We start from the raw sequence: 57,520 nt of genomic DNA on the forward strand, positions 1-57,520 counted from the left end.
ACAAGGGAAGACTTACTCGTGGCTGCAACCCTACTAGCTCAAAATTTATTCACACATGGTTACGCTTTGGGGAAATTATGAGGGGATCTCTCAGAGCTCTGCTGGTGGCAGGCGCAGCAAATGCGGCTGAAATTTATAACAAAGACGGCAACAAATTAGATCTGTACGGTAAAGTGGATGGTCTGCACTATTTCTCTGATGACGACAGTGCAGACGGCGACCAGACCTACATGCGTCTGGGCTTCAAAGGCGAAACTCAGGTTAACGACCAGCTGACCGGTTACGGCCAGTGGGAATACCAGATCCAGGGTAACTCTGGTGAGAACGAAAACAACTCATGGACGCGTGTGGCGTTCGCAGGTCTGAAATTCGCTGATGCGGGTTCATTCGACTACGGTCGTAACTACGGCGTTGTTTACGATGTGACTTCCTGGACCGACGTTCTGCCGGAATTCGGCGGCGATACCTACGGTTCTGACAACTTCATGCAGCAGCGTGGTAACGGCTTCGCGACCTACCGTAACCAGGACTTCTTCGGTCTGGTTGATGGTCTGAACTTCGCGTTGCAGTACCAGGGTAAAAACGGCAGCCCAAGCGGCGAAGGCCAGACCAACAACGGTCGTGACGCGCTGCGTCAGAACGGTGATGGCTACGGCGGCTCTCTGACCTACGATCTGGGCGAAGGCTTCGCTATCGGTACGGCAGTTACCAGTTCTAAACGTACTGCTGACCAGAACGCTGCGGGCTACTACGGTGAAGGCGATCGCGCAGAGACCTACACCGGTGGTCTGAAATACGACGCGAACAACATCTACCTGGCTGCACAGTATACTCAGACTTACAACGCGACCCGTGCGGGCGACCTGGGCTGGGCTAACAAAGCGCAGAACTTCGAAGTGGTTGCGCAGTATCAGTTCGACTTCGGTCTGCGTCCATCCGTGGCGTACCTGCAATCTAAAGGTAAGGACCTGGAAAACGGCTACGGCGACCAGGATCTGCTGAAATATGTTGATGTTGGCGCGACTTACTACTTCAACAAAAACATGTCCACCTACGTTGATTACAAAATCAACCTGGTTGATGAGAACGACTTCACTCGCGCAGCAGGTATCGGTACTGACGATATCGTCGCGCTGGGTCTGGTTTACCAGTTCTAATTGCTCATACAGCGACAAAGGGGCCATCAGGCCCCTTTTTTCATGCTTTTTTAGGGTCTTACAAATACGCTGTTTTAGTGTACTCTTGCCGCCCTGGCATGAGGATAATAACCAATGGATATGACTTTTTTACGCGCCAGCGTTCTGGCGACTTTTTTACTCCTGACCGCGTGTGACTCTTCCACACAGCCCGCAAAAATCGACGCACCCGCCGCGACGGTGCTGGAAGGGAAAACCATGGGGACCTTCTGGCGCGTCAGCGTGATGGATATTGATAAATCCCGCGCTGAAGAATTACGCGGTAAAATTCAGGCGCAGCTGGATGCCGACGATCAGCTACTCTCTACCTATAAAAATGACTCAGCGCTGATGCGTTTCAATCGCTCCAGCAGCACCTCGCTGTGGCCGGTGAGCGAAGCGATGGCCGATATCGTCACGGAATCCATGCGCGTGGGCTACAAAACCAACGGCGCAATGGATGTGACCGTGGGGCCGCTGGTGAACCTGTGGGGATTTGGCCCCAACAAGCAGCCGGTGACTACACCCGATCAAGCCGCCATCGACGACGCCCGCGCCCGTACGGGGTTACAGCATCTGGCGGTGATCTCCCAGTACGGTCAGCAATACCTGCAAAAAGATATTCCCGACCTGTTTGTGGATCTCTCCACGGTAGGCGAGGGGTATGCTGCGGATCATCTCGCGGCCCTGATGGCGCAGGAAGGCATTCCGCGTTATCTGGTTTCCGTCGGGGGCGCGCTCGTCAGCCGGGGCATGAACGCCAGCGGCAGGCCGTGGCGAGTGGCCATCCAAAAACCAACCGATCAGCAGAACGCGGTGCAGGCGATTGTCGACATCAACGGGCACGGTATAAGCACCTCCGGAAGCTACCGCAACTATTACGAGCTGGATGGCAAACGTATCTCGCACGTGATTGATCCGCAAACCGGACGCCCGATTACCCACAACCTGGTGTCCGTGACGGTGATAGCCCCAACCGCGCTGGAAGCGGATGCCTGGGATACCGGATTGATGGTGCTCGGCACGGAGAAGGCCAAAGAGGTGGTGCGTCAGGAAGGGCTGGCCGTCTATATGATCACCAAAGAGGCTGACGGATTTAAAACCTGGAGTTCGCCGCAGTTCAATAGCTTCCTGGTGAGCGAAAAAAATTAAAAAGCAAGGTTGCGGGTTTTTGTTCGGTGGCGTTCAGGCAAGCTGAGCGTATGCTTGTAAGAGGAGCCGATAATGAAAAACACAACCTATCTTACCGATGAGGATCGCTGGCAGGCCGTACTGGCCCGCGATCCGCGTGCGGATAACCAGTTTGTCTTTGCCGTGCAGACGACCGGCATTTATTGTCGTCCGTCCTGCCGCGCCCGCCACGCGCTGCGTAAAAATGTCTGCTTTTATCCTGACGCTCACCAGGCCGCGCAGGCGGGTTTCCGCCCCTGTAAGCGCTGTAGGCCGGACCAGGTCGACCCTATGGCGCAGAAAAAGGCCAACATTGCGCTGGCCTGTCGACTGCTTGAACAGGATGCCGCGCTGAACCTGGAGGCACTGGCGCAGCAGGTTGCCATGAGTCCGTTCCATTTCCACCGCTTGTTTAAATCCGTCACCGGCATGACGCCGAAAGCATGGCAGCAGGCCGCGCGTGAACAACGCCTGCGCACCCTGCTTGCACAGGGCGGTAAAATCACCGACGCCGTACTGGCCGCTGGCTTTCCGGACGGCAGCAGTTACTACCGTAAAGCCAACGGCGCGCTGGGCATGACGGCAAAACAGTACCGCAACGGAGAGGCTGCGGTCCGCTATGCCATCAGTGACTGCTCGCTGGGCCGCTGTCTGGTGGCGGAAAGCGAGCGCGGGATCTGCGCAATACTGCTGGGTGATGACGACGCCGGGCTGACGGCTGAGCTGCTGTCACTGTTTCCGCTTGCCGTCCGTGAACCGATGGAAGGCGCGTTTGCCGGGCGTGTTCGGCAGGTTATTGCCTCTGTCGACAGCCGCGCGACGCCGCTGACGCTGCCGCTGGATATCCGTGGTACCGCCTTCCAGCAGCAGGTCTGGCAGGCGCTGCGGGATATCCCCTGCGGTGAAACGGCAAGCTATCAGCAGGTGGCGAAGGCCATTGGTAAACCCAATGCCGTACGTGCCGTGGCGGGGGCCTGCGGTGCCAACAAACTGGCGATAGTCATCCCCTGTCATCGCGTGGTGCGTAACGACGGTGCGCTGTCGGGTTATCGCTGGGGAGCAGCGCGTAAGATGCTATTGTTGAAACGTGAGGCGAACAACCCGGAGGGATAATGCTCGATCTTTTTGCTGATGCTGAACCCTGGCACGAGCCGCTCGCGCCGGGGGCGACGATCCTGAGACGCTTCGCGCTTTCTCGGGCGGCGGCGCTGTTCGACGGTATTGATGCCGTTACCGCTTGTTCGCCGTTTCGCCATATGGTTACGCCGGGCGGGTATACCATGTCCGTGGCGATGACCAACTGCGGCGAACTGGGATGGGCGACGAATGAGCGGGGCTATGTATATGCCGCGAACGATCCGCTGACGGATCAGCCGTGGCCGCCGATGCCGGAGGCGTTTCAGGCGCTGTGTCATGACGCCGCCGTGGCGGCCGGCTATCCTGATTTTCGACCCGATGCCTGTCTTATCAACCGCTATGCCGTTGGGGCAAAGCTCTCCTTGCATCAGGATAAGGACGAGCCGGACCTGCGCGCGCCGATTGTCTCGGTATCCCTTGGGCTGCCCGCTGTCTTTCAGTTTGGCGGCCTGCGGCGCAACGACCCGCTCAAACGGCTGATGCTGGAGCATGGTGATGTGGTGGTCTGGGGCGGTGAATCACGGCTTTTTTACCACGGTATTCAGCCGCTTAAACCTGGCGATCACCCGGTGGCGGGGGCATTTCGCTACAACCTCACGTTCCGTCAGGCGGCATACAGAGAATAAAAATAAGAATTATTCTTGATGTGTGTGAAAGGCAGTTTACACTGCTGGCTGATTTTTCTTGTCCGGATTGCTCTGCATGCAACTACTTCTTCTTGTCTGGCGGCAGTATCGCTGGCCTTTTATCGCGGTGATGGCGTTAAGCCTTGCCAGCGCGGCGCTGGGGATCGGCCTGATTGCCTTCATTAACGTGCGTTTGATCGAAATGGTCGACACGTCACTCTCAGTCCTGCCGGAATTTCTGGGTTTACTGCTGCTGCTGATGGCAGTCACGCTCGGGTCACAGCTGGCGCTGACCGCCCTCGGCCACCATTTCGTTTTCCGTCTGCGCAGTGAGTTCATCAAACGGATCCTTGATACTCAGGTGGAACGCATCGAACAGCTGGGAAGTGCCTCTCTGCTGGCGGGGCTGACCAGCGATGTGCGCGCCATTACCATCGCCTTTGTGCGCCTGCCGGAGCTGGTGCAGGGGATCATCCTGACATTTGGCTCGGCAGCCTATCTCGCCTGGCTCTCCAGCAAAATGCTGGCGGTGACGGCGCTGTGGATTGTTATTACCATCTGGGGCGGGTTCCTGCTGGTATCACGCGTCTATAAGCACATGGCGGTGCTGCGCGAAACGGAAGACAAGCTCTATAACGATTATCAGACGGTGCTGGAAGGGCGCAAAGAGCTGACACTGAACCGCGAGCGTGCCGAGCATATCTTCAACCATCTCTATATCCCGGATGCGCACGAATATCGTCATCACATTATCCGCGCCGATACGTTCCACCTGAGCGCCGTGAACTGGTCCAATATCATGATGCTGGGCGCGATTGGCCTGGTGTTCTGGATGGCGAACAGCCTGGGGTGGGCGGATACCAACGTGGCGGCAACCTACTCCCTGACGCTGCTGTTTTTACGTACGCCGCTGCTGTCGGCCGTAGGCGCACTGCCGACGCTGCTGAGCGCTCAGGTGGCCTTCAACAAGCTGAAGAAATTCGACCTTGCGCCGTTTAAGGCTGAGTTCCCGCGCCCGCAGGCCTTCCCGAACTGGCAAACGCTGGAGCTGCGTAACGTTACCTTCCGCTATCAGGATAACGCCTTCTCCGTAGGGCCGATAAACCTGACCATTCACCGCGGCGAACTGCTGTTCCTTATCGGCGGCAACGGCAGCGGCAAATCTACGCTGGCGATGCTGCTGACGGGCCTCTACCAGCCGCAGGCGGGTGAAATTTTGCTGGATGGTAAAGCGCTGAGCGCGGAGAAATCGGAGGACTACCGCAAGCTCTTCTCGGCGGTATTTACCGACGTCTGGCTGTTCGACCGGCTGCTGGGACCGGAAGGGCAGCAGGCGGATCCGGCGCTGGTGGAGAAGTGGCTTGCGCACCTGCAAATGTCACACAAGCTGGAGCTTCAGGATGGCAAAATCCTGAATCTCAAGCTGTCGAAAGGGCAGAAGAAGCGCGTGGCGCTGCTGCTGGCCCTGGCCGAGGAGCGTGACATCATCCTGCTGGATGAGTGGGCCGCCGATCAGGACCCGCACTTCCGTCGCGAGTTTTATCAGGTCCTGCTGCCGCTGATGCAGGCGATGGGAAAAACCATTTTTGCCATCAGCCATGACGATCACTACTTCATTCACGCCGACCGTCTGCTGGAGATGCGCGACGGCAAGCTGAGCGAGCTGACCGGCGATGAGCGCGATGCGGCGTCACGGGACGCGGTGGCGCGTACGGCCTGATTGCAATTGTGCCGGGTGGCGCCCGGCACACTAATTTTTCATATATGCCGTTTTTTTCTCCATCCCGACCCGCCGTTTATTCTTATTTACATATCCCCGCGCTATGCTTAACGCCAACTCATTTAATGGATTTATGATTGATGTCGGTATTAAAGAAAAACAGCGCCAGGCAGCGTGACCAGGAGCGTGCGCGGCTCATCTGGCTCCTGACGACCGATAAAGCGGTTACGTCAACGTTATTGGGTAAGCTAACCCTGGCTGAGCAATATGATGTCGGCACGCTGGCCGACGATATTGCTGAGGTAGGTGCGCTGGTTGCACATTTACCGCCCCCGGACCTGGCGGACACCCTGGAGGCATTGCCTTCCGAAGAGCGCCACGCCCTGTGGCGGCTGGTGCAGGATCACGAGCGCGGTCAGGTATTGCTTGAAGCCTCGGAAAACGTCTGGGATGACCTTATCGATGAGATGAGCGACCGGGACATCCTTGACGCCCTGCAAACGCTGGATATCGATGAGCAGATTTACCTCGTTCAGCATCTTCCGCGCAACCTGACCGGACGCCTGCTGGCTTCCCTGCCTGCTGAAGAGCGGGCGCGCGTGCGTCAGGTGATGCACTACGAGAAAAACAGCGTCGGCGCGATCATGGAGTTTGGCGTCATCACCGTGCGCCCGGACGTCACCCTGGGTACGGTGCAGCGCTATCTTCGTCGCCTGGGCAGTATGCCGGACAACACCGATAAACTATTCGTCACCTCGCGGGATAAAACTCTGCTCGGGGAGCTGGAGCTGAAAACGATCCTGCTGAACAGCACCCAGCAGCGGGTGAGTGAGGTCATGGAAACCGAGCCGATGGTCTTCTCGCCGGAAGACGATGCCGAAAAAGCGGCGCGTACCTTCGAACGTGATGACCTGGTGAGCGCGGCGGTGGTGGATTCGGTGGGCAAGCTGATGGGGCGTCTGACCATCGATGAGATCGTTGACGTGGTCTATGAAGAGACCGATAACGACCTGCGTGCCCTTGGCGGGATCAGTGCCGAAGATGACGTTCATGCCTCCGTCGGCAAGGCCGTCAAAACGCGCTGGGCGTGGCTCGCCATCAATTTATGCACCGCGTTCGTGGCGTCCCGCGTTATTGACGGCTTTGAACATACCATTTCCCAACTGGTGGCCCTGGCGTCGCTGATGCCGATTGTGGCGGGGATCGGCGGGAACACCGGCAATCAGACTATCACCATGATCGTTCGCGCCCTGGCGCTGGAAAACATTCAGCCGGGTAATTTTTCGTGGCTGATTTTCAGGGAGATGGGCGTCGCGCTGATTAACGGCCTGGTCTGGGGCGGCATCATGGGCGGCATTACCTGGTGGCTGTACGATGATATGGCGCTGGGCGGGGTCATGATGCTGGCGATGGTGCTGAATCTGCTGGTGGCGGCGATGATGGGCGTGATTATCCCGTTGACCATGACCCGGCTGGGGCGCGACCCCGCGGTGGGGTCGAGCGTGATGATCACCGCCATTACCGATACCGGCGGTTTCTTTATTTTTCTTGGACTGGCGACGATTTTTCTTCTGTAGCCAGCGCTTTTTGCTTAAGTCGGGCAGGGAGGATGAACATCATCACAATCCCGCCCAGCACGCCAATCGCCAGGTTGCCGGTGGAAACCGTTGCCACAACCGTCACCAGCATCACGACGGTTTCAGCCACCGGCGCGTTTTTCAGCGTTCCGGGCTGAACGCTATGCCAGCTAAATGTCTTGACGGCCACAATGGCCATAATACCCGCCAGTACCGCCATCGGGATTTTGGCCATCACCTCGCTGAGCGCCGTAACCAGCACCAGCAGTACGATGCCCGCCGCAAGGGTGGAGATACGGCTTCTGCCTTTCCCCATCTCCACGTTAACGATGGTTTGCCCAATCATCGCGCAGCCCGCAATGCCGCCGTAGAACCCGGCCATAATATTCCCCACGCCCAGCCCGATGCTCTCGCGGCGTTTACTGGAGGGGGTAGCGGTCAGCTCGTCAACCAGTTTTGCCGTCAACAAGGATTCCAGCAGGCCAACGAAAGCGATACTGAGCGCGCACGGCCAGATGATGCTCAGGGTTTCCAGATTGAGCGGCACCAGCAGTTGCGTAAAGCCCGGCAAACCGCCACCCATGGAGCCTTCATCCCCTACCGTCGGCAGGATTTGCCCGCTGGTGACGGTGAACAAAGTCAGCAGCACAATGGCAATCAGCGGGGAGGGCACGCTTTTGATATAGCGTGGCACCCACAGCACAATCAGCAGCGTCAGCACGAACAGGCCCACAATCAGCGGGCTTCGGCTCCAGAAATGGGGCACCTGGGCAAAGAAAATCAAAATGCCAAGGGCGTTAACAAACCCGGTCATCACCGACTGGGGAATAAAGCGCATCAGCCGCGCCATACCCAGCGCGCCGAACAGGATCTGAATCACGCCTGCCATCACCACTGCGGGCAGAATGTACTGTACGCCGTGTTGATGGACCATCGGCCCAATCACCAGCGCGACGGAACCTGCCGCCGCCGTCACCATGGCCGGACGCCCGCCGAGCAGGGAAAGGGCGAAACAGAGCACCACGGAGGCGATAAGGCTCACTTTCGGATCCACGCCCGCGACCACGGAAAACGAAATCACTTCCGGGATCAGCGCCAGCGCGGTAATCACACCGGCCAGGGTTTCGCGCATCAGACGGTGAGGCGAACGTAAAACAGTGGCGACATGGCCTTCTTGAGGTACAGACGAGTGGGGTAATGACATAACAATTCGCTGGTAGGGGCAGGCTTCCGTGCGCGCGATCACAAAGTGCAGCATGATAGCCAGGAAAATCGTCGGGTGCCAGCCTGTCTGCCAAATCCCTACAAACAATCCATCATTAAATTTCACAATTACAATAATTTCGTAACCTTTAAACAATATTTAAAAGTTGCTACCGTGCCACCGCAGCGTGTTTCACCTGTAATTTCCACGCATCAAGCACTATTCAACTAAGGCATAAATGATGAAAAAAATGACTGCCGTGCTCTTTTCTCTGGCCGTGGGGCTGAACGTCGTCTCGATGGCGGCGAAGGCTGACGCACCAAAAGAGCAGGAAACGGATGTCCTTTTAATTGGTGGCGGCATCATGAGCGCCACGCTGGGAACGTATCTTCAGGAATTAGAGCCGAACTGGTCCATGACCATGGTCGAGCGCCTCGATGGCGTGGCACAGGAAAGCTCTAACGGCTGGAACAACGCCGGGACGGGGCACTCGGCACTCATGGAACTGAACTATACGCCGCAGAAAAAGGACGGTTCCATTAGTATCGAGAAGGCGGTAGAGATCAACGAAGCGTTCCAGATCTCACGTCAGTTCTGGTCTCACCAGGTGAACAGCGGTGTGTTGCACAATCCGCACTCTTTCATCAACACCGTACCGCACATGAGCTTTGTGTGGGGCGATCAAAACGTCAACTTCCTGCGCGCGCGCTACGCTGCCCTGCAACAGAGCACGCTTTTCCGCGGGATGAAATACTCTGAAGATCACGCTCAAATCAAAGAGTGGGCGCCGCTGGTCATGGAAGGCCGCGATCCGAACCAGAAAGTAGCGGCGACCCGCACTGAAATTGGTACTGACGTTAACTACGGTGAAATCACCCGTCAGCTGGTGTCCTCTCTGAAGAAAAAAGAGAACTTTAACCTGCAACTCAGCTCCGAAGTGCGTGGTTTCAAGCGCAACGCGGATAACAGCTGGAGCGTGACCGTTGCCGATCTGAAAAACAACGAAGCCGAGCATGTGATTAAGGCGAAGTTCGTGTTTATTGGTGCGGGCGGCGCGGCGCTGAAACTGTTGCAGGAGTCCGGTATTCCGGAAGCGGACGACTACGCGGGCTTCCCGGTCGGCGGCCAGTTCCTGGTGTCGGAAAACCCGGAAGTGGTTAACCGTCATCTGGCTAAAGTGTACGGTCAGGCCTCTGTGGGCGCACCACCGATGTCCGTTCCGCATATCGACACCCGCATGCTGGACGGTAAGCGCGTAGTGCTGTTCGGGCCGTTTGCCACATTCTCCACCAAATTCCTGAAAAACGGTTCCCTGTGGGATCTGCTGAGCGCGACCACGACGTCAAACGTCAAGCCAATGATGGACGTGGGGCTGGATAACTTCGATCTGGTGAAATACCTGATTAGCCAGGTGATGCTCTCTGATGAAGAACGCTTCGAGGCGCTGAAAGAGTACTATCCGCAGGCGAAGAAAGAAGACTGGCGTCTGTGGCAGGCGGGTCAGCGCGTGCAGATTATCAAACGCGATCCGAAAGAGGGCGGCGTGCTGCGTCTGGGCACCGAAGTGGTAAGCGATAAGGATGGCACCATTGCCGCGCTGCTGGGGGCATCTCCGGGGGCGTCTACCGCTGCGCCAATCATGCTGCACCTGATGGAAAAAGTGTTTAAGGACAAAGTATCCAGTCCGGAATGGCAGGCGAAGCTGAAAACCATTATTCCATCCTACGGTACGAAGCTGAACGGTAACGTTGAAGCCACGGAACAAGAGCTGGAATACACCAGCCGCGTTCTGCAACTGCAATACGTCAAACCGCAGGCTGCGGATGCTGCGCCAAAGGCAGAGCTGAAGCCTCAGGCGGAAAGCAAGCCGGTAGCGGATGTCGCGCTGTAAGGTAAACGCAAAACGGTAACATCCGTTACCGTTTTTAGTGTTTTCTCCCTCTCCCGGTGGGAGAGGGTTGGGGTGAGGGCACCAGAACGCACCCTTTCCTGGTCGGGTAAGCGAGAGCGCCACCCGACTTATTATTAACGAACTACCGCTTGTCCTACCGTCTCATCCGCCTTCCATACGCGATATTTCACATCCACGTTTTCCGGCGTGTATACGACGATCGGCAGCTTGCTGTTATAGCGCAGCAGACTGTTATCACCCAGATACGCGGTAATAAATTTCTTCTCTTTCTTGCCGTCCGGGCACGCCATCATGGTGGAGACTGGCGAGGTTACTTTGTCGAAGACATAGTAGTCATAGCCCCAGCCTTCCAGCGTTTTGCTTTCCAGCTGGCCGCCCAGGCGATGCTGGTTGCAGTCCACTTCCAGCGTCTGGCCGATTAACAGCTCAACTTTGAAATTTGCTTCATCCTGCTGAGCCGGGAGCTGAATAACCTGGCGCTTCATCCCTTTGTCCGCTTGCGGATACGGAGCAACTTTTTCCAGCGGCTGCTCTTTCTGGGTTTCGCTGGCGAAAGCACTGGTGCTGGCGCACGCAGCGGCGATGAGGGCGATGGCAAATTTAGGTGCGTTTTTCACTGTCATTCCTTTTTGTTAAAACGATCCTGGAAAGACTAACATATAGCACGTGAATAGTTGGCGCAATTTACTCATATTTTCATTTTAAACGGAGTAATGCACTGCTTTTATGTTCATTTATTGGTGTTTAATGCTGTGTTGGAGTCGATGCGGCAATCGTGTTATTTTACGCGTTAATTATTGTTATTCATCTGTAAAGGGAGGGGAGATGGTAGGGGAAAAACTGAAGACACCTGAAGGCCGCAAGTTCCTGCTGGCGTTACTGGTTGTGTTTATGATTGCTGCTGCATGCGTGGGGCGAGCAACCATTGTCGGTGTGATTGAGCAGTACAACATCCCGCTCTCTGCCTGGACAACCAGCATGTTTGTCCTGCAATCGGCGATGATCTTTGTTTACAGCCTGGTGTTCACCGTCCTGCTGGCGATTCCGCTGGGGATTTTCTTTCTCGGTGGGCGTGAAAAACACTAAGCATTGCGCATGCGGAGACAGGCAATAAAAAACCAGCCATAAGCGGCTGGTTTTTTTGTGTAGTTTTGGTCGGCACGAGAGGATTTGAACCTCCGACCCCCGACACCCCATGACGGTGCGCTACCAGGCTGCGCTACGTGCCGACGCATAAAAGGAATACTACTCGATTCCTTTTTGAATGCAAGGGGCAAGCAACGCTAACTGATTCATAAATAATCAGTTAGCGATAAAGCGCTTCTCGTCTGTCAGCACCTGCAACAGCAAACTGAGCTGCGGCTTCTGGTCTTTCAGCTTCTCACCTTCGAGGTTATACGTCTGGTAATTGCCATTGCTGTTCAGCACCAGGGACAACGTGGGCGTGGTCACCACCAGCGTGTTTCCGCCAGCAGCCGTGACCCAGTTATGACGCCGCGTGGCGCTAAAGAGGTCTTGTCCCTGCGAGTACTCAATTGCCGGTGTGCTGACGTGCAGCAGCCGTTGCATTAACGTGGTCATGACGTCTTTATGGTCGGTGAGCATGTTGATGCGCTGCGCAGGAGTGCCCGGCCAGTGGATCACCAGGGGAACATGCAGGTTCGGACGCGACCACTCCATGCCCTTCGCCTCGTCGCCGAGCGGCACGCCATGCCCCGCCGTGATAATCACGACCGTATTATCCAGCTTGCCCGCGTCGCGCAGGGCGGTCAGCACGCGGCCGATCTGCGCATCGACATCGCCCGCCGCACGGCTATAGCGGCGCGCGAAGCCTTTCTGATTGCTGTCATCAAGCGTTGTGCCGTTAAACGCAACCCAGGAGAACCAGCGGTTATCTTCCTGCGCATAGCGCTTCAGCCAGTCTATCCACTGGTCAGCGGTCCGATCGTCAGACTGGCTCTGCGCGGCGGGCAGTGAGAAATCGGACAGCAGCGCCTGGCGGTACAGCGAGCTGTTGAAACCATCAGAGGCGAACAGCCCCAGCTGGTAGCCCTGCTGATTAAGTCCGGTAATCAATGCCGCCGGAATACGGGCCGACAGCACGCCGTCCATATAGCTCGGTGAAATGCCGTAGAACAGGCCGAAAATACCCGCGTCGGTCGAATTACCGGAGCTCATATGCTGAGTAAATACGATGTTGTTCTCAGCGAATTCAGCCAGCGCCGGCATCTGCTTCTCATAGCGGGAATAGTTCAGGCCATCGACGGTAATCAGCAGCACGTTCTGACCGCGCCCCATGTCGCGATATTTCAGATCGCTCAGGGGATACTGCACGCTGACCGCTTCCGGATTACCCTGTTCGACCAGACGACGCTGATACTCCTGCGCGTCCAGCAGGCCGTGTTTTTCGAGGAAACGACGCGCCGTCATCGGATAGGAGAGCGGCAGATTCGCGCGCTGCATGGTAATCGGGCGATAGAAGTTCGCATCTGCCCAGATATACATCAGGTGCGAACCGATAAATGAGGCGAAAAAGAGCGCCGCGACGGGCTTCGCATAATGGCGGCGTCGGGTCAGACTGCGGAGTTTCTGCCAGCTCCACGTGGCGAACAGCATTTCGATCAGCAGGATGATCGGCACGCTGATAAACATCAGCTGCCAGTCGCGCGCGGTCTCGTTCTGATCCGGGTTAATGACCAGCTCCCAGACGACAGGATTCAGGTGCAGGTGGAAGCGGGTAAAGACTTCGCTGTCGATCAGCAACAGCGTCATGCCCGCCGTCGCAAGAATGGCGGACAGGAAGCGCATCAGCCGCTGCGACATGACGATAAACGTCAGTGGGAACAGGATCAGCAGATAGGTGGCGAAGACCAGAAAGCTAAAGTGACCAACAAGGCTCATCCACGAGTAGATGCGTCCGGTTAACGTGGTTGGCCAGTCCGCCACAAACAGATAACGGCAGCCGAGCACCATCGCCAACAGAATGTTGAACAGGGCAAACCAGTGCCCCCAGCTGACCATCTGGGAGACTTTTTCACGGTAGCGCTGACGATTCGTCACCATAAACTGTTGTTCGTTTCCCTTAGTGTGCCTGGTCGTCGCTAACGGAGGACTGCAAAGCCTGGGCGAAAGATTTGGCGATCGCCTGACGCTGAGCCGGAGCAACGCTGGTATTGATCAGGTTGGTAACCATATTTCCCAAAACCATCAGGGAGAGATCGGTTGGCGTTTTATGTTTTTCCAGTACGTTGACCAGCTCACTGAGCAATTGTTCAACGTGTTCGTCACTGTAGCGGGAATGTTGTGGCATAAATCAAAATCAGTTTGTTGAGAGAAGGGCGACATATTACCGTAGCAACAGCTTTTTTTCCCCTTTTTTATCTTCTGTTGCACACATGCGTTGGTGGTGGTTGAATACCGCCCGGTCTAAAAGGAGAGTTTATCATGAGTCTGGAAATCAACCAGATTGCCTTGCACCAGCTTATCAAGCGTGATGAGCAAACCCTTGAAGTGGTGCTGCGCGATTCGTTACTGGAACCAACGCCTACCGTTGTCGAGATGATGGCGGAGTTGCATCGCGTCTACAGCGCGAAAAATAAAGCCTATGGCTTGTTCAGCGAAGAGAGCGAACTGGCGGATAGCCTGCGCCTGCAACGTCAGGGCGAAGAGGATTTCCTGGCATTCAGCCGCGCTGCTACTGGCCGTCTGCGTGACGAGCTGGCGAAATATCCCTTCGCCGATGGCGGTATCGTCCTGTTCTGCCACTACCGCTATCTGGCGGTAGAGTATCTGCTGGTCACCGTGCTGAATAACTTAAGCAGTATGCGCGTGAACGAGCAGCTGGATATCAGCTCAACGCACTACCTGGATATCAACCATGCGGATATTGTGGCGCGTATCGATTTAACCGAATGGGAAACCAACCCGGAATCAACGCGCTATCTGACCTTCCTTAAAGGCCGCGTGGGCCGCAAAGTGGCGGATTTCTTTATGGACTTCCTCGGCGCCAGCGAAGGGCTGAATGCCAAAGCGCAGAACAAAGGTCTCCTCCAGGCGGTGGATGACTTTACGGCTGAGGCGCAGCTTGATAAATCTGAGCGTCAGACCGTGCGTCAGCAGGTTTACAGCTACTGCAACGAGCAGCTACAGGCTGGAGAAGAGATTGAGCTGGAGTCGCTGTCCAAAGAGCTGGCAGGCGTCAGCGAAGTCAGCTTCCAGGAATTTACTGCGGAAAAAGGCTATGAGCTGGAAGAGAGCTTCCCGGCGGATCGCAGTACGCTGCGTCAGCTGACGAAATTTGCCGGTAGCGGCGGTGGGTTAACCATTAACTTTGATGCCATGCTGCTCGGGGAACGTATCTTCTGGGACCCGGCCACCGACACGCTGACCATTAAAGGCACACCGCCGAATCTGCGCGACCAGCTTCAGCGTCGCACTTCAGGCGGTAAGTAACAGCCATAAAAAAACCCCGCAAACGCGGGGTTTTTCTCGACAGGTTTGCGATTACGCGCGAACGAAGTCGATGTGAGTCAGTTTTGGCTTGAACGCGTGACGCTGAACAGCCTGAACTTTCACTTTTTCTTCTTTACCGTCAACAACGATGGTCAGAACTTCGCTGTAGAATTCAGCTTTGTTCTGCATGTTCCATACTTTGTCGTGATCCAGTTCAATAGCAACTGGAGCAGCTTCGCCACCGTAAACGATAGCCGGGAACTTGTTTGCGGTACGCAGGCGGCGGCTCGCACCCTTACCCTGCACGTTACGTACTTCTGCTTCGATAGTGAACATTGATTTCTCTCTGTATTTAAAACCCTACTACAGGCGACCCAGCAGCAGGTGAGTGTTCTGCCTCACGGATGTGAAGCGGGCGGCATTTTATACTCAAATGGCTCGCGCATCAACGAAAAGTCCCGTTAACCGCGCAATTCGTTTGCCCGGCGAAAGCGTCCTTCATAGTCAAAGACCTTCTCACGCACCTGCCAGAACTGCCCTTTTTTACGGGCGACAACAAAATCAGGATGGCGCAGTAACGCCTGCTGGCGCACGATATCGGCCACGGTTATCCAGCGCAGCGGCACGCCAGGCGTGCGGGTATGCGGGCGGATAAAGAGCTGCTCAAACGCGGTGCGCTGGGCGGGCGTCTGGACCCGGAACCGCTCGCTGACGTCTGCGCCATCCTCGTCGTAGTAGGTAATTTTTAGCCACTCGCCTTTTTCATCCGCGCCGGGCTGTAAGGCCATGCCGGAACAGCGCAGCACCAGCGCATCTTTCAGCTTCAGCGCCGCTTTCAGCATGTCGTCCGGGTCGACCAGGACCGTGTCGCACTCTCGACAGCGGCGGGCGGCAATGTCGTTTTCGGCATTGCACTGCGGGCAGTTTTTGAAGCGGAAGCGGAAGTCACACTGTTCGCGATGGCCTTCATCGTCTTCAAACCAGCCCTGACAGCGGCGGCCAAAATGTTCGATCAGCGTGCCGTCGGCGGTGGTTTTCCCCCAGAAGGTGTTGGCAAACCCGCAGGCAGGGCAAAAAACCTGAACGGGCACGTTGTCGCTCTTGCCTTTTGGCGTGCCGACTTCCGGCGAATAGAGATCGTGCGGGTTACCGGCGTAATCAAGGATCAGACAGTCGGTTTTGCCCGGCGCCAGACGCAGCCCGCGGCCAACAATCTGCTGATACAGGCTGACGGATTCCGTCGGGCGAAGAATCGCAATCAGGTCGACGTGCGGGGCGTCAAAGCCGGTGGTTAGTACGGAGACATTCACCAGATAGCGGAACCGCTGAGCTTTGAAGTCCTCAATCAGGCTGTCGCGCTCCGGGCCGGGGGTTTCACCGGTAATTAACGCCGCGTCGTCGGCGGGCAGCAGCCCCGTAATTTCGCGCGCGTGTTCGACAGTGGCAGCAAAAATCATCACCCCTTTGCGCGTTTGTGCGAACTCTTCAATCTGGCTGATGATATGCGGCGTGATCCGCTTCTGTTTTTTCAGCTCATGGTTAAGATCTGCCTCGCTGAACAGCCCGTTGCTCTGCGCCTGTAAGCGGCTGAAATCGTACTGCACGACGGGCATATCCAGCCGCTCCGGCGGCGTCAGGTAGCCGTGCTTGATCATGTAGCGCAGCGGAAGCTCATAGATACAGTCGCGGAACAGGGCCTTTTCATCGCCACGCGCCATGCCGTGATAATGAAACTGATAAATCCAGCCCTTGCCCAGACGAAACGGCGTGGCGGTGAGGCCAAGCAGACGGAGGTGAGGATTCACCTTTTTCAGATGAGTGAGGATTTGCTGATACTGGCTGTCGTCGTCATCGCTGATGCGGTGACACTCATCGACAATCAGCAGGGAAAACTCGCTGCGAAACAGTTCCAGGTTGCGCGCAACGGATTGTACGCTGCCAAACACCACTTTTCCGTGGCTCTCTTTGCGCTTCAGTCCGGCGGCAAAAATGTCGGCCTCCAGGCCGAGCGCGCAATATTTGGCGTGGTTTTGCGCCACCAGCTCTTTGACGTGCGCCAGCACCAGCACGCGTCCGCGGGCCAGGCGCGCCAGTTCGGCAATCACCAGGCTTTTACCGGCTCCGGTCGGGAGAACGATGGCGGCGGGCTCCCGATGCTTGCGAAACCAGGCGAGGGTGGCATCAACGGCTTCCTGCTGATAGGGGCGTAATGTGAACGTCATGGCTTCTCTATTCAGTTAACTCGCATATAGTATGCCACGAAACTTTTTCCCTTGAGTGGCGCAACCAGACCATTATACTGAACTGTTTCTGACTGCTTCTTTTTCGGACGCGTAGTCCGACTTCCAGCACCATTAAGGCTAAAAAGATTTCATGCGACTTGATAAGTTTATCGCTCAGCAACTCGGCGTAAGCCGCGCTATTGCCGGGCGTGAAATTCGCGCCAGCCGCGTAACCGTGGACGGCGACATTGTGAAAGACAGCGCTTTTAAACTCCAGCCTGAGCACCAGGTGGAGTATGACGGCAACCCGCTGACCCAGCAGAATGGCCCGCGCTACTTCATGCTCAACAAACCGGAAGGTTACGTCTGTTCAACGGACGATCCGGATCACCCGACGGTGCTCTATTTCCTCGACGAACCTGTGGCGCACAAGCTGCATGCGGCAGGGCGACTGGATATCGATACTACCGGCCTGGTGCTGATGACCGATGACGGCCAGTGGTCGCACCGCATCACCTCCCCGCGCCATCACTGTGAGAAAACCTATCGGGTGATGCTTGAGTCTCCGGTCTCGGATGACACGGCAGAGCAATTCGCGAAAGGCGTTCAGCTGCATAATGAAAAGGATCTGACCAAACCGGCGGTGCTGGAAATCCTCACCCCCACGGACGTCCGTCTGACCATCAGTGAAGGCCGCTACCATCAGGTAAAGCGGATGTTTGCCGCCGTGGGCAACCACGTTGTGGGGCTGCATCGTGAACGTATCGGCGCGATTGAACTCGATCCAGACCTGGCCCCAGGGGAATATCGCCCGCTGACGGAAGAAGAGATTGCCAGCGTCGGGCTGCCTTCACGCTAAATTCAGGAGAACCCTGTGACCACCAGGCCACACTCGTCGTTTAAAATTGTATTTATCCTTGGCCTGCTGGCCATGCTGATGCCGCTGTCTATCGATATGTATCTGCCCGCGCTGCCGGTGATTTCCGCGCAGTTTGGCGTACCGGCAGGCAGCGCGCAGATGACGCTCAGCACCTACATTCTTGGTTTTGCCCTCGGTCAGCTCTTTTATGGCCCAATGGCCGACAGCCTGGGGCGTAAACCGGTTATCCTGGGCGGGACATTGATATTTGCCGCGGCGGCGGTGGCCTGCGCGCTGGCGCAGAGTATCGATCAGCTGATTGTGATGCGCTTCTTCCATGGCCTGGCGGCGGCTGCGGCAAGCGTGGTGATTAACGCGCTGATGCGCGACGTCTACCCGAAGGAAGAGTTCTCACGCATGATGTCGTTCGTCATGCTGGTCACGACAATTGCGCCGCTGGTCGCCCCCATGGTGGGCGGGGCGGTCCTGGTGTGGTTCAGCTGGCATGCGATTTTCTGGATCCTGGCGATTGCCGCGCTGCTGGCCTCGGTGATGATCTTCGTCTTTATCGATGAAACGCTGCCGGTCGAGCGACGTCAGAAGTTCCACGTTCGCACCACGCTTGGCAACTTTGCCTCGCTGTTTCGCCATAAGCGTGTGCTGAGCTATATGCTGGCCAGCGGCTTCAGCTTTGCCGGAATGTTCTCGTTCCTGAGCGCGGGGCCGTTTGTGTACATCGAACTGAACCATGTGTCACCCCAGCATTTTGGTTACTACTTCGCGCTGAATATTGTGTTCCTGTTTGTGATGACCATTATCAACAGCCGCTTTGTCCGGCGGGTTGGGGCGCTGAATATGTTCCGCGCCGGGCTGTGGATCCAGTTCGTGATGGCTATCTGGCTGGTATTGAGCGCGTTGCTGGGCGTCGGTTTCTGGGCGCTGGTGGTGGGTGTGGCGGCGTTTGTCGGCTGCGTGTCGATGGTTTCATCCAACGCGATGGCGGTGATCCTCGACGAATTTCCGCATATGGCGGGCACCGCCTCGTCGCTGGCAGGAACGTTCCGTTTCGGAATTGGCGCGATAGTCGGGGCGCTGCTCTCGACGGCGACGTTTAATACCGCCTGGCCGATGCTGTGGGCGATTGCCCTCTGCGCGACCTGCTCCATTCTATTCTATCTTTACGCCAGCCGGCCGCGAAAGACGGCGCATAAATGACCACTTAAGGCCCGTGACGGGCCTTTTTGTTGACCCATATCAACCAACCCTCCGTTCGTTTACCCTGTGTTTGTTTCTTTTATGTAAAATCTATTTATGTAAAAAGTCACATCATTGTATTTAAAAAGGTTGAGTTAGATCGCAGAAACGGGTACATATAGCGCCGACGCGAGCCTGCAACGCCTATAAAATCCGCTAAACAGTGCAGGTTGGCGATGATGTGTTACTATAAATGTAAATAAATTGTGAAGTAAATTTGCTTCCGGGGATCTGAACGTGAATACATTACAACTCTCCATTGTCCATCGCTTGCCCCAGAGCTATCGCTGGTCGACGGGTTTTGCAGGTTCGAAAGTTGAACCGATTCCGCAAAGCGTTACCGGGGAGGATAATTGTCTGGTGGCGCTTAAGCTGCTCAGCCCGAGCGATGAAAATGCGTGGCCGGTCATGGAACGTCTCAGCCAGGCGCTGACGGACATCGAAGTGGACAGCTCCGTGCTGGAATGCGAAGGTGAGCCGTGCCTGTTTGTTAACAGCCAGGATGAGTTTGCCGCCACCTGTCGGCTGAAAAACTTCGGCGTGGCCATTGCCGAGCCGTTCTCTGGTCAATATCCTTTCTGAGTGTTAGTCAGCGGACAATAGCTGGCGCGTGTAATCCTGCGTCGGCGCGGTGAATACGCGCTGGCACTCTCCCTGCTCAACGACTTCTCCCTGCCGCAATACCACCACCTGATGGCAAAGCGCACGCACCACCTGTAAATCGTGGCTGATAAAGATATAGGCCAGCCGATGCTTTTCCTGTAGCCCCTTCAGCAGCGCCAGAATTTGCGCCTGCACGGTGCGGTCCAGGGAAGAGGTTGGCTCGTCCAGCACGATCAGCTCCGGTTTGAGGATCAGCGCGCGGGCAATCGCTATACGCTGACGCTGTCCGCCAGAAAACTCAGCCGGATACCGGTGCCGGGTCTCGGGATCTAAACCCACTTCCGCCATCACCCGCATCACGTCGATTTCACGCTGTTGCGCCGTCATTGTCGGCTGGTGGACGCGCAGGCCCTCTTCAATAATCTGTAATACGCTCAGGCGCGGGTTAAGCGAAGAGTTTGGATCCTGAAATACCACCTGCATCCGCGGACGCACGGGAAGCATCATCCGGCGATTCAGGTTTTGCAGCGGCATGCCGTCAAAAACAATGCTTCCCTGAGAGGCGATCAGGCGCAGCAGCGCCAGGCCGGTGGTGCTTTTGCCTGAACCGGACTCGCCCACAAGCCCAAGCGATTCGCCCGGACGCAGAGCGAAGCTCATGTCTTTCAGAACATGATTGTGATCGACCACGCGACGCAAAATGCCTTTGCGGATCGGGAATGACACCGACAGCCCCTCAACCCTCAGCAACGGCGCGCTGTCAGCGTTAAGCGGAACCGGGTCGCCAGCGGGTTCGCTATCGAGCAGGCGCTGTGTATACGGGTGCTGAGGCGCGCTCAGCAGGGCGGATGCCCGGTTCTGTTCCACGCAGCGGCCGTTTTGCATCACGGCCACCGCGTCAGCGAGCTTTTTCACGATGCTCAGGTTGTGCGTAATAAACAGCAGGCTCATGTTCAGCTCGTCGCGCAGTTCGCGCAGCAGTTGCAGAATTTGTGCCTGTACCGTGACGTCCAGCGCGGTAGTAGGTTCATCGGCAATCAGCAGTTCGGGGCGCGTGAGCAGGGCCATTGCAATCATCACGCGCTGGCGCTCGCCGCCGGAAAGCTGGTGCGGGAAATCGTTCAGCCGTTTCGCCGCATTACGGATACCGGTGCGTTCAAGGCAGTCCAGAATTTCACCCCGCGCTGCCTCTTTACGCATTCCCCGATGAAGTGACAGCACTTCATAGAGCTGTTTTTCCAGGGTATGCAGTGGGTTGAGCGACACCATCGGCTCCTGAAAAATCATGGCGATGTTGTTGCCACGAATGCCGCGCAGGGTTTGCTCGTCAGCGTTCAGCAGCGATTGTCCATGGAACAAAATATCCCCCTGCGGATAGCTGACCGGCGGGGAAGGGAGCAGGCGCAGCACCGACAGCGCCGAAACGCTCTTACCGGAGCCGGATTCCCCGACCAGCGCCAGCGTCTCTCCGCGCTGGATCTGCAACGATAAATCCGTCACCACCGTGCGTGATTCGCCCTGTTTTGAAAACGCAATCGACAGGTTCTCTATGCTCAGAAGAGGCCGGGTCATGTCATACCGCCTTGTTGGGATCGAAGGCATCGCGCACGGCTTCGCCAATAAAAATCAGCAGGGAAAGGAGCACCGCCACGGAGAGGAATGCGGCGATGCCCAGCCAGGGGGCCTGGAGATTGTTTTTGCCCTGCAACAGCAGTTCGCCAAGGGACGGTGAGCCCAGCGGCAAACCGAAACCAAGAAAATCAAGCGACGTCAGGGTGGTAATGGAGCTGCACAAAATAAACGGCAGGAAGGTGAGGGTCGCCACCACCGCATTGGGAAGCATGTGACGGAAGATGATTGCGCCATCGCTCACGCCTAACGCCTGCGCAGCGCGAATATAGTCGTAATTCCGCGTACGCAGAAACTCCGCGCGCACCACGCCGACCAGCGCCATCCAGCCGAACAGGACGGTGATCCCGAGCAGCCACCAGAAGCCAGGCTGTACCACGCTGGACAGCAGGATAATCAGAAACAGCGTCGGCATACCGGACCAGACTTCAATCACGCGCTGTCCCCATAAATCTATTTTACCCCCGTAATAGCCCTGCACGGCGCCCGCCACAACGCCCATTACGCTGCTAAAGAGCGTCAGCAGCAGCCCAAACAGGAGCGAGATGCGGGTGCCATAGAGGATGCGCGCCAGCACATCGCCGCCGTTGGCGTCCGTTCCCAGCCAGTTTTGCGCGGAAGGCGGCGAAGGGAAGGGGGTGGACGTGGCGAAGTTAATACTGTTCGCGCCAAAACGAATCGGCGCCCAGATAGCCCAGCCGTGCTGCGCTATCTGTTCACGTAACCAGGGATCCTGGTACTCGGCTGGCGTCGCAAACGGGCCGCCAAAATCGCTTTCGCTGTAGGTGGCCAGCACCGGTACATACCAGCGGTCTTTGAAATGCACCAGCAGGGGCTTATCGTTGGCAATCAGTTCCGAACACATACTAAAGGCGAACAGGACGGCGAAGATCCACAGCGACCAGTAGCCGCGACGGTTGTGGCGAAAGCGCGCCCAGCGGGCCTGATTGACGGGGCTTAAACGCGACATCAGCGGCCCTCAAAATCGATACGGGGATCGACCAGCGTATAGCTGATATCGCTGATGATGTTCAGCAGCAGGCCGATCAGGGTGAAAATGTAGAGTGTGCCAAACATCACCGGATAATCACGGGAGACGGTGGCCTCATAGCCCAGCAGCCCTAATCCGTTGAGCGAGAACATCACCTCTATCAGCAGAGAGCCGGTAAAAAACATACTGATGAACGTGGCGGGGAAACCGGCAATCACCAGCAGCATGGCGTTACGAAAAACGTGCTTCCACATGATCTGCTTTTCACCGACGCCTTTGGCGCGCGCGGTGACGACGTACTGTTTGCGGATCTCATCAAGAAAGGCGTTTTTGGTCAGCATCGTAAGCGCCGCAAATCCGCCGATGACCGTTGCCAGCACCGGAAGCGTGATGTGCCAGAAGTAATCGGTGATTTTCTGATACCACGGCAGGGTGCTGAAATCCGCAGAGACCAGCCCGCGCAGCGGGAAGAGGTCGAAATAACTGCCGCCGGCGAAAAAGACAATCAGCAGCACGGCAAACAGAAACGCCGGGATAGCGTAGCCGATGATAATGAATGTGCTGCTCCAGATATCGAAACGGCTACCGTTATAGACCGCTTTTCGGATCCCCAGCGGAATGGAGACCAGATAAATAATCAGCGTCCCCCACAGTCCGAGCGTGATGGAAACCGGCAGGCTTTGTTTGATCAGGGTTAACACCGAGGCGCTGCGAAACAGGCTGTCGCCAAAATCGAAACGGACATAATCCCAGAGCATCCTGAAATAACGCTCGTGCAGCGGCTTGTCAAAACCATAGCGATGGGTAATCTCGGCGATCACCTCCGGATCCAGTCCGCGACCGCCCCGGTAGTGGCTTTCGCTGATGTTGCCCACGCCCGTCCGGGCATGGCTGGCCCCCATTCCTTCACCGCCGCCGCCCGGCATGCCGCCAGCGTGACCAAATTCTATTGCCGCAATTGCCTGGTCCACCGGACCGCCGGGGGCAATCTGGACGATAAAAAAGTTAATGGTAATGATGGCCCACAGCGTCGGGATCACTAACAGCAGCCGGCGGATAAGATAAGCGCCCATCGTCACTCCTTAACGCCGCTCTGCGGGCAGTTTTGCGGCTTTATTCACGTCATACCACCAGGTGTCAAAGCCGAGGGTGTAGACCGGGCGAACGGCAGGCAGGGAGAATTTATCCCAGCGGGCCACGCGATCTTCGCCCATATACCACATCGGCAGCATGTAATAGTTCCAGGTTAAGACCCGATCGAGCGCGCGGCCAAGCGGCAGAAGCTTGTTCTTATCGCCCTGAGCGGCGACAATTTTTGCAATCAGCGCATCAATCACCGGGCTCTTTACGCCCGGGGCGTTGTAGGAGGAGTCGATATAACCCGATGCCCAGGAGATTTGCAGATCTGAACTTGGCCACGGCTGCGCGGCCCACAGGGTCTGCATCATGTCGTAATCGCGACTGCGCTTGCGGTTGGTTAACTGGGCCATATCGACCTGGCGGATATTCATGGTGACGCCAAGCCGGGCAAGGTTCTTCTTAAATGGCAGCACCCACTGATCGTTTGCGCCGGAGGCAATCAGCAGTTCGAAGCTGAGCGGTTTACCGGTTTGCACATTAACCCGTTGCCGATTTTTCAGCACCCAGCCAGCATCATCCAGCAGGTTGCTGGCTTTCAGCAGGTTGTCCCGGTCGAACCCGTTTCCGTCGGATTTGGGCGGTTCAAATACGCGGGTGAACACCTCCGGCGGGAGCTCCGCTTTCATTGGCGCCAGCAAAACCAGCTCGTCCGCGTGGGGATAATCACGGGCGGCATATTCAGTATTCTGGAAATAGCTGTTCGCCCGGCTGTAGGCTCCGTAAAACAGCGCTTTGTTCATCCATTCGAAATCAAACGCCAGGGTAATGGCTTCACGCACCCGACGATCGGAAAAAACCGGGCGCTGAATATTAAACGCCAGCCAGCGCGTGTCCTGCGCGGATTCGTTTTTGTGTTCGTCTTTAACGATATAGCCTTTCGCGAAATTTTTTCCGATATAGCGGGTCGCCCAATTTTTGGCGCTGTTCTCGACACGTAAATCAAACGCGCCCGCCTTAAATGCCTCGAAGGCCACGTTATCATCCAGGTAGTAGTCGTAGCGGATTGTATCGAAGTTCCAGCGGCCCCGGTTTACCGGCAGCGTGGCTGCCCAGTAATCTTTCACCCGGGAATAGATCACGTACTGGCCCATTCGCCAGTCGGTAATGCGATACGGCCCTCCGGCCAGCGGCGGGGTAGAGAGGGGATCGCTCAGCTTATGATTTTTCCAGAAGGATTCGGGCATGACGGGCAGGGAGAACAGGCTCAGCATATTCTCTTTGTTCGGCTCAGGGAGTTCGATTCGCACGGTCAGCGGGGCGATGGCTTTCACCGTGGTGCCCTTGTACACCAGACGAAACTGCGGCACGCCTTCGGTCATAAATTTATGAAAGGTGAATGCCACGTCACGGGCGCTAACCGGCGTACCGTCGTGAAAACGCGCCCGCGGATTAATCGCGATTTCTGCCCAGCTGAAATCATCGGCGTATCGCACGTTCTCGGCGACCAGGGGATAATAGCTGCCGGGCTCGTCGTCGGAGGTGACGAACAGCGTGTCATAGAGGGATTCGGTACGCGCTGCCGCCACGCCGCGCAGGGCAAAGCGGTTAAAGTTGTCAAACGTTCCCGTGGCGGAAAGCGTCACGTTTCCGCCTTTCGGGGCGGCGGGGTTAACGTAATCGTAGTGGTTAAAGTTAACCGCGTACTTCGGCTCGCCAATGACGGCAAAGGCCGTGCTATCTTTGATGGTCTGCGCCTGGCTCGACAGGCTCACCAGCGCCAATAGCGTCAACACAACGCGCATAATCATAGTGCGGCGGATCCCTTTGTTCACAGGCAGGCTCGGTTGAACAGAATAATAAGGGACAGCGCCGTGATTGTGAAATTATTCCCCGAGCGTGATGTCGGGTTGCCACGTCCTGAACTGCTCCAGCGGCATTGGGCGGCCGATCCAGTAGCCCTGAAGATAGTTCACGCCATGCTCGCGCAGCCACGCCGCCTGCTCCGGCGTTTCAACACCCTCGGCAACGGTTAACATATTCAGGCGTTCTGCCAGCGTCAGCACCGCGTCAAGCACTGGCGAGGTGACGGTTTCAGTCCCGATGGCATTCACGAAGCCACGGTCAATTTTCAGGTAATCCATCGTGAAGCGTTCCAGATAGATCAGCGCGCTGTGGCCGGTGCCAAAATCATCGATGGCAATTTCAAAACCTTCTTCGTGCAGCCATTCGAACAGCTGATTAGCCTCGCGGTGGTTGATCATATCGCGCTCGGTTATTTCCAGCACAATCTGGAAGTGATCGGGTGGAAGGGCGGCGGCAAACGCGCGCATATCCTCTTTAAAGCTTTCCGCATGCAGATGCCCGGGCGCGATGTTGATCCCAAACTTGGCCCCAGGCGGGAGCACCGTTTGCAGGACAGGGGCATCGCGGATAATCAGGTCAAAAAGATGCAGCGTCAGCGGGACAATCAGCTTCTGCGCTTCAGCGAAATTAATAAAGGCATCCGGTGGAATTTCTCCCATCACCGGATGCTTCCAGCGCATCAGGACTTCCAGCCCGGTCATTTTGAGCGACTGCGCATCCACGACGGGTTGATAGACCACGTAAAACTGGTCGCGTTTGATGGCCGTTAGGATCTCTTTCCCCGGATTAAGACGGATAGTAAGAATATAGAAATTCAACAGGCCCGCCGCGATACCGCAGACCAGGCCGAAAAACAGGGCGTACAGCACATCATCGGTCGTCCAGGCTTCCGCATAAACATGGATGGTCAGAGGCACATTTTTCAGCGTGGCGGTACGGACCGGGATATCAGGCAAATCACGTGCAGGGACCAGCGTTCCGGAATGGGTTGATAACGCATAATCGCCAATAATGATGGAAATACCGGCAAACTCATCCTGTCTTGAGGTGTAGAGGAGATAAGGAGTCAGGTTAAGATTAACGGAGGTAAATACACCGCCGTCCTTCACCAGTGGGTTGCGATACCAGATGGCAATCGCGGGCTTGTCCGGCATCATGGGGGTGCCCGGCAGGAGCGCCATATCAACCTGTTTATTGATGTGCAGTTCAGGAATAAGCGCTTCCAGAGGGACATTCATCGGGCCGGTGGCGGAAGAGCAGTAGGCGTTTTTATCCCTGACCAGCAAAAAGGCGCGCACATTGATGCTAAAGGCCGCCCGGGAGGTCAGGGCGGCACTCACTTCCTCGCAGCTGTTTAGCGTGAGTGGCTGGAGCGTATCAATCGACATTTTGAGCTCATCAAAATAGCTCTCCATGTAGACGCTTAAATCGGTAATAAGGGTATCGAATCTGACGTCTCGCTTGTGATAACTCCAGTAAAACTGTAATGCTCCCAGGAGCAGGGCAGTGAATAACCCCGTAAGGAAACTGAGAAACAGAATCTTGCGGTTGCTGGAGAAGTAGCGGGTAAACATAGATGTCGTGATTCCTGAAATGCCGCTGGATAGTTATCAGTGTAACGGGCAAAAAAAAACACTGCCGGAGCAGTGCTTTTTTTATCGTATCGCCAGCCAAGGGATAACCAACGATACGACAGCAATATTAACTACGGCTCAGAACGCGGCGAGCTTCGTTGTAGCGCTTCTTCCAGTAAGGTTCGTTCATGCTGGAAATCGTCACACCACTGCTGGTGGAAGCATGGACAAACTGATCGTTACCGATATAGATGCCAACGTGTCGACCGGTTGAACCCGCTCTGAACAGGACTAAATCGCCCGTGCGCAGTTTAGTGCGCGAAATGGATTTGCCCATTTCCTGCTGTTCATAAGTAGAACGCGGAAGGTCTAACCCAAACTGTTCACGGAACGTACGCTGTACGAATGCGGAACAATCGATGCCTTTCTTGGTGCTGCCGCCCAGACGGTAACGCACGCCTTTCCAGTCAGCATACTGATCCATAATACGCGACTTAACGTCGAGATTACGTACCATATTTTCAAATTCATCCTGAGAGGCTTGCAGTGAAGAGGAATCTTCCATTCCCACAACACGCGTCTCAGGATGCATATTCTTCGCGGTATTCGTCGTACTACATGCCGAAAGCAGAACCGCCACTGCAATCGCCGGGATCCCCCGCAAGATATATCTCAAGATTGGTTGAGATTTGACCATTTTGTTTGTTTTCCCTTGAAGTCCTTAACGAAAATATCGTTATAAAAATGCCAACCGTGACGAGACTAATAATCTGTTCACAATGAGACAATTCTTTATGGTGAAAACTGTGGCTCAACGCACAAAATTATTCACCATGATAATAATTATCTCAGTGGGGCAAAACGAGTTCGAGGTTAACCGATTGCACGGGGTATTGCGAGCAAAAAAGTCCGTTTTTTTATAAGAAAATGTGATACACAAAGTTACAGCGCGGAATTGCTCAAAATGCCGCCATTCATATCGGTAATCCCTGCAATTGCTTCATTTTTATCACGAATTGTATGACGGGATGATGACAGCGTTGAATGACGCCGAAAAGAAGTGACGCAGGGATCGAAAACGATCCCTGATGAATGGTGTTAATTTTCGTTATTTATTTGTTTCCAGCTTGTTTAAATTTGCCAGGAAGATAGCGATCAAAAATGCCTATTATGCGATCGCTCAGTGGGGTCATCAGCACCCACGGTAAACCAATTAACACCGCCGTGAGGGAGCCTACGGCGATATCTGTCAGCCAGTGAGCGCCAATCATCACCCGCGGGAATGCAAATACCACCACAATAACCAGGGCGATGGTGAAGGCTTTTTTACCAAAATAGCGCAGCATGAAGCCTGCAAAAATCAGCAGCATCATACCGTGGTCGCCCGGGAAACTGTCCTTCGAGGCATCTTTGGTTGGAATATGAAGCAGCTCGCTGACGCGGTTAATATTCGGGAAAAAGAGCGAAGGACTGGCGCGTTTAACCGGCATCAGATGCTGCGCCAGCTGGTTGATAATCACGGCCGTCAGCAGCATCACCAGGCCGATAATCAGAATACGGCGACGACCCGTTTTGTCTTCCTTCAGCCAGAAGGAGAGCATCAGACAGCCCATTGCCAGCAGCGAACAGCCGTCAAACGCGCGGTTGTTGGTGATCGCCACCAGCCACAGGAAGGCTTCACTCTTCGCCAGCGCCTGGTTAAAGAAGTGGAACAGCCCGGAATCCAGCGGGAACCAGAAACCGTGATCCGCCGGGATATACCAGGAGAAAAAGATCGCCAGGCCGGCAGCGTTGAGCAATAAAATAGCAGGAAGTCGAGTCGTCATAGTCTTCAGCAATGTGTGAAATCAGGGGCAACGTTAGCCGCCCAAACTTAAACGAAGCTTCAACAGGCTTGACTGGAGGGCATTCCAGTCGGTATTAACCGCACTAATTAACTCTATCCGGCTGTCGGGTGGCGCGACGTTCTGGGTTTCAATAAAGAAATCCTCGCCCTGACGGTTAATGCGCACCAGACCATCCGGAGTGCGCATGATCCCTTTTACCCGCTCAACCGGCGCGAGTCTCGCCCATTCCAGTATACCAATGGTGTCGAAAACCGTATCGGCATCGAAGATCCACCCGCAGGCCTGGTGCCCCTGGCCGCTATTCAGGTTGCGACGCCAGCGCTGATGCTCCGGCAGGCTCAGTGCAGCCAGGCCTTGCTTCGCGCCGTGGCTATGCGAATGCTCAGCGCTGGCAGGCAGTTGCGTCTGGTTGAGGCGGGGAAGGTCGAGCAAGGCGCCATCAATTTTGCCCTGGGTCGTCTGCACATACTGACGTCCACCGCCAGCCTGCTGCCACCAGGACTGGAACGCGGCCTGACTCTCAGCCGTCGCGCGATCGGATTTATTCGCCACGATAATATCTGCCGAGGCGAGCTGGTCGCGGAAATTGTCATTATTGATCGCTTTTTCATCCAGCAGCTGGCGGGGGTCGAGCAGGCAAAGCGTCGCACGCAGCTCAAGCCACGGCTCGTATACCGGGGCGGTCAGTAAATCAAGGATTTGCTTAGGATGCCCCAGCCCGGTGGGCTCAATCAGCAGACGGTCCGGCTTGCCCTGACGCAGCAGCGTATTCAGCCCGACCTGCATCGGCAGACCATTCACGCAGCACATACACCCGCCCGGGATCTCTTTCACCATCGCGCCGCTGTCGGCGAGCAACGCGCCGTCGATCCCCACTTCGCCAAATTCGTTGACCAGCACGGCCCACTTTTCTGCCGGGTCTTTATTGGCCAGCAAATGCAGAATGGACGTAGTTTTACCGCTGCCGAGAAAACCGGTGATCAGGTTGGTTTTGGTCACGTGCGCTCCGATAAATAATTGTGATGTAGTAACAACTATCTATCATCCTGACGAAAAAATCGGGCATTGAGAAGAGGGAGGGCGAACGGAGCACAAAACCGTTCGCCTTAAACGCAATAATCGCTAAATTTTTAACGTTTCGATAACGGCCTGGCGCGCGCCGAGCCGGACGAGGCGCTGGTACGCGCTGGTGATTGCCTCGACAAAGACAGGGTTTTGCGGCAGGTCGTCGCCAAAGATTTCATTTAGCGTCAGCAGGGCGCTAACGCGTTCTGCGTCGCTGCTGGTAGCGACAATGGCCTGAAACTTGTCGCTCAGCGGATCGCGTACGTCAATGGCGTTGCCCTGTTCGTCCGTACCGCTGACGTAGCGCATCCAGCCCGCCACCCCCAGCGCCAGTAATGGCCAGGCGGTGTTACGCTCAAGATGCACGCGGATCCCATCCAGCATGCGCTGAGGCAGCTTCTGGCTGCCGTCCATGGCGATTTGCCATGTACGATGCTGTAGGGCCGGGTTGGCGAAGCGGTCAAGCAGGCTGTCAGCATAGGCTGTCAGATCAACGTTGGTGATGCGCAGCGTAGGGGCCTGCTCATTCAGCATCAGCCTGCGGGCCGCCTCGCGGAAACTGTCGTCCTGCATACATTCATTTATGTGCGCGTAGCCGGCAAGGTAGCCCAGATACGCGAGGAAGGAGTGACTGCCGTTCAGCATCCGCAGCTTCATCTGCTCCCAGGGCAGGACATCCTCAACCATCTGTACGCCTGCCACCTCCCACTCCGGACGCCCGGCGACAAAGTTATCTTCCACTACCCACTGAATGAACGGTTCACAGCTGATGGCGCAGGGATCTTCAACGCCAAGTTCCTGGGTGATTTCCGCGAGTGAGACGTCGGTGGCGGCGGGCACGATTCGGTCGACCATGGTACCAGGGAAGCTCACGTGCGCCTCGATCCATGCGGCCAGCTCTGCGGAACGCTTTCCGGCCATGCCGAGAACGGCATTTTTCACCACGTGGCCGTTGTCGGGAATATTGTCGCAGGAGAGCACGGTAAACGCCGGCAGGCCCCGCTCGCGGCGGCGATGAAGCGCTTCAACCAGAATACCCGGCGCGGAATGCGGCTCAGACGGGTGCTCGAGATCGTGCAGGATGCGGCTGTTCCGCATATCCAGTTTTCCCGTCGCCGGATCGATACAGTAGCCTTTTTCGGTAATGGTGAGGGAGACAATTGCCACCTGCGGTTCGCAGAATTTCTCAATAATGGCTGCCAGCGAGTCGAGTTTGGCGTTCAGGCACTCTTTTACCGCACCGATAATAATGGGCTGATTGCCTTCGGCACCTTTCTCCAGCACGGTAAACAGATGATCCTGCGCCCGGAGCTGGCCCATAAGGACATCGCCGCTAAAGAGGCTAATCTCACAAATTCCCCAGTCGCCTCCTTTGGCATTCAGTACCCGGTTTGTTAACAACGCCTGATGCGCACGGTGGAACGCGCCAAAACCGAAATGGACGATGCGGGAGCGTAACTGCTCGCGATCGTAGCGGGGCTGCTGGACATGAGCAGGAAGCGCGGTGGAGGCAATAGTCTTCATGTAATACACACCTGATTAACCATTAATTAACAATGCTAGTGTAAAGTTATATGACAACAAATTAAATTGGTAAGCCGTAAATATCCCTGTTATGTGAGTTTGATCAATCAATGCCGCGTGCTGTATTGACCACTTCGATTAAACATGTATGGTAGTCGTCATTGAAGTAACACATATTGGTATAACAACTTGAGAGGGTGGGGCAATGGAACAAACCTGGCGTTGGTACGGGCCGAACGATCCGGTTTCTCTTGATGATGTGCGTCAGGCTGGCGCAACGGGTGTGGTCACGGCGCTGCATCATATTCCGAACGGTCAGGTGTGGCCGGTGGAGGAAATCCAAAAGCGTCAGGCTCAGCTGGCAGAGAAGGGATTAACCTGGTCTGTTGTGGAAAGTATTCCGGTTCACGAAGATATTAAAACCCACTCCGGTGAGTGTGATACCTGGATTGCGAATTATCAGCAGAGCATTCGTAACCTGGCAGCCTGTGGTATTGATACCGTCTGCTACAACTTTATGCCGATCCTGGACTGGACGCGTACCGACCTGGAATATGAAATGGCCGATGGTTCGAAGGCGCTGCGTTTCGATCAAATCGCTTTTGCGGCTTTCGAACTGCACATTCTGAAGCGTCCGGGGGCGGAAGCAGACTACACCGCAGAAGAGCAGCAGCAGGCGCTGGCGTGGTTCAATGCCGCCGGTGAAGCGGACATTGAGAAGCTGGTTCGCAATATCATCGCGGGCCTGCCCGGTGCGGAAGAGGGTTATACCCTCGATCAGTTCCGCGCGCGCCTGGCGGAATATGGCGATATCGATAAAAACCAGCTGCGTGAAAACATGGCGCACTTCCTGCGCGCTATTGTGCCGGTGGCAGAAGAAGTCGGCGTGCGGCTGGCGGTTCATCCTGACGATCCACCGCGCCCTATCCTCGGCCTGCCGCGTATCGTGTCTACGATTGAAGATATGCAGTGGCTGAAAGAGACGGTGGACAGCATCTACAACGGCTTTACCATGTGTACGGGCTCGTATGGCGTGCGGGCGGATAACGATCTGGTGCGGATGATCGAAACCTTCGGCGATCGCATTCATTTCACCCACCTGCGTGCAACCTGCCGTGAAGAGAACCCGAAAACCTTCCACGAAGCAGCCCATCTTGGCGGCGACGTGAACATGGTTGCGGTGGTGGATGCCATTCTCTCTGAAGAGGTTCGTCGTAAGCAGGCGGGGGATGTGCGTCCTATTCCGTTCCGTCCGGATCACGGGCACCAGATGCTGGACGATCTGCGCAAGAAAACGAATCCAGGGTATTCGGCGATTGGCCGTCTGAAAGGGATGGCGGAAGTGCGCGGTATCGAGCTGGCGCTGAAAATGACGAAGTATCCTGAACTGCTGTAAAGGTTGTTGCCGGGTGGCGGCTGCGCCTTACCCGGCCTACAAAAACACAAAAACCGGCATCAGAGCCGGTTTTTTGTAGGCCCGGTAAGCGTAGCGCCACCGGGCGAAAAGCAGGATCAGTCAGCACGACCCATATAGCGTTTTTCTTCGATATGGATACGGATTTTCTCGCCCGCTGACAGGTACTCTGGCACCTGTACGACCAGACCGGTAGTCAGGGTAGCCGGTTTGTTACGCGCACTTGCAGACGCGCCTTTGATGCCCGGCGCCGTTTCAACAATTTCCAGATCAACGGTCTGCGGCAGCTCCAGCGCCAGCAGCACGCCATCCCAGGTCAGCACCTGCATGTCCGGCATTCCACCTTCTGGAATAAACAGCAGCTCTTCTTCGATCTGATCTTTAGTGAAGATATACGGGGTGTAATCTTCTTTATCCATGAACACGTATTCGTTGCCGTCGATGTAGGAGAAATCAACGTAGCGACGGGTGAGGGTCACGGTATCAACGATATCGTCGCCTTTAAAACGTTCTTCCACTTTCAGGCCGGTGCGGACATCGGAGAAACGCATTTTGTACAGCGTTGCTGCGCCACGGGCGCTGGGTGCCTGAATGTCGATATCTTTCACAATCAGCAGTTTGCCGTTGTAATTCAGTACCATACCTTTCTTAATTTCGTTCGCTCTTGGCATTGCAGTAATCCTGTTTACGGGAGGTAAAAAATATCGCGCCAAATTACTCGCGCGCGGCCTTTCAGGCAAGCGGAATTCGTGGGTTTTGCTATCAATACATAAAAGGTGTTACTGTGCGCGCAATGCCCGACTGCGCGGGCATCTGCCACCAACAGAGAGCATGTATGGATTGTCGTTCCGACTGTGGCGCGTGCTGTACCGCACCGTCCATCTCAAGCCCCATTCCAGGCATGCCGGAGGGCAAGCCTGCCAATACCCGCTGCGTTCAGCTCTCTGACACTAACCTGTGCATGATCTTTGGCTCGCCCCTGCGCCCGAAGGTGTGCTCCGGGCTCCAGCCAACCGCCGAAATGTGCGGCAGTACGCGCCAGCAGGCCATCACTTATCTGCTTGAGCTGGAAGCGCTCACCGCGCCTTAGACATCTTTGATTCGCGTCAGGCAGCTCAGCGTCAGGACGCACATCACCAGCGCAATCCAGAACACCGTATGATAGTTCCAGATTTCAGCCACAACGCCCGCCAGTGAGCCTGCAATAATCCAGCCCACGCGGGTGGTATTAGTATAAAGGGTGGTGGCAGAGCCTGCCTGACCCGGCATCAGATCCTGGAAGTAGAGCATGCCGATACCGGCCAGGATACCGATGTAAATGGCGTTCAGCAGCTGTAAAGCAAGAAGCAGGGCTGGCGTATGAACCGTCAGCATACCGACATAAAACAGCAGCCCGGCTACGGCGGCGACGCGCATCAAAAAGCGCTTGCCGAAGCGCTTCGCGTAATAGCCCGCAATCAGCATGGTGGGGATCTCAAGCCCCGCGGCGGTTCCCATCATGATCCCGGCCAGCTTCTCCGGCAGATGCAGCTCATCAATAATAAACAGCGGCATATTAATGATATAGAGGCTGTTGGTTCCCCACATTAGCGTACAGATAATGAATAACAGCAGCGCGTCGCGCCGGTTACGTCGCGGAGCTTCCAGCGTACCGGTCGCCACTTTCGGCTCTTTGCGCATGGAGGGCAGAAAGAACCAGACCATTGCGCCGCATACCACGAAGGCCACGGCTGCGCTGAGGTACATCACCGTAAAGCCAAAACCCATCGCCAGCGCGTAGGCGAGCGGGGGGCCAATCACCCAGGCCAGCGACACCTGCGCGCGCAGTATCGAGCTGAACATCACCGCTTCTCGCCCGGTGCGGTCGGCATGCTCGCGGGCAAGGGCGAACATCTGCGGGTTGGCGGTCGAGCCGAAACTGCTCAGGAAGACGCCCACGAACAGCAGAATGAAGTAGTTACGGTTCCAGGCAAACAGCAGGCAGGCAAACACCCCGAGCAGGCAGCAAAAAACGATCAGGCTTTTGCGATCGCCTTTGCGGTCTGAACGCCCGGCTAGAAACTGGCTGACGAAAATGCCGATGATGGCGCTCCCGGTGAAGAAGAAGCCAACCATCGCCGGGCGGGCGTGAACTTCGTTGGTCAGAAACAGGCTCAGCGTAGGCGTTTGTAACGCACCGGCAATACCGGTGAGAAAAGCAACGATCAAAAACGCCGTTGACGTCAAATCAAAAGGCTTTGGTGAGGCGGCAGCGGGGGTGTTATGCATGTTCAGTCTTTGCGAGTAACAGAGAGAGGCGGAGTTTACGCCGCCTGTCATTAAATAAACAGAGGGCAAAATCAAGATTGCCACAATAAATCAAAATAGCATTTCAGTTTATCGCCGTTTCGCTGAAGCGTGCTGAACCTGTTTGCTGAACATCAGCAAAAACCTCCCGACTGAAGAAGAAATGTGCTGCACTTCTAAATTCTGCAACAAGAAATGTAACTTTTCTTGCAACCTTTTGTAGAAAAGACAAGACTTCTTGAAACGTTTCAGCGCTATCTTGCATGTCCTGACGAAGCAGGTTAGCGGCTCGTTTCTCAGTTAAGCTGAAACGATTCAATTTCAGCAGGAGAGGAGAATCATGTTCCAGTTATCTGTTCAGGATATTCACCCGGGCGAACAGGCCGGGAATAAAGAAGAGGCTATTCGCCAGGTCGCCGCTGCGCTCGTGCAGGCTGGCAACGTGGCTGACGGCTACGTCAACGGCATGCTGGCGCGTGAACAGCAGACCTCCACCTTCCTCGGTAACGGTATTGCAATTCCGCACGGCACCACGGACACCCGCGATCAGGTGCTGAAAACCGGCGTGCAGGTCTTCCAGTTCCCGCAGGGCGTGCTGTGGGGCGAGGGGCAGGTGGCTTATGTGGCGATCGGCATCGCGGCCAGCGGTGACGAACACCTGGGCCTGCTGCGTCAGCTGACGCACGTGCTGAGTGATGATGCCGTCGCGGAACAGCTTAAATCCGCCACCACTGCTGAAGAGCTGCGTGCCCTGCTGATGGGCGAAAAACAGAGCGAAGCGCTGAAGCTGGATAATGAAACCCTGACGCTGGACGTCGTTGCGTCCGATTTGCTGACGCTCCAGGCGCTGAACGCGGCCCGCCTGAAAGAAGTGGGAGCGGCAGATACCACTTTTGTGACGTGCGCCATCAATGATAAGCCATTAAACCTGGGTCAGGGCATCTGGCTGAACGACAGTGCTGAAGGCAACTTGCGTAGCGCTATCGCGGTCAGCCGTGCTGCGGTTGCCTTTGAGACAGACGGCGAACGCGCCGCGATGTTGGTAACGGTCGCCATGGCGGACGATCAGCCGGTATCCGTGCTGAAGCGTCTGGGCGATCTGCTGCTGAACAATAAAGCTGAAAAACTGCTGAACGCAGACGCGGCGACGGTGCTGGCCCTGCTGACCAGCGACGATGCGCTGACGGATGACCTGCTGAGCGCAGAGTACGTGGTGCGTAACGAACACGGCCTGCATGCCCGTCCGGGCACCATGCTGGTGAATACCATTAAACAATTTGCAAGTGAGATCACCGTGACCAATCTGGACGGTTCGGGTAAACCAGCCAACGGGCGCAGTCTGATGAAAGTTGTCGCGCTGGGCGTGAAGAAAGGCCATCGTCTGCGCTTTACCGCGCAGGGTGCGGATGCTGAACAGGCGCTGAAAGCGATTGGCGACGCCATCGCGGCCGGTCTGGGGGAGGGCGCATAATGAGCAGACGTGTTGCGACCATTACGCTGAACCCGGCTTACGATCTGGTGGGCTTCTGCCCGGAAATTGAGCGTGGCGAAGTCAACCTGGTGCGGACGACCGGCCTGCATGCCGCAGGAAAAGGGATTAACGTGGCGAAGGTGCTGAAAGATCTCGGCATCGACGTCACCGTAGGCGGCTTCCTCGGTAAAGACAACCAGGATGGTTTTCAGCAGTTGTTCAGTGAACTGGGCATCGCTAACCGTTTTCAGGTTGTGCAGGGCCGTACCCGCATCAACGTTAAGCTGACCGAGAAAGACGGTGAAGTGACCGATCTGAACTTCTCCGGCTTCGAAGTGACCCCGGCTGACTGGGAGCGCTTTGTTGCCGATTCCCTGAGCTGGCTGGGCCAGTTTGACATGGTGTGCGTCAGCGGTAGTCTGCCGTCCGGCGTCAGCCCGGAAGCGTTCACCGACTGGATGACGCGCCTGCGCAGCCAATGCCCGTGCATTATTTTCGACAGCAGCCGCGACGCGCTGGTCGCCGGTCTGAAAGCCTCGCCATGGCTGGTTAAGCCTAACCGCCGCGAACTGGAGATCTGGGCGGGCCGTAAGCTGCCAGAATTAAAGGATGTGATTGACGCTGCCCATGCGCTGCGCGAGCAGGGTATCGCTCACGTGGTGATTTCGCTGGGTGCAGAAGGTGCCCTGTGGGTGAACGCCTCCGGGGAATGGATTGCCAAACCGCCTTCAATGGAGGTGGTCAGCACCGTGGGTGCCGGGGATTCGATGGTTGGCGGCCTGATCTACGGTCTGCTGATGCGCGAATCCAGTGAACATACCTTACGTCTTGCTACCGCCGTTGCGGCCCTGGCCGTGAGCCAGAGCAATGTCGGTATTACCGATCGTACCCAGTTAGCCGCGATGATGGCGCGCGTTGACTTAAAACCTTTTAACTAACAGCAGGAGAGGAATAATGAAAACGCTGCTGATCATTGACTCCGGTCTCGGACAGGCTCGTGCCTATATGGCGAAGACCCTGCTGGGCGCGGCGGCACAAAAAGCGCACCTGGATATCATTGATAACCCGGGTGATGCTGAAATGGCGATTGTTCTGGGCGACAAAATCCCCGCGGACAGCGCCCTGAACGGTAAAAAAGTGTGGCTGGGTGATATTAATCGCGCGGTGGCACACCCTGAACTGTTTCTGAGCGAAGCAAAAGGTCATGCGACGGTTTACAGCGCACCTGTTGAGGCGGCGCCGGTTGCCGCCGCTGGGCCGAAACGCATTGTTGCGGTAACGGCCTGCCCGACAGGTGTGGCGCACACCTTTATGGCGGCTGAAGCCATTGAAACCGAAGCGAAAAAACGTGGCTGGTGGGTGAAGGTTGAAACCCGCGGCTCTGTTGGTGCGGGCAATGCCATCACGCCTGAAGAGGTGGCGGAAGCCGATCTGGTGATTGTGGCGGCGGATATCGAAGTGGATCTGGCGAAGTTTGCCGGCAAGCCGATGTACCGTACCTCTACCGGCCTGGCGCTGAAGAAGACCGCGCAGGAGTTTGATAAGGCGCTGGCAGAAGCCAAACCGTATCAGGCAACCGGTGCGGCTAAAACTGCGACCGAAGGGAAAAAAGAGTCTGCGGGCGCGTATCGTCACCTGCTGACCGGCGTGTCCTACATGCTGCCGATGGTGGTGGCGGGCGGCCTGTGTATTGCGCTCTCCTTCGCCTTTGGTATCGAGGCGTTTAAAGAGCCGGGCACACTGGCGGCCGCGTTGATGCAGATTGGCGGCGGCTCCGCGTTTGCGTTGATGGTGCCGGTGCTGGCGGGCTTTATCGCCTTCTCCATTGCTGACCGTCCGGGTCTGACGCCGGGTCTTATCGGCGGTATGCTCGCCGTGAGCACCGGTTCTGGCTTTATCGGCGGTATCATTGCCGGTTTCCTCGCCGGTTATGTGGCGAAGCTGATCAGCTCGAAGCTGAAGCTACCGCAGAGTATGGAGGCGCTGAAACCTATCCTGATCATCCCGCTGATTTCCAGCCTGGTGGTCGGTCTGGCGATGATTTACCTGATTGGTAAGCCGGTCGCGGGCATTCTGGAAGGTCTGACCCACTGGTTGCAAACCATGGGGACTGCGAACGCGGTGCTGCTGGGCGCAATCCTCGGCGGTATGATGTGTACCGACATGGGTGGTCCGGTGAACAAAGCGGCATATGCGTTTGGCGTTGGCCTGCTGAGTACCCAGACCTACGCGCCGATGGCGGCGATCATGGCGGCCGGTATGGTGCCTCCGCTGGCGCTCGGTCTGGCGACGATTATTGCCCGCCGTAAGTTCGATAAAGCGCAGCAGGAAGGCGGTAAAGCGGCGCTGGTGCTGGGCCTGTGCTTCATCACCGAAGGCGCAATCCCGTTTGCGGCACGCGATCCAATGCGTGTTCTGCCGTGCTGTATCGTGGGTGGTGCGGTGACGGGGGCTATCTCCATGGCGGTAGGTGCGAAACTGATGGCGCCGCACGGCGGTCTGTTCGTCCTGCTCATCCCTGGCGCCATCACGCCGGTGCTGGGTTATCTGCTGGCGATTGTTGCCGGTACGCTGGTGGCAGGCCTGTCTTACGCGGTGCTGAAGCGCCCGGAAGCGGAAGTGGTCGCAAAAGCAGCCTAAAAGCGGTGTCGGGTGGCGGCTTCGCCTTACCCGACCTACAAAAAAAGCCGGGTGCGTAAGCAGCCCGGCTTTTTTTATGCCGCCTGTTCAGCGGTTTGCTGCGCCTTCAGCCAGGCAATCTCTTCCGCCCAGATATCCGGGTTAATGGTTTCGAGCACCATCGGAATACCGTCGAAGCGGGCGTCCTGCATGATAAAGCGGAACGCATCATGGCCGATGTTGCCTTCGCCCAGGCTGTGGTGGCGGTCAACGCGGCTGCCGAACGCGCTTTTCGCATCGTTTAAGTGCATACCGCGAAGGTATTTAAAACCGACAATACGCTCGAACTCCTCGAAGGTATTTTTCGTGGCCTCGGTTGTGCGCAGGTCATAGCCGGCGGCAAAGGCGTGACAGGTATCGATGCACACCCCCACGCGGGATTTATCTTCCACGCCGTCGATGATCGCCGCCAGATGCTCAAACTTAAAGCCGAGGTTGCTGCCCTGACCGGCGGTATTCTCAATCACCGCCGTCACGCCCTGGGTTTTATCCAGCGTCATGTTGATGGACTCGGCGATGCGCGCCAGACAGGCGTCTTCGTCAATCTGCATCAGATGGCTGCCGGGATGGAAGTTCAGCAGCGTCAGCCCCAGCTGTTCACAGCGCTGAACCTCATCCAGGAACGCTTCGCGGGATTTTTCCAGCGCCTCGGCAACCGGGTGACCGAGGTTAATGAGGTAGCTGTCGTGGGGAAGGATTTGGCCAGGCCCATAGTGGTATTTCTCACAGGCGGCTTTGAAATCATCAATCACTTCAGCGGTGAGCGCTGCGGCGCGCCACTGGCGCTGGTTTTTGGTGAACAGGGCGAAAGCGGTCGCCTCGATTTCGGCGGCGCGAATGGCGGCATTCGCAAGGCCACCGGCAGCGCTGACGTGCGCTCCAACATATTTCATAAAAAGACTCCTGTTAACCCGAAATGCCTATGATAGCGGGTTAACAGGAGAAGGACGAGATGGTTTATGCCAACAGGCTGTGCACGGCGAGGTTAATCGCACCACCGCCAACGATTAGCCAGATGAACAGCACCAGCGCCATCAGCAGCGGTTTCGCGCCGGCTTTTTTCAGCGCGCTGACGTGTGTGGTGACGCCCAGCGCCGCCATCGCCATCGCCAGCAGGACCGTATCCAGCGTCACCAGCATATCCACCATCGCTTTTGGCAGCAGGTGGAAAGAGTTGAAGACAGCGACCACGATGAACAGGATCGCAAACCACGGAATGGTGATTTTGCTTTTCTCGCTGCCGCCTGCCGGAGCAAGCTGTTTAACCCGCGCCGCGAGGAAAATCAGGAACGGGGCCAGCATCATCACGCGCAGCATTTTGGCGATGACCGCCGCGTTTTCCGCTTCCGGGTTAATGGCGTGACCTGCCGCCACCACCTGCGCCACTTCGTGCATGGTTGAGCCGATATAAATGCCGTAGGTTTCCGGACTAAACCAGTGCGCCACCAGCGGATACATGGCCGGATACAGGAAGATCGCCAGCGTACCGAAGATAACTACCGTCGCGACGGCAACCGTGACTTTACTGGCTTCGGCTTTAACGACGGGTTCTGTTGCCAGTACCGCCGCCGCGCCGCAGATGCTGCTACCCGCACCGATCAGCCAGCTGGTCTGTTTGTCCAGCCCAAAGATCTTCTGGCCGATAAAGCACGCCAGTAAAAAGGTGCTCGAAAGGGTCAGGACGTCAATGGCAATCCCGCTGACACCGACATCCGCAATCTGCGAAAAGGTGAGACGGAAGCCATAAAGGATGATCCCGAGACGTAATAAATGCTGCTTGGCGAAAATCACGCCGCCGTCGCAGGATTTCCAGATGTGTGGATAAACGGTGTTCCCGACCACCATGCCAAGCAGAATGGCCAGCGTCAGGGCGCTGAACCCTGCGCCGGCAACCGCCGGTATACTCCCGCCCCATAAAGCCACGCCGGTAACCACGGCGCTGAGCGCGAGACCCGGCACGAAGTGCCACACTGTACGATGATGTTGTAAGGTGATTTCTGACATAACCTTCTCCTTTGTCTGGCTAAAGGTTACGGCGCTCTGGCTTAAAAATAAAATTGATTATATATTTATAATCAATCTTTATAAGTGGTAAGCAACCATGCACATTACATTGCGTCAGCTGGAAGTTTTTGCCGAGGTGCTGAAAAGCGGCTCGACAACCCAGGCGTCACAAATGCTGGCGCTCTCGCAGTCCGCCGTTAGCGCAGCCTTGACCGATCTTGAAGGGCAACTGGGCGTTCAGCTTTTCGACAGGGTAGGAAAGCGGCTGGTGGTGAACGAACATGGCCGCCTGCTGTACCCGCGTGCCCTGGCCTTGCTGGAGCAGGCAACGGAGATCGAACAGCTGTTCCGCGAGGACAACGGCGCTATTCGCGTCTACGCCAGCAGCACGATCGGTAACTACATCCTGCCGGAAGTGATTGCCCGCTACCGCCGGGATTTTCCGACCCTGCCGCTGGAAATGAGCGTCGGCAACAGCCAGGACGTGATCAACGCGGTGATCGATTTCCGCGTGGACATCGGGCTTATCGAAGGGCCGTGCCACAACGTGGATATCATTGCGGAACCCTGGCTGGAGGATGAGCTGGTGGTGTTTGCCTCCCCGGCCTCTTCTTTACTCCAGGGCGAGGTGACGCTGGAGCGTCTGGCGCAGGCGCAGTGGATCTTGCGAGAGCAGGGCTCCGGCACGCGTGAGATTGTCGATTATCTGCTGCTGTCCCATCTGCCGCAGTTCCAGTTAGGGATGGAGTTAGGTAACTCCGAGGCGATTAAGCATGCGGTGCGTCATGGCCTGGGCATTAGCTGTCTTTCCCGACGGGTGATTGCCGAACAGCTGGAGACCGGCTCTCTGGTTGAGATCCCCGTTCCGCTGCCGAAGCTGGTGCGCACGCTGTGGTGCATCCATCATCGTCAGAAACACCTTTCCAGCTCGCTCCAGCGTTTTCTGCGCTACTGCGCCATTTAACGTTCCCCGGTGGCGCTTCGCTTACCGGGGCTATGTGCGCTTATCACCCCACATTTTTATGCTTTACTTATAATCCTGACCGAGTCATGAAGCTCTCTTATAACTGAGCATTTCTACCGGAAGCAACGCAGATCGTCTGCTACAATCGCGCCTCATTTATTGAATGGACAGCATTTTCACATGGTTTCAGAAACTAAAACCACAGAAGCGCCCGCGCTACGTCGCGCACTTAAGGCGCGTCACCTGACGATGATCGCCATTGGCGGCTCCATCGGTACGGGTCTTTTCGTTGCCTCTGGCGCAACAATTTCGGCAGCCGGCCCGGGTGGGGCATTATTCTCTTATATTCTGATTGGCCTGATGGTCTACTTCCTGATGACCAGCCTGGGTGAACTGGCGGCATACATGCCGGTGTCTGGTTCGTTTTCGACCTACGGACAAAAATACGTTGAGGAAGGCTTCGGCTTCGCGCTGGGCTGGAACTATTGGTACAACTGGGCGGTGACCATCGCCGTTGACCTCGTCGCCGCACAGCTGGTGATGACCTGGTGGTTCCCGGACACGCCAGGCTGGATCTGGAGCGCCCTGTTCCTGGCGGTCATCTTCCTGCTGAACTACATCTCCGTGCGCGGCTTTGGCGAAGCGGAATACTGGTTCTCTTTGATTAAAGTGGCAACCGTCATCATCTTTATCGTCGTCGGTGTGGCGATGATCGTTGGTATTTTCAAAGGGGCTGAACCGGCGGGCTGGAGTAACTGGACTATAGGCGATGCGCCGTTTGCCGGGGGCTTCTCGGCGATGATTGGCGTGGCGATGATTGTCGGCTTCTCCTTCCAGGGTACCGAGCTGATTGGTATCGCGGCCGGTGAATCCGAAAACCCGGAGAAGAACATTCCGCGCGCGGTGCGTCAGGTGTTCTGGCGTATCCTGCTGTTCTATGTGTTCGCGATCCTGATTATCAGCCTGATCATTCCGTATACCGACCCAAGCCTGCTGCGTAACGATGTGAAAGACATCAGCGTCAGCCCGTTCACGCTGGTCTTCCAGCACGCGGGTCTGCTCTCTGCCGCGGCGGTGATGAACGCGGTGATCCTGACGGCGGTACTGTCTGCGGGTAACTCCGGGATGTACGCCTCCACCCGCATGCTCTACACCCTGGCCTGCGACGGTAAAGCGCCGCGTATTTTCTCGAAACTGTCTCGCGGTGGCGTGCCGCGCAACGCGCTGTATGCGACCACGGTGATTGCGGGTCTCTGTTTCCTGACCTCCATGTTCGGCAATCAGACGGTCTACCTGTGGCTGCTTAACACCTCTGGTATGACGGGCTTCATTGCCTGGCTGGGCATTGCCATCAGCCACTACCGTTTCCGTCGCGGGTACGTCAAGCAGGGGCATGATCTGAATAATCTGCCGTACCGGTCAGGGTTCTTCCCGCTGGGGCCGATCTTCGCCTTCGTTCTGTGCCTGATTATTACCCTGGGTCAGAACTATGAGGCCTTCCTTGCGGACACCATTGACTGGGGCGCCGTCACGGCCACCTATATTGGCATTCCGCTGTTCCTGATCATCTGGTTTGGCTACAAACTGACGAAAGGAACACGCTTCGTTCGCTACAGTGAAATGGATTTCCCGGAACGATTTAAACAATAACCGCACTTCCTCTTTTTTAGCCCGCTCAGTTGAGCGGGCTTTTTTATGGGCAGATCAGAAGCTGTAGGTCATGCCGACGGTGTAGCGACGGCCATCCAGCACGGTGTCATACGTATCGTAATCAATCTGCTTATCGAGCACGTTATACACACCGGCAGTAACCAGCAGGTTTTTGTTGGCGTTGTAGCGCATACCGACATCAACCTGAGTGTAGGACGGCGTACCCTGGGACATTGACGTGCGGCTCAGGTACTCAGACGTTTTACCGCGCAGGTTCAGACGGCTCCAGAATCCGACATCTGGCGTCGCCTGCCAGTCCAGGGTGGTGTTGAACATGTGTTTCGGCATTTTGTTCAGTGGCTTGCCGGAGAACTGGCCGCTCTTCTGCTCAGACTCCGTATAGGTGTAGTTTGCAGTCCAGTTCACATCGCGCGTGATTTTCCACCCGAAGGAGGACTCCACACCGCGCATGTTGGCTTTGTCCACGTTGACGCGATCGCTGACGAAATCATAGCTGTGATCGCCAATCGTACAGGCGGGATCGGCGCTGCTGTTACAGCGGCGAACTTCCGTAATCTTGTCCTTGAAGTCGGTATTAAACAGCGTTACGCCGGCATTCAGGTTATCGTTGTTATCCCAGAGCAGGGCGAGCTCTTCGCTCAGACTCTTCTCTGGTTTCAGATCCGGGTTGCCAACGATGATACCGTCAAGACGGCCGCCACCCGTTACCTGGCCCCAGCTGGCAGACGACTGACGCAGATCCGGCGCACGATAGCCAGCCGAAACCCCGCCTTTTAATGTCCACTGATCGGCCAGGTGCCATACGCCGTAACCGCGCGGCGTCCAGTTAGTACCGTAGTTTTGGTCTTTGTCCATACGCAGGCCGCCGGTCAACGTAAAGCTTTCCGTCATTGCCCATTCATCTTCGGCAAACAGGGCCCAGCTCCAGCGCGTCAGTTTGTTCAGTCCGTCAGCAGCTTCCAGCTGATTACCCTTGTCGCGCAGTTTCTCATAACGATACTGCCCGCCGAGGGTCAACGTATGATCGCCGAGGAAAATCTGGTTCTGGTTGTTGAAGGTGGTGTTATAGGAGCGCATTTTGCGACCTGGATTATTGGTCTCTTCCTGCTGGATATAGCTGGTGGTATTGAAGTCGTCGTAATACCCGCTGTGCGTTAAGGAGTAGGTCGTGTGCTCATAGCGCGAGTCGCTTTTGGTATTTGGCGTACAGGTTGTTCCCCGGCAGGTTTCAGCCGCTTTCGACATCCCCGGGGTGCTGTTTCTGTCCTGAAGCTCGCGAGCAAAGTCGAGGTCGAAATCGTTCTTCTCGTCCGGCGTGAAGTTCAGCGTAATGCCACCGTTACGCATTTTCTGCTCGTTATAGCCGTTCACGATTTTATCTTCTGCGCGGCGTGACAACAGCCCCGTCACTTTTGCGCCCAGCAGTCCGTCGATCAGGGGACCAGAAGCGTAGGCGTTGGTCTGGAAGATATCGCCGGAATCATTGTTTTCCTGGAAGGTCGCATCGCCATGCAACGAACCGGTCCAGGCTTTAGTGTTCGAGACTTTTTTGGTAATGACGTTAATTACGCCACCCATAGCATCGGAGCCGTAAAGCGAGGACATCGGGCCGCGGATGACTTCGATGCGCTCAATGGACTCCAGCGGCGGCAGCCAGCCTTGTTCAATACCCGAGTTGTCGCTGTTGGGGCGGGTGCTTCGCGTACTGACGCGTTTGCCGTTCACCAGGAACAGGGTGTACTGAGAGGCCATGCCGCGAATACTGATATCACTGCTGCTCCCGCCGCCAGTGACGACAACGCCCGGGACGTCTCTCAGGGCATCGGTAACATCACGGTAGGCTTTATCTTCAATCTGCTGTTTTGAAATCACAGAGATGGAGGCGGGGGCATTCTGGATCTTTTGTTCAAAACCCGTCGCGGTGACGACAACGGTGTCCTGATCGGCTGCGTGAACGAAGGGGGAACATGTGGCAGCGCCAATGGCGACGGCCAGGAGCTTAATGCGCGGTATTGTCATTTGTACATTCCGTATAAAAATGAATAAAACTCCATCGGGATAACCCTGAGAACTGTATGTTTTTGTCTTGTAAGAACTCTTTGAGATGGAGAAGAGCCTGGAATTGTACAAAAGAATGTAGAATTGTAAACACAAATGATAATTGAAATCATTTGTGTTTGGGTGTCGGCGACAGAAATCAGGCTGGATTCAAGCGGATAGAAGTATGTAAAGAGGGGGAGGGGAAGACCCGGTAGGCAGGAGGCGCTACCGGGCAAAAGGCGGAACTTATCTGAACAGATGCTCCGCATGGAAGCGGAGATGATCCTCAATAAAGGACGCTATGAAGTAATAGCTGTGGTCGTATCCCGGCTGAATGCGCAGCGTTAGCGGCCAATCCTTCTGGCGCGCGGCTTCCGCCAGCACCGCAGGCTGTAGTTGTCCGGCGAGGAACTGATCCGCATCGCCCTGATCGATAAGCATTGGGATCGCATTCACCGAATCGCTCGCCAGCATCAACGCGCAGCTGTCCCATTCCTGCCATTTTTCTGCATCTTCACCCAGATAGTGCGTAAAGGCTTTTTGCCCCCACGGCACCTGCGTTGGGTTCACAATCGGCGCAAATGCGGACACGCTGGTGTATTTCCCCGGATTTTTCAGCGCCATTATCAGCGCCCCGTGGCCACCCATCGAATGTCCGCTTATCGCGCAGCGCTCGCTGACCGCGAACTGAGAGTGCACCAGGGCAGGAAGTTCATCGCGAATGTAGTCATACATGCGGTAATGGCTCGCCCACGGTTCTTCCGTGGCGTTGAGATAGAACCCGGCGCCTTTACCCAAATCGTATCCGGCATCGTCGGCCACGTCATCGCCACGCGGGCTGGTATCTGGCATCACCAGCGCAATGCCCAGTTCGGCGGCAATACGCTGGGCACCCGCTTTGGTGGTGAAGTTTTCGTCGTTGCAGGTCAGGCCTGAAAGCCAGTACAGCACCGGTGGATTGTCCACAGGGGGCAGGAAAATGCTGAACGTCATAGCACAATTCAGCGCGGTGGAGTCGTGCCGCCAGCGCTGCTGTCGACCTTCAAAACAACGATGCTCTTCGAGCAGTTCCATGCAGGGCTCCTTAAAGGTAAGACGATTCATAAAACGCATAATACAGAGTTTTCATTGACCTGTGAGCAACTTTCACTTTCGCAGGACGGCGAGATGTTGCATCATAAATTTACTTTTCTTTAACAATTGGAGCGATCATGGCGCTGCGTATCGCGCTCAGCGGATTTGTGGTTCTGGTCGTGGCGATGGGGATAGGGCGCTTCGCCTTCACGCCTCAGGTGCCGCTGATGATAGCCGCCGGGCAACTCACGCTTACCAGCGCGGGGCTGGTGGCGGCAATGAACTATCTGGGCTATCTGGTGGGGGCATGGGATGCCATGCGCGCCCATCGCTTCGTTGAAACGCGTCTCTGGCTTGGCATCACCGGTGCGGTGGCGCTAACGCTGCTCTCCGCGGCGGCAGATAATGCCGTTGTTCACGGTCTGCTGCGCTTTGTGATCGGCTGCATGAGCGGCTGGTCGATGGTGCTGATTGCCGCCTGGACCAACGAGCGGCTGGGGCAGCTGGGCAAACCGGGACTCAGTGCGGCCGTCTTTGCCGGACCCGGGGCCGGCATCGCCCTGAGCGGCCTGCTGGCGGTCTATATTCAGGCGAAATCCTTGTCCGCCGGGGCGGCATGGCAAATCTACGGCGTACTGGCGCTGGTGCTGATTGTGCTGGTGGCGCGCTACCTGCCGCGGTCCGGGCAGCTCCATCGGCCCGGTACCGCGCCTGAACCGCTGCTGCTGACCGCAGATCTCAAGCGTCTGGTCTGGAGCTACAGCCTGGCAGGGTTCGGCTATATCCTCCCGGCGACCTTTTTATCGCAAATGGCGGCGGTGCGTTTTCCCGGCAGCCTGTTTGCCCAGTTTGTCTGGCCGATATTTGGCGCCGCCTCGGTGGTGGGAATTGCGCTCAGCATTGCCCTGCGGCATACATCAAGCGCTAACCGCAGGCTGGCGATTGTTCTGTGGTTACAGGGGATTGGCGTGCTGGCGGCCTGGCTGCTGCCGGGCATAGGCGGCTTGCTGACGGGTGGGCTGCTGGTGGGCGGCGGGTTCCTCTGCGCCGTGCAGCTCTCTCTTTTGTACGGTCGCGAGCTGGCGCCAGACCACACGCGTTATATGGCGGGACTGCTCACCACCGGGTATGCCATTGGTCAGCTGGTGGGTCCGGTCACGTCGGCACTGTCGACCTGGCTCACACATCGGCTGGAACCTGCGCTGGGGCTGGCGGTGATCGCGCTGTTCGTTGGCGGAGCGTTAGTCTGGAACCGTCAGGCTGAAAGGCAACAGCAATTGCAATAATTATCGTCGTGAATACTGGATTATGTGCGTCGCCTCACGCACAATGAGCGCACACTTTTGCCACAACGAGGGCAAAAGACGCCACACCTGCAGGAGAAAAGAATGTCATCACTCAGTAAAGAAGCAGCCCTTGTCCATGAAGCGCTGGTTGCGCGCGGTCTTGAAACGCCACTGCGCCCGCCCGTGCAGGAGCTGGACAATGATACCCGCAAGAGTCTGATCGCCGGCCATATGACGGAGATCATGCAACTGCTGAATCTCGATCTGAGCGACGACAGCCTGATGGAGACGCCGCACCGCATCGCGAAGATGTACGTCGACGAAATTTTCTCCGGCCTGGATTACGCGAACTTCCCGAAAATCACCGTCATTGAAAATAAGATGAAGGTCGATGAGATGGTGACGGTACGCGATATCACGCTGACCAGCACCTGCGAGCATCACTTTGTGACCATCGATGGTAAAGCGACGGTGGCCTATATTCCAAAAGATACGGTCATTGGCCTGTCCAAGATCAACCGCATCGTGCAGTTCTTTGCCCAGCGTCCGCAGGTGCAGGAGCGTCTGACGCAGCAGATCCTGACCGCACTGCAAACTCTGTTGGGTACTAACAACGTGGCGGTGTCTATCGACGCGGTGCACTACTGCGTGAAAGCGCGCGGCGTGCGTGATGCAACCAGCGCAACCACCACCACTTCGCTGGGCGGCCTGTTCAAATCGAGCCAGAACACCCGCCAGGAGTTCCTGCGCGCCGTGCGTCACCACAACTAATCAGACAGGGCAGGGACCATGGAGCGAAACGTCACGCTCGATTTTGTTCGCGGCGTCGCCATTCTCGGTATCCTGCTGCTGAATATCAGCGCCTTCGGTCTGCCGAAGGCCGCTTATCTGAATCCTGCGTGGTATGGCGACATCACGCGCAGCGACGCCTGGACGTGGGCAATCCTCGATCTCTTTGCACAGGTTAAATTCCTGACCCTCTTTGCGCTTCTGTTTGGCGCGGGACTTCAGCTTCTCCTTAAACGCGGTACGCGCTGGATCCAGTCGCGTTTAACGCTGCTGGTTATCCTCGGTTTTATTCACGGGCTGCTGTTCTGGGACGGCGATATTCTGCTCGCGTATGGTCTGGTGGGGCTGATTTGCTGGCGGCTGATCCGCGACGCGCCCGGTGTGAAAAGCCTGTTTAATACCGGCGTGATGCTCTATGTCATGGGACTGACCGTGTTATTGCTGCTTGGCATGATTGCCGATGCTTCCACCAGTCGTTCATGGATCCCGGATGCGGCCAACCTGCAATATGAGCAGTTCTGGAAGCTGAAAGGCGGCATGGAAGCGATAGGCAACCGGGCCGATATGCTCGGCGATAATCTGCTGGCGCTGGGCGCGCAATACGGCTGGCAACTGGCGGGGATGATGCTGATGGGCGCAGCCCTGATGCGCACCGGCTGGCTGAAAGGGGAATTTAGCCTGCGACACTATCGTCGTACGGGAGCAGGGCTGGTGCTGCTCGGCGTGATCATCAACCTCCCGGCGGTGATGATGCAGTGGCATCTTCAGTGGGATTACCGCTGGTGTGCATTCCTGTTGCAGGTGCCGCGCGAACTGAGCGCGCCGTTCCAGACTATTGGCTATGCGGCGCTGATCTACGGCTTCTGGCCCCAGCTTTCCCGCCTGTGGATCGTCAGTGCGGTGGCCTGCGTTGGGCGGATGGCGTTAAGCAATTACATCCTGCAAACGCTGATATGCACCACGCTTTTCTACCGATTCGGCCTGTTTATGAAATTCGACCGCCTGACGCTGCTGGCGTTTGTTATTCCGGTCTGGATTGTTAACGTGGTGTTTTCGGTTGTCTGGCTGCGTTTTTTCCGCCAGGGGCCGCTGGAATGGGCATGGCGACGGTTAACCGTCCGTGCTTCGGGCGTGTCATTGCGTAATACATCCAGATAACGATCTGGATCACAATCATTAACAAAACGGATGTAAGCGTTTTCATCTGTGTGAGCTTCTTCACGTAGTCTCCTCTCTCTCGCTGCCAGAATAGCCACCTTGCTAAACACAGGGGGTGTCTGTGAGTTGCTGCAATCCTTTAAAGGGTGGTGAATATGATCACCATTCGTGACGTCGCCCGCCAGGCGGGTGTTTCTGTTGCTACTGTCTCCCGCGTGCTGAACAACAGTGCGCTGGTCAGCTCTGAAACGCGTGAAACCGTAATGAAAGCCGTGACCCAGCTGGGGTACCGGCCAAACGCTAATGCCCAGGCGCTGGCGACGCAGGTCAGCGATACCATTGGCGTAGTGGTGATGGACGTGTCTGACGCCTTCTTCGGCGCGCTGGTCAAAGCGGTGGACGTCGTTGCCCAGCAGCACCAGAAATATGTGTTGATTGGCAACAGCTATCACGAGGCTGAAAAAGAGCGTTATGCCATTGAGGTACTGATCCGCCAGCGCTGTAACGCCCTGATTGTGCACTCTAAAGCCCTGAGCGATGAAGAGCTGGCCGGGTTTATGGAGCAAATCCCCGGCATGGTGCTGATCAATCGTATCGTCCCCGGCTACGCGCACCGCTGCGTCGGTCTGGATAACATCAGCGGCGCGATGATGGCGACGCGGATGCTCATCAGCAACGGCCATCAGCGCATTGGTTATCTGGCCTCCAGCCACGGTATTGAAGACGACATGATGCGCCGCGAGGGCTGGCAAAACGCCCTGAAAGAGCAGGGCATTGCGCCGCTGGAAAGCTGGGTAGGTACCGGTTCGCCGGACATGCAGGGCGGTGAAGCGGCAATGGTGGAACTGCTGGGGCGTAATCTTCAGCTGACGGCCGTGTTTGCCTATAACGACAGCATGGCGGCAGGTGCGCTTACCGCGCTGAAAGATAATGGCATTGCGGTGCCGCAGCATTTATCGCTGATCGGCTTTGACGATATCCCGATTGCCCGTTACACCGATCCGCAGCTGACAACGGTGCGTTACCCCATTGCGTCGATGGCGAAACTGGCGACAGAGCTGGCGTTACAGGGGGCGGCAGGGCTGTTAGATCCTGACGCAACGCATTGTTTTATGCCGACTTTAGTACGCCGCCATTCGGTCGCTATCCGGCAAACTGTGGCTCCGATCACTAACTGATAACATCACGTGATGTAACCGTTTTCAATCTGTGAGTAAATTCACAGTATCTTAACAAGCCGCTGTCTATGATGTCAGCGTTTTAGGGGCTGAAACACAATGTAACGGTGATTATTCACTTTTACCGTTACCAGAATGCCTCAAACAACGAATAAAACGCATTTCTGGAGCGTTACCGAACACGGAAGCTGGACATTTTATAAGTGAACTTCGGCGATCAGTAACGTTTTATTAACATCTGCCCGCCGACCGTTTTTCACAAGAACTACCCTGCATAAAAAAAACCGGAGATACCATGAATAAGAAGGTGTTGACTCTGTCTGCTGTCATGGCAAGCATGCTTTTTGGCGCAGCAGCACACGCAGCGGATACCCGTATTGGCGTGACTATCTATAAATACGACGACAACTTCATGTCCGTTGTGCGTAAAGCAATTGAAAAAGATGCTAAATCAGCGCCAGACGTGCAGCTGCTGATGAATGACTCCCAGAATGACCAGTCCAAACAGAACGATCAGATTGACGTTCTTCTGGCAAAAGGCGTGAAAGCGCTGGCTATCAACCTGGTTGACCCGGCTGCGGCAGGTACGGTGATCGAGAAAGCGCGCGGCCAGAACGTGCCAATTGTCTTCTTCAACAAAGAACCTTCCCGTAAGGCGCTGGACAGCTACGACAAAGCGTATTACGTGGGTACCGACTCCAAAGAGTCCGGGATTATCCAGGGCGATCTGATTGCGAAACACTGGGCGGCGAACCCGAACTGGGATCTGAACAAAGATGGTCAGATTCAGTTCGTTCTGCTGAAAGGCGAACCGGGCCATCCGGATGCTGAAGCACGTACCACCTACGTTATTAAAGAGCTGAACGACAAGGGCCTGAAAACCCAGCAGCTGGCGTTAGACACCGCAATGTGGGACACCGCTCAGGCGAAAGATAAGATGGACGCGTGGCTCTCTGGTCCGAACGCCAACAAAATTGAAGTGGTCATCGCCAACAACGATGCGATGGCAATGGGTGCCGTTGAAGCCCTGAAAGCCCACAACAAGTCCGCCATTCCTGTGTTCGGTGTGGATGCCCTGCCAGAAGCGCTGGCGCTGGTGAAATCTGGCGCTATGGCCGGTACCGTGCTGAACGATGCCAACAACCAGGCGAAAGCCACCTTCGATCTGGCGAAAAACCTGGCCGACGGTAAAGGCGCCGCTGACGGGACTAACTGGAAAATTGACAACAAAATCGTTCGCGTTCCTTACGTGGGCGTAGACCAGTCCAACCTGGCTGAGTTTATCGGTAAATAAGTTATCTGCATTGTCTTCACTGGGCGCAATTCGTTGCGCCCTTTTATAACGCGATATGCGAGGCCAACAAGGTATAATTATGGTCAGCACAACTACTCAGTCGTCCGGTGAATACTTGTTGGAAATGACCGGTGTCAACAAGTCATTCCCCGGTGTTAAGGCGCTCGATAATGTTAATTTAAAAGTTCGTCCACACTCTATTCATGCGTTAATGGGTGAAAACGGTGCGGGTAAATCAACATTATTAAAATGCCTCTTTGGGATCTATCAAAAAGATTCTGGCAGCATTCTTTTTCAGGGAAAAGAGATCGACTTCCATTCAGCGAAAGAAGCGCTGGAGAACGGTATCTCGATGGTACACCAGGAATTAAACCTGGTTCTGCAACGTTCAGTTATGGATAATATGTGGTTGGGTCGTTATCCAACCAAAGGTGTCTTTGTCGATCAGGATAAAATGTATCGCGACACCAAAGCCATTTTTGATGAGCTGGATATTGATATCGACCCGCGCGCACGCGTCGGGACATTATCCGTTTCCCAGATGCAGATGATCGAAATTGCCAAAGCGTTCTCCTATGATGCGAAAATCGTGATCATGGATGAACCGACATCGTCATTAACGGAAAAAGAGGTTAACCACCTTTTTACCATTATTCGTAAGCTGAAAGATCGCGGCTGCGGCATTGTCTATATCTCACATAAAATGGAAGAGATCTTCCAGCTGTGCGATGAAATCACCATCCTGCGCGACGGCCAGTGGATCGCCACCCAGCCGCTGGAAGGGCTGGATATGGACAAGATCATCGCCATGATGGTTGGCCGTTCTCTGAACCAGCGTTTCCCGGATAAAGAAAACAAGCCAGGCGAAGTGATTCTGGAGGTGCGTAACCTGACCTCGCTGCGTCAGCCGTCTATCCGCGATGTCTCTTTCGATCTGCACAAGGGGGAGATCCTTGGCATCGCAGGGCTGGTGGGCGCCAAGCGCACCGATATCGTGGAAACCCTGTTTGGTATCCGTGAGAAAGCCGAAGGCACCATTACGCTGCACGGTAAGAAGATCAACAACCACAACGCCAACGAAGCCATTAATAATGGCTTTGCGCTGGTGACGGAAGAGCGTCGTTCCACCGGTATTTACGCTTATCTGGATATTAACTTTAACTCGTTAATTTCTAATATTCGCAATTACAAAAATAAAGTCGGGCTGCTGGATAATTCCCGCATGAAGAGCGATACCCAGTGGGTGATTGACTCCATGCGCGTGAAAACGCCGGGCCACCGCACGCAAATTGGCTCACTCTCGGGAGGGAACCAGCAGAAAGTCATTATTGGTCGCTGGCTATTAACCCAGCCTGAAATTCTGATGCTGGATGAACCTACGCGCGGTATCGACGTGGGTGCAAAATTTGAGATTTACCAGCTGATCGCCGAGCTGGCGAAAAAAGATAAAGGGATCATTATTATTTCTTCCGAAATGCCGGAATTGTTAGGGATCACAGACCGTATTCTGGTTATGAGCAATGGTCTCGTTGCCGGTATTGTTGAAACCAAAACGACAACGCAAAACGAAATTTTGCGTCTTGCGTCTTTGCACCTTTAAGATCAGGGGCTCCTCATGAGTGCGTTAAATAAAAAAAGTTTTCTCACTTATCTGAAAGAAGGCGGTATTTACGTTGTTCTTTTAGTCTTGCTGGCGATTATTATTTTCCAGGACCCTACGTTCTTAAGTCTGCTGAACTTGAGTAACATTCTGACCCAGTCTTCCGTACGTATTATTATCGCGCTTGGCGTGGCGGGACTTATCGTTACCCAGGGGACTGACCTTTCGGCAGGGCGCCAGGTGGGTCTGGCGGCGGTCATTGCGGCAACCCTGTTGCAGTCGATGGAAAACGCCAACAAGGTGTTCCCGGAGATGGCGACCATGCCGATTTTCGTGGTGATCCTGATCGTGTGCGCCATCGGCGCGGTAATTGGCCTGATTAACGGCATCATCATTGCTTACCTGAACGTGACGCCATTCATCACCACGCTTGGCACGATGATCATCGTTTATGGTATCAACTCCCTGTACTACGATTTCGTCGGCGCGTCTCCAATCTCTGGCTTCGACAGCGGCTTCTCGACCTTCACGCAGGGGTTTGTTGCGCTGGGCAGCTTCCGTCTCTCCTACATCACCTTCTATGCGCTGATTGCGGTGGCGTTCGTCTGGATCCTGTGGAACAAAACCCGCTTCGGTAAAAACATCTTTGCTATCGGCGGTAACCCTGAAGCGGCGAAAGTGTCCGGGGTCAACGTGGCTCTGAACCTGCTGATGATTTACGCCCTGTCCGGGGTCTTCTACGCCTTCGGCGGGATGCTGGAAGCGGGCCGTATCGGCTCTGCAACCAACAACCTCGGCTTTATGTACGAACTGGATGCGATTGCAGCCTGCGTGGTTGGCGGCGTCTCCTTCAGCGGCGGCGTGGGGACCGTGCTGGGCGTGGTGACCGGTGTGATCATCTTCACCGTTATCAACTACGGCCTGACCTACATCGGCGTGAACCCCTACTGGCAGTACATCATCAAGGGCGCCATCATCATCTTCGCGGTTGCGCTGGATTCACTGAAGTACGCGCGTAAGAAGTAAGATCTTCAGAATGAAAAGGCCCGCTCACGTAGCGGGCCTTTTTTTGCCTGGTGGCGCGACGCTTACCGGGCCTACAAAATCGCGATCGTAGGTCGGGTAAGGCGAAGCCGCCACCCGACAAAAGTTATTACTTCTTCTGAATTTCCAGCAACTGCTCTGGCGTTACCGCCGGATAACCCTGCGCATCCTCCGGCACTTCGTGCATCGTTGGGATCGGCACCAGCGGGCCTAAAAAGCGCGGTTCACGTTTGAACAGGTACAGGTCAGCCAGCGCACCAAAACGGGCGCCAAACTCACGTACGCGCACGCTCAGCATATCCTTTGGCGATGGCACCGCATAACACTGCGCCTGAATGCCCATATGCAGGGCGATAAACAGCGCCCGCTCGCAGTGGAAACGCTGGGTAATGATGATGAAATCATTGGTGTCGAACACCTTGCGGGTACGCACGATGGAATCAAGCGTGCGGAATCCGGCGTAGTCGAGCACGATATCGGCCGGGTCGACGCCTGCGGCAATCAGATCTTTGCGCATCGTCACCGGCTCGTTATAGCTTTGCAGCGCGTTATCGCCGCTCAGCAGCAGATAGTTCACCTTGCCGCTGTTATAGGCGTTCAGCGCGCCCTGAATACGATACCGGTAATACTGATTTATGACGCCAGTGCGGTAATACTTGGCGGTGCCAAGCACCACACCAACCTGACGGTAGGGGAGATCCTGTAGGTCATCAAAAATGTAGGGGGCTGTTTTCCAGCTCATCCAGCGGTCGAGGCCCAGCACGATCAACAGCAGTATGCCGACCAGGACAGACAGGCTGTAAAACACGCGCTTTAACATGCAGATGGCTCTTACCGATGATGAAATTTCCCTCAGGCTACTGTACCCGCCTGGTTAGCGCAAGAAACAGCGATTCAACTGAGGGGTTTTTCGTCAGACTGGCGGGCAACTCTGCCCGCCGAACAGATTATGCCAGCAGCACGCGGTCGATGGTTGAACAGCCCAGCGCTTTCAGCGTGGCTGCGGTCGCGTCCCACTGGATCAGCGGCGCATCGGCCTTTTCAGCCAGGATTGCGCGCTGAATATCCGGGTAGTCATACCCGTTCAGGCTAAGCAGGTTCAGGGCACCCTGGAGCGGAGGCAGCGTCGGGTTAAATGCGGCGTTCTCTGCATAGCTGCCGGTGAAGATGCGGCCGTCGCGGCACTGAAGGGCGACGCCGCTTGGAGATTTGCTGTAGGGCGTGTGGCTTTTATTGGCGGCGGCAATGGCCGCTTCGCTCAGCTCATCTCCCGAGAGCGCATAACCGTGGTCCTGCTCGTCCATCAGCAGGGTTTTGATCTCAAGATCTTTCGGGCCGAAAGCATCCGGCAGGTAATCACCCAGCGTATGCGGTGCGCGTCCCGGCAGGTTGATACGCAGTTCAAGACCGCTGTTCAGCTCATTCATAAACTGGCGGCAGTGGCCGCAAGGGGTATAGTTGACGGTGATGGCGCGCAGGGCTTTTTCGCCGCGCAGCCAGGCGTGACTGATGGCGCTCTGCTCCGCGTGGACGGTTTGCTGCATGGTCGCACCAAGAAACTCCATGTTTCCGCCGAAGTACCAGGTTCCGCTCACGCCGCGCGCAATTGCGCCTACGTTGAAATGGGAAAGGTCAGCGCGGGCGCAGGCAGCCGCCAGGGGCAGCAGGGCGAAAGCCAGCGCGTCTTCGTCCAGCCCCGTTGCCTGTTTAAGGGTCGTGACCTGATCTGCCGTCAGCAGGGCGGGGAAATGCGCATCCGCCAGAACCGGAGCCAGGGCTGATTGCAAATTCTCTGCAAGCTGAGAGAAAGCAGCTTGAAAACGTGGATGCATGACGTTGCCTCATCAAGGTTAATGGATCGGTAGTGTACGGAGCCGTACGGCCTTTATATGTGATCCAAATCTCATTATGTGTGCAACTTATGAAATGAAAATGAAATTTGCGCGACGCATCGCAAATTTTAGCCCATGACTGCCAGAATAATCGGGAAGATAAACGGCGCGACCAGGGAAGTGATAATCCCGCAGATCACCAGCGCCAGCGAGCTGAATGCCCCTTCCTGATAATCCAGTTCCGCGCAGCGT

General features: G+C 56.0%; 52 protein-coding genes and 1 tRNA gene (1 of these 53 cut by a window edge). 27 read left to right on the plus strand and 26 right to left on the minus strand.

The window, feature by feature from the left end:
- From ACOTWU_RS20295 to mgtE, 7 genes are all read left to right on the plus strand, one after another.
- The coding region (locus tag ACOTWU_RS20295; protein ID WP_048266543.1) for a hypothetical protein at positions 1-81 on the plus strand (81 nt) is incomplete at its 5' end.
- Positions 78-1,157, plus strand: a complete 1,080-nt coding sequence (locus ACOTWU_RS20300; protein ID WP_421625793.1) for a porin OmpC — start codon at positions 78-80, stop codon at positions 1,155-1,157. The genes ACOTWU_RS20295 and ACOTWU_RS20300, both read left to right, overlap by 4 nt.
- A gap of 114 nt (positions 1,158-1,271) precedes the next feature.
- Positions 1,272-2,327, plus strand: coding sequence for an FAD:protein FMN transferase ApbE (apbE, locus tag ACOTWU_RS20305; protein ID WP_015572290.1), 1,056 nt, complete (start codon positions 1,272-1,274; stop codon positions 2,325-2,327).
- Positions 2,328-2,399: 72 nt separating this feature from the next.
- Positions 2,400-3,458, plus strand: a complete 1,059-nt coding sequence (gene ada, locus ACOTWU_RS20310) for a bifunctional DNA-binding transcriptional regulator/O6-methylguanine-DNA methyltransferase Ada (RefSeq protein ID WP_039270337.1) — start codon at positions 2,400-2,402, stop codon at positions 3,456-3,458.
- A complete protein-coding gene (alkB, locus tag ACOTWU_RS20315) occupies positions 3,458-4,108 on the plus strand; it encodes a DNA oxidative demethylase AlkB (protein ID WP_003859395.1) in 651 nt (216 codons plus the stop codon). Before ada ends, alkB begins: the two co-directional genes overlap by 1 nt.
- Positions 4,109-4,184: 76 nt before the next feature.
- The gene (locus ACOTWU_RS20320) at positions 4,185-5,828 is read left to right on the plus strand and encodes a multidrug ABC transporter permease/ATP-binding protein (RefSeq protein WP_126498852.1); all 1,644 of its coding nucleotides are present in this window, start codon (positions 4,185-4,187) and stop codon (positions 5,826-5,828) included.
- A gap of 140 nt (positions 5,829-5,968) precedes the next feature.
- Positions 5,969-7,405 carry a magnesium transporter gene (gene mgtE, locus ACOTWU_RS20325; RefSeq protein ID WP_006811337.1) on the plus strand — a complete coding sequence of 479 codons (1,437 nt, stop codon included), beginning with the start codon at positions 5,969-5,971 and terminating at the stop codon, positions 7,403-7,405.
- On the opposite strand, the gene ACOTWU_RS20330 is transcribed toward mgtE, so the two are convergent.
- Complete coding sequence (locus ACOTWU_RS20330; protein WP_052951261.1) at positions 7,368-8,663, minus strand: SulP family inorganic anion transporter; 1,296 nt, start codon at positions 8,661-8,663, stop codon at positions 7,368-7,370. The two genes, mgtE and ACOTWU_RS20330, sit on opposite strands and share 38 nt — an antisense overlap.
- A gap of 187 nt (positions 8,664-8,850) precedes the next feature.
- Between ACOTWU_RS20330 and mqo the strand changes: the two genes are divergently transcribed.
- On the plus strand, positions 8,851-10,500 hold the full coding sequence (gene mqo, locus ACOTWU_RS20335) for a malate dehydrogenase (quinone) (RefSeq protein WP_063933222.1): 1,650 nt from the start codon (positions 8,851-8,853) through the stop codon (positions 10,498-10,500).
- Between the two features lie 134 nt (positions 10,501-10,634).
- Here mqo and eco read toward each other — a convergent pair whose 3' ends face one another.
- Complete coding sequence (gene eco / locus ACOTWU_RS20340; protein ID WP_032648923.1) at positions 10,635-11,144, minus strand: serine protease inhibitor ecotin; 510 nt, start codon at positions 11,142-11,144, stop codon at positions 10,635-10,637.
- Positions 11,145-11,346: 202 nt separating this feature from the next.
- On the opposite strand from eco, the gene ACOTWU_RS20345 reads away from it, so the two are divergent.
- Positions 11,347-11,607 (plus strand): DUF2534 family protein, encoded by a 261-nt coding sequence (locus ACOTWU_RS20345; RefSeq protein WP_045343803.1) that lies wholly within the window; start codon positions 11,347-11,349, stop codon positions 11,605-11,607.
- A 66-nt stretch (positions 11,608-11,673) separates the two neighbouring features.
- Here ACOTWU_RS20345 and ACOTWU_RS20350 read toward each other — a convergent pair.
- From ACOTWU_RS20350 to ACOTWU_RS20360, 3 genes are all read right to left on the minus strand, one after another.
- Positions 11,674-11,750: transfer RNA gene (locus ACOTWU_RS20350), tRNA-Pro, on the minus strand.
- A 73-nt stretch (positions 11,751-11,823) separates the two neighbouring features.
- Complete coding sequence (gene yejM, locus ACOTWU_RS20355; protein ID WP_017383404.1) at positions 11,824-13,584, minus strand: LPS biosynthesis-modulating metalloenzyme YejM; 1,761 nt, start codon at positions 13,582-13,584, stop codon at positions 11,824-11,826.
- Positions 13,585-13,603: 19 nt separating this feature from the next.
- Positions 13,604-13,831 (minus strand): YejL family protein, encoded by a 228-nt coding sequence (locus ACOTWU_RS20360; protein WP_001135586.1) that lies wholly within the window; start codon positions 13,829-13,831, stop codon positions 13,604-13,606.
- 134 nt (positions 13,832-13,965) lie between these two features.
- Here ACOTWU_RS20360 and yejK point away from each other — a divergent pair, with 134 nt between their 5' ends.
- Entirely contained in the window at positions 13,966-14,973 is a 1,008-nt protein-coding gene (gene yejK, locus ACOTWU_RS20365) for a nucleoid-associated protein YejK (RefSeq protein ID WP_017693031.1), read from the plus strand.
- A gap of 51 nt (positions 14,974-15,024) precedes the next feature.
- On the opposite strand, the gene rplY is transcribed toward yejK, so the two are convergent.
- Together rplY and ACOTWU_RS20375 are read right to left on the minus strand one after the other, a co-directional pair.
- Entirely contained in the window at positions 15,025-15,309 is a 285-nt protein-coding gene (gene rplY, locus ACOTWU_RS20370; protein WP_015572298.1) for a 50S ribosomal protein L25, read from the minus strand.
- A 125-nt stretch (positions 15,310-15,434) separates the two neighbouring features.
- Positions 15,435-17,195, minus strand: a complete 1,761-nt coding sequence (locus ACOTWU_RS20375; RefSeq protein ID WP_126498851.1) for a DEAD/DEAH box helicase — start codon at positions 17,193-17,195, stop codon at positions 15,435-15,437.
- Positions 17,196-17,346: 151 nt separating this feature from the next.
- Between ACOTWU_RS20375 and rsuA the strand changes: the two genes are divergently transcribed.
- The 3 genes from rsuA (at position 17,347) to ACOTWU_RS20390 (ending at position 19,890) form a co-directional block, all read left to right on the plus strand.
- Positions 17,347-18,054 (plus strand): 16S rRNA pseudouridine(516) synthase RsuA, encoded by a 708-nt coding sequence (rsuA, locus tag ACOTWU_RS20380; RefSeq protein WP_017383401.1) that lies wholly within the window; start codon positions 17,347-17,349, stop codon positions 18,052-18,054.
- Between the two features lie 15 nt (positions 18,055-18,069).
- Positions 18,070-19,269: a Bcr/CflA family multidrug efflux MFS transporter gene (locus tag ACOTWU_RS20385; protein ID WP_003859373.1), complete on the plus strand. Its 1,200-nt coding sequence runs from the start codon at positions 18,070-18,072 to the stop codon at positions 19,267-19,269.
- A 276-nt stretch (positions 19,270-19,545) separates the two neighbouring features.
- On the plus strand, positions 19,546-19,890 hold the full coding sequence (locus tag ACOTWU_RS20390; protein WP_017383399.1) for a YejG family protein: 345 nt from the start codon (positions 19,546-19,548) through the stop codon (positions 19,888-19,890).
- A gap of 3 nt (positions 19,891-19,893) precedes the next feature.
- Here ACOTWU_RS20390 and yejF read toward each other — a convergent pair whose 3' ends face one another.
- The 9 genes from yejF to ACOTWU_RS20435 all read right to left on the minus strand — a co-directional run bounded on the left by yejF (position 19,894) and on the right by ACOTWU_RS20435 (position 31,484).
- Positions 19,894-21,483: a microcin C ABC transporter ATP-binding protein YejF gene (gene yejF, locus ACOTWU_RS20395; protein ID WP_032103234.1), complete on the minus strand. Its 1,590-nt coding sequence runs from the start codon at positions 21,481-21,483 to the stop codon at positions 19,894-19,896.
- A gap of 1 nt (position 21,484) precedes the next feature.
- On the minus strand, positions 21,485-22,510 hold the full coding sequence (locus tag ACOTWU_RS20400) for a microcin C ABC transporter permease (protein ID WP_047741407.1): 1,026 nt from the start codon (positions 22,508-22,510) through the stop codon (positions 21,485-21,487).
- Positions 22,510-23,604 carry a microcin C ABC transporter permease YejB gene (locus ACOTWU_RS20405; protein ID WP_003859369.1) on the minus strand — a complete coding sequence of 365 codons (1,095 nt, stop codon included), beginning with the start codon at positions 23,602-23,604 and terminating at the stop codon, positions 22,510-22,512. Before ACOTWU_RS20405 ends, ACOTWU_RS20400 begins: the two co-directional genes overlap by 1 nt.
- A 9-nt stretch (positions 23,605-23,613) precedes the next feature.
- Positions 23,614-25,419 carry an extracellular solute-binding protein gene (locus ACOTWU_RS20410; protein ID WP_126498849.1) on the minus strand — a complete coding sequence of 602 codons (1,806 nt, stop codon included), beginning with the start codon at positions 25,417-25,419 and terminating at the stop codon, positions 23,614-23,616.
- Positions 25,420-25,494: 75 nt separating this feature from the next.
- On the minus strand, positions 25,495-27,048 hold the full coding sequence (locus ACOTWU_RS20415) for a cyclic di-GMP phosphodiesterase (protein WP_045343796.1): 1,554 nt from the start codon (positions 27,046-27,048) through the stop codon (positions 25,495-25,497).
- A 127-nt stretch (positions 27,049-27,175) separates the two neighbouring features.
- Positions 27,176-27,745, minus strand: a complete 570-nt coding sequence (gene mepS, locus ACOTWU_RS20420; RefSeq protein WP_003859364.1) for a bifunctional murein DD-endopeptidase/murein LD-carboxypeptidase — start codon at positions 27,743-27,745, stop codon at positions 27,176-27,178.
- Positions 27,746-28,160: 415 nt separating this feature from the next.
- Positions 28,161-28,874, minus strand: a complete 714-nt coding sequence (locus tag ACOTWU_RS20425) for a phosphatase PAP2 family protein (RefSeq protein WP_017693036.1) — start codon at positions 28,872-28,874, stop codon at positions 28,161-28,163.
- 33 nt (positions 28,875-28,907) lie between these two features.
- Positions 28,908-29,894, minus strand: a complete 987-nt coding sequence (locus ACOTWU_RS20430; RefSeq protein WP_126498848.1) for a CobW family GTP-binding protein — start codon at positions 29,892-29,894, stop codon at positions 28,908-28,910.
- Positions 29,895-30,017: 123 nt separating this feature from the next.
- Positions 30,018-31,484: a mannitol dehydrogenase family protein gene (locus tag ACOTWU_RS20435; RefSeq protein ID WP_045341040.1), complete on the minus strand. Its 1,467-nt coding sequence runs from the start codon at positions 31,482-31,484 to the stop codon at positions 30,018-30,020.
- A gap of 205 nt (positions 31,485-31,689) precedes the next feature.
- Between ACOTWU_RS20435 and uxuA the strand changes: the two genes are divergently transcribed.
- Complete coding sequence (uxuA, locus tag ACOTWU_RS20440; protein WP_017383391.1) at positions 31,690-32,880, plus strand: mannonate dehydratase; 1,191 nt, start codon at positions 31,690-31,692, stop codon at positions 32,878-32,880.
- Between the two features lie 116 nt (positions 32,881-32,996).
- Here uxuA and yeiP read toward each other — a convergent pair whose 3' ends face one another.
- Positions 32,997-33,569, minus strand: coding sequence for an elongation factor P-like protein YeiP (gene yeiP, locus ACOTWU_RS20445; protein WP_003859355.1), 573 nt, complete (start codon positions 33,567-33,569; stop codon positions 32,997-32,999).
- 164 nt (positions 33,570-33,733) lie between these two features.
- Here yeiP and ACOTWU_RS20450 point away from each other — a divergent pair, with 164 nt between their 5' ends.
- Positions 33,734-33,988, plus strand: coding sequence for a YkgJ family cysteine cluster protein (locus tag ACOTWU_RS20450; protein WP_003859353.1), 255 nt, complete (start codon positions 33,734-33,736; stop codon positions 33,986-33,988).
- Here the strand turns inward: ACOTWU_RS20450 and setB are convergent.
- The gene (setB, locus tag ACOTWU_RS20455; protein ID WP_015572310.1) at positions 33,985-35,166 is read right to left on the minus strand and encodes a sugar efflux transporter SetB; all 1,182 of its coding nucleotides are present in this window, start codon (positions 35,164-35,166) and stop codon (positions 33,985-33,987) included. The genes ACOTWU_RS20450 and setB overlap by 4 nt on opposite strands.
- 103 nt (positions 35,167-35,269) lie before the next feature.
- Entirely contained in the window at positions 35,270-35,449 is a 180-nt protein-coding gene (locus ACOTWU_RS20460) for a hypothetical protein (RefSeq protein WP_139152746.1), read from the minus strand.
- Positions 35,450-35,524: 75 nt separating this feature from the next.
- Between ACOTWU_RS20460 and fruB the strand changes: the two genes are divergently transcribed.
- From fruB to fruA, 3 genes are read left to right on the plus strand one after another with little or no spacing between them, the layout of a single operon-like run.
- Complete coding sequence (fruB, locus tag ACOTWU_RS20465) at positions 35,525-36,655, plus strand: fused PTS fructose transporter subunit IIA/HPr protein (RefSeq protein ID WP_040117881.1); 1,131 nt, start codon at positions 35,525-35,527, stop codon at positions 36,653-36,655.
- Positions 36,655-37,593: a 1-phosphofructokinase gene (gene fruK, locus ACOTWU_RS20470; protein ID WP_006811313.1), complete on the plus strand. Its 939-nt coding sequence runs from the start codon at positions 36,655-36,657 to the stop codon at positions 37,591-37,593. The genes fruB and fruK overlap by 1 nt, the downstream gene beginning before the upstream one ends.
- 16 nt (positions 37,594-37,609) lie before the next feature.
- Positions 37,610-39,295 (plus strand): PTS fructose transporter subunit IIBC, encoded by a 1,686-nt coding sequence (fruA, locus tag ACOTWU_RS20475; protein ID WP_015572312.1) that lies wholly within the window; start codon positions 37,610-37,612, stop codon positions 39,293-39,295.
- A gap of 74 nt (positions 39,296-39,369) precedes the next feature.
- On the opposite strand, the gene nfo is transcribed toward fruA, so the two are convergent.
- Both nfo and ACOTWU_RS20485 read right to left on the minus strand, forming a co-directional pair.
- A complete protein-coding gene (gene nfo / locus ACOTWU_RS20480) occupies positions 39,370-40,227 on the minus strand; it encodes a deoxyribonuclease IV (protein WP_017693043.1) in 858 nt (285 codons plus the stop codon).
- 64 nt (positions 40,228-40,291) lie between these two features.
- Positions 40,292-41,338 carry a YeiH family protein gene (locus ACOTWU_RS20485; RefSeq protein ID WP_017383388.1) on the minus strand — a complete coding sequence of 349 codons (1,047 nt, stop codon included), beginning with the start codon at positions 41,336-41,338 and terminating at the stop codon, positions 40,292-40,294.
- A 97-nt stretch (positions 41,339-41,435) separates the two neighbouring features.
- Here ACOTWU_RS20485 and yieE point away from each other — a divergent pair, with 97 nt between their 5' ends.
- Positions 41,436-42,302 (plus strand): DNA-binding transcriptional regulator YeiE, encoded by an 867-nt coding sequence (gene yieE / locus ACOTWU_RS20490; RefSeq protein WP_017383387.1) that lies wholly within the window; start codon positions 41,436-41,438, stop codon positions 42,300-42,302.
- Between the two features lie 180 nt (positions 42,303-42,482).
- Positions 42,483-43,952: an amino acid permease gene (locus ACOTWU_RS20495; protein WP_006811308.1), complete on the plus strand. Its 1,470-nt coding sequence runs from the start codon at positions 42,483-42,485 to the stop codon at positions 43,950-43,952.
- A 54-nt stretch (positions 43,953-44,006) separates the two neighbouring features.
- Here ACOTWU_RS20495 and ACOTWU_RS20500 read toward each other — a convergent pair whose 3' ends face one another.
- Together ACOTWU_RS20500 and fghA are read right to left on the minus strand one after the other, a co-directional pair.
- Complete coding sequence (locus ACOTWU_RS20500; protein ID WP_015572315.1) at positions 44,007-45,992, minus strand: ligand-gated channel protein; 1,986 nt, start codon at positions 45,990-45,992, stop codon at positions 44,007-44,009.
- 267 nt (positions 45,993-46,259) lie between these two features.
- Positions 46,260-47,087, minus strand: a complete 828-nt coding sequence (fghA, locus tag ACOTWU_RS20505) for an S-formylglutathione hydrolase (protein WP_126498847.1) — start codon at positions 47,085-47,087, stop codon at positions 46,260-46,262.
- Between the two features lie 137 nt (positions 47,088-47,224).
- On the opposite strand from fghA, the gene ACOTWU_RS20510 reads away from it, so the two are divergent.
- The 7 genes from ACOTWU_RS20510 to mglC all read left to right on the plus strand — a co-directional run bounded on the left by ACOTWU_RS20510 (position 47,225) and on the right by mglC (position 55,418).
- The gene (locus ACOTWU_RS20510; RefSeq protein WP_252049258.1) at positions 47,225-48,373 is read left to right on the plus strand and encodes a YbfB/YjiJ family MFS transporter; all 1,149 of its coding nucleotides are present in this window, start codon (positions 47,225-47,227) and stop codon (positions 48,371-48,373) included.
- 102 nt (positions 48,374-48,475) lie between these two features.
- A complete protein-coding gene (gene folE, locus ACOTWU_RS20515; RefSeq protein WP_015572317.1) occupies positions 48,476-49,144 on the plus strand; it encodes a GTP cyclohydrolase I FolE in 669 nt (222 codons plus the stop codon).
- Positions 49,145-49,162: 18 nt separating this feature from the next.
- The gene (yeiB, locus tag ACOTWU_RS20520) at positions 49,163-50,320 is read left to right on the plus strand and encodes a DUF418 domain-containing protein YeiB (protein WP_023304116.1); all 1,158 of its coding nucleotides are present in this window, start codon (positions 49,163-49,165) and stop codon (positions 50,318-50,320) included.
- A gap of 155 nt (positions 50,321-50,475) precedes the next feature.
- Positions 50,476-51,498: an HTH-type transcriptional regulator GalS gene (galS, locus tag ACOTWU_RS20525; protein WP_032648909.1), complete on the plus strand. Its 1,023-nt coding sequence runs from the start codon at positions 50,476-50,478 to the stop codon at positions 51,496-51,498.
- Between the two features lie 295 nt (positions 51,499-51,793).
- The gene (mglB, locus tag ACOTWU_RS20530) at positions 51,794-52,792 is read left to right on the plus strand and encodes a galactose/glucose ABC transporter substrate-binding protein MglB (RefSeq protein ID WP_017383382.1); all 999 of its coding nucleotides are present in this window, start codon (positions 51,794-51,796) and stop codon (positions 52,790-52,792) included.
- Positions 52,793-52,871: 79 nt separating this feature from the next.
- Positions 52,872-54,392 (plus strand): galactose/methyl galactoside ABC transporter ATP-binding protein MglA, encoded by a 1,521-nt coding sequence (gene mglA, locus ACOTWU_RS20535; RefSeq protein WP_003859320.1) that lies wholly within the window; start codon positions 52,872-52,874, stop codon positions 54,390-54,392.
- A 15-nt stretch (positions 54,393-54,407) separates the two neighbouring features.
- The gene (gene mglC / locus ACOTWU_RS20540) at positions 54,408-55,418 is read left to right on the plus strand and encodes a galactose/methyl galactoside ABC transporter permease MglC (protein WP_003859318.1); all 1,011 of its coding nucleotides are present in this window, start codon (positions 54,408-54,410) and stop codon (positions 55,416-55,418) included.
- A gap of 127 nt (positions 55,419-55,545) precedes the next feature.
- Here mglC and sanA read toward each other — a convergent pair whose 3' ends face one another.
- The 3 genes from sanA to ACOTWU_RS20555 form a co-directional block, all read right to left on the minus strand.
- Positions 55,546-56,256 (minus strand): outer membrane permeability protein SanA, encoded by a 711-nt coding sequence (gene sanA / locus ACOTWU_RS20545; RefSeq protein WP_003859314.1) that lies wholly within the window; start codon positions 56,254-56,256, stop codon positions 55,546-55,548.
- 127 nt (positions 56,257-56,383) lie between these two features.
- Positions 56,384-57,268, minus strand: a complete 885-nt coding sequence (cdd, locus tag ACOTWU_RS20550; RefSeq protein ID WP_032103253.1) for a cytidine deaminase — start codon at positions 57,266-57,268, stop codon at positions 56,384-56,386.
- 128 nt (positions 57,269-57,396) lie between these two features.
- Positions 57,397-57,520 carry the final stretch of a CidB/LrgB family autolysis modulator gene (locus ACOTWU_RS20555; RefSeq protein ID WP_015572322.1) on the minus strand. The gene runs 572 nt beyond the window's last position, so 124 of the gene's 696 nt are visible here — the last part of the coding sequence; its start codon lies off the right edge, out of view — the gene reads right to left on this strand; the stop codon is at positions 57,397-57,399.

It is taken from the genome of Enterobacter cloacae complex sp. GYL001, from assembly GCF_049237125.1.
Classification (GTDB): Bacteria; Pseudomonadota; Gammaproteobacteria; order Enterobacterales; family Enterobacteriaceae; genus Enterobacter; species Enterobacter hormaechei_C.

Bases quoted from the DNA above. Each gene is read 5' to 3' on its own strand.
- ACOTWU_RS20300 (WP_421625793.1), top strand. From the start codon at position 78: ATGAGGGGATCTCTCAGAGCTCTGCTGGTGGCAGGCGCAGCAAATGCG.
- apbE (WP_015572290.1), top strand. From the start codon at position 1,272: ATGGATATGACTTTTTTACGCGCCAGCGTTCTGGCGACTTTTTTACTC.
- ada (WP_039270337.1), top strand. From the start codon at position 2,400: ATGAAAAACACAACCTATCTTACCGATGAGGATCGCTGGCAGGCCGTA.
- alkB (WP_003859395.1), top strand. From the start codon at position 3,458: ATGCTCGATCTTTTTGCTGATGCTGAACCCTGGCACGAGCCGCTCGCG.
- ACOTWU_RS20320 (WP_126498852.1), top strand. From the start codon at position 4,185: ATGCAACTACTTCTTCTTGTCTGGCGGCAGTATCGCTGGCCTTTTATC.
- mgtE (WP_006811337.1), top strand. From the start codon at position 5,969: ATGTCGGTATTAAAGAAAAACAGCGCCAGGCAGCGTGACCAGGAGCGT.
- ACOTWU_RS20330 (WP_052951261.1), bottom strand. From the start codon at position 8,663: ATGCTGCACTTTGTGATCGCGCGCACGGAAGCCTGCCCCTACCAGCGA.
- mqo (WP_063933222.1), top strand. From the start codon at position 8,851: ATGAAAAAAATGACTGCCGTGCTCTTTTCTCTGGCCGTGGGGCTGAAC.
- eco (WP_032648923.1), bottom strand. From the start codon at position 11,144: ATGACAGTGAAAAACGCACCTAAATTTGCCATCGCCCTCATCGCCGCT.
- ACOTWU_RS20345 (WP_045343803.1), top strand. From the start codon at position 11,347: ATGGTAGGGGAAAAACTGAAGACACCTGAAGGCCGCAAGTTCCTGCTG.
- yejM (WP_017383404.1), bottom strand. From the start codon at position 13,584: ATGGTGACGAATCGTCAGCGCTACCGTGAAAAAGTCTCCCAGATGGTC.
- ACOTWU_RS20360 (WP_001135586.1), bottom strand. From the start codon at position 13,831: ATGCCACAACATTCCCGCTACAGTGACGAACACGTTGAACAATTGCTC.
- yejK (WP_017693031.1), top strand. From the start codon at position 13,966: ATGAGTCTGGAAATCAACCAGATTGCCTTGCACCAGCTTATCAAGCGT.
- rplY (WP_015572298.1), bottom strand. From the start codon at position 15,309: ATGTTCACTATCGAAGCAGAAGTACGTAACGTGCAGGGTAAGGGTGCG.
- ACOTWU_RS20375 (WP_126498851.1), bottom strand. From the start codon at position 17,195: ATGACGTTCACATTACGCCCCTATCAGCAGGAAGCCGTTGATGCCACC.
- rsuA (WP_017383401.1), top strand. From the start codon at position 17,347: ATGCGACTTGATAAGTTTATCGCTCAGCAACTCGGCGTAAGCCGCGCT.
- yejF (WP_032103234.1), bottom strand. From the start codon at position 21,483: ATGACCCGGCCTCTTCTGAGCATAGAGAACCTGTCGATTGCGTTTTCA.
- ACOTWU_RS20400 (WP_047741407.1), bottom strand. From the start codon at position 22,510: ATGTCGCGTTTAAGCCCCGTCAATCAGGCCCGCTGGGCGCGCTTTCGC.
- ACOTWU_RS20405 (WP_003859369.1), bottom strand. From the start codon at position 23,604: ATGGGCGCTTATCTTATCCGCCGGCTGCTGTTAGTGATCCCGACGCTG.
- ACOTWU_RS20410 (WP_126498849.1), bottom strand. From the start codon at position 25,419: ATGATTATGCGCGTTGTGTTGACGCTATTGGCGCTGGTGAGCCTGTCG.
- ACOTWU_RS20415 (WP_045343796.1), bottom strand. From the start codon at position 27,048: ATGTTTACCCGCTACTTCTCCAGCAACCGCAAGATTCTGTTTCTCAGT.
- mepS (WP_003859364.1), bottom strand. From the start codon at position 27,745: ATGGTCAAATCTCAACCAATCTTGAGATATATCTTGCGGGGGATCCCG.
- ACOTWU_RS20425 (WP_017693036.1), bottom strand. From the start codon at position 28,874: ATGACGACTCGACTTCCTGCTATTTTATTGCTCAACGCTGCCGGCCTG.
- ACOTWU_RS20435 (WP_045341040.1), bottom strand. From the start codon at position 31,484: ATGAAGACTATTGCCTCCACCGCGCTTCCTGCTCATGTCCAGCAGCCC.
- uxuA (WP_017383391.1), top strand. From the start codon at position 31,690: ATGGAACAAACCTGGCGTTGGTACGGGCCGAACGATCCGGTTTCTCTT.
- yeiP (WP_003859355.1), bottom strand. From the start codon at position 33,569: ATGCCAAGAGCGAACGAAATTAAGAAAGGTATGGTACTGAATTACAAC.
- ACOTWU_RS20450 (WP_003859353.1), top strand. From the start codon at position 33,734: ATGGATTGTCGTTCCGACTGTGGCGCGTGCTGTACCGCACCGTCCATC.
- setB (WP_015572310.1), bottom strand. From the start codon at position 35,166: ATGCATAACACCCCCGCTGCCGCCTCACCAAAGCCTTTTGATTTGACG.
- ACOTWU_RS20460 (WP_139152746.1), bottom strand. From the start codon at position 35,449: ATGCAAGATAGCGCTGAAACGTTTCAAGAAGTCTTGTCTTTTCTACAA.
- fruB (WP_040117881.1), top strand. From the start codon at position 35,525: ATGTTCCAGTTATCTGTTCAGGATATTCACCCGGGCGAACAGGCCGGG.
- fruK (WP_006811313.1), top strand. From the start codon at position 36,655: ATGAGCAGACGTGTTGCGACCATTACGCTGAACCCGGCTTACGATCTG.
- fruA (WP_015572312.1), top strand. From the start codon at position 37,610: ATGAAAACGCTGCTGATCATTGACTCCGGTCTCGGACAGGCTCGTGCC.
- nfo (WP_017693043.1), bottom strand. From the start codon at position 40,227: ATGAAATATGTTGGAGCGCACGTCAGCGCTGCCGGTGGCCTTGCGAAT.
- ACOTWU_RS20485 (WP_017383388.1), bottom strand. From the start codon at position 41,338: ATGTCAGAAATCACCTTACAACATCATCGTACAGTGTGGCACTTCGTG.
- yieE (WP_017383387.1), top strand. From the start codon at position 41,436: ATGCACATTACATTGCGTCAGCTGGAAGTTTTTGCCGAGGTGCTGAAA.
- ACOTWU_RS20495 (WP_006811308.1), top strand. From the start codon at position 42,483: ATGGTTTCAGAAACTAAAACCACAGAAGCGCCCGCGCTACGTCGCGCA.
- ACOTWU_RS20500 (WP_015572315.1), bottom strand. From the start codon at position 45,992: ATGACAATACCGCGCATTAAGCTCCTGGCCGTCGCCATTGGCGCTGCC.
- fghA (WP_126498847.1), bottom strand. From the start codon at position 47,087: ATGGAACTGCTCGAAGAGCATCGTTGTTTTGAAGGTCGACAGCAGCGC.
- ACOTWU_RS20510 (WP_252049258.1), top strand. From the start codon at position 47,225: ATGGCGCTGCGTATCGCGCTCAGCGGATTTGTGGTTCTGGTCGTGGCG.
- folE (WP_015572317.1), top strand. From the start codon at position 48,476: ATGTCATCACTCAGTAAAGAAGCAGCCCTTGTCCATGAAGCGCTGGTT.
- yeiB (WP_023304116.1), top strand. From the start codon at position 49,163: ATGGAGCGAAACGTCACGCTCGATTTTGTTCGCGGCGTCGCCATTCTC.
- galS (WP_032648909.1), top strand. From the start codon at position 50,476: ATGATCACCATTCGTGACGTCGCCCGCCAGGCGGGTGTTTCTGTTGCT.
- mglB (WP_017383382.1), top strand. From the start codon at position 51,794: ATGAATAAGAAGGTGTTGACTCTGTCTGCTGTCATGGCAAGCATGCTT.
- mglA (WP_003859320.1), top strand. From the start codon at position 52,872: ATGGTCAGCACAACTACTCAGTCGTCCGGTGAATACTTGTTGGAAATG.
- mglC (WP_003859318.1), top strand. From the start codon at position 54,408: ATGAGTGCGTTAAATAAAAAAAGTTTTCTCACTTATCTGAAAGAAGGC.
- sanA (WP_003859314.1), bottom strand. From the start codon at position 56,256: ATGTTAAAGCGCGTGTTTTACAGCCTGTCTGTCCTGGTCGGCATACTG.
- cdd (WP_032103253.1), bottom strand. From the start codon at position 57,268: ATGCATCCACGTTTTCAAGCTGCTTTCTCTCAGCTTGCAGAGAATTTG.